The following is a 57,498-nucleotide window of genomic DNA, read 5'->3' as shown; positions in this document are numbered from 1 at the left end:
GCCGTTGCGGAAGATGCTGCGCCCCTGGCCCATCGTCCACAGGTGCCCGCGGGTGGGTTGACTATCGCGACGGGGACGGCGCGGAGAAACGCAAGGTGCTAACGCGCTAGCGAGAAGAGCCGGGTACGGGCTGGCCCCGCTGTCTAACTTCCGCCCCCGTGTTTAGGTTCCGCTGCCGGGGTCGGGGTTGTCGGCCAGCAGGTTGGGGCAGTAGACGCTGGCGGCGGCTTGGGCGAATCTGGCGGCGCTGGCCATGGTAAAGGCGGGATTGAGATCTCGGATGTCTCTGACGATGTCCAGCTGTGACGTCCCTGAGTTGGCCAGGTCGCAGACCTTTTGGCCGGCTTTGATGGCTTTGTCCGGATTCTGATAGCTGATGCCCGCCTTGGTGAGCGCGGCGAGGAAGGCGTCATCGTCCGAGTCGGCGTGCGCCGGTGCGGCCAGGCCGATCAAGACGGCGACGCCGGCGAGAAACGGGAGGGCTTTCATCCGTCGTTATCCTGCTGCGGGCGGACGTCCGATGACGCGCGGGCGGAACCCATAGATCGGTTCAGCGAATTCGTCCTCATGCGCGCCCGGAATGCCTGCCAGCGGCACCCCGGGCATCCCCACCGCGCCGGCCTCTTCCATCACCATCGGAGTGGCGGCGCCAAAGCTGTGATAGGCACCCGCCCCGACCTGAGTGGTCGCCGCGACCGTGCTGACCGACGCCCCGGTACCAGCCCAGGTTGGTGGAACCGATAAGGCGCCCACCAGGCTCGCCTGCCCCACGCTCGCTGTCGCTGCCGCGCCGGGCACGCTCACCGCCGACGCCAACGACGCGCTACTCCCCAGCCCGGCGGCCAGATCCTCCAGCCCATCCGTGCTTGCGCCTACCGCGCTCAGGGAGTTGAGCGCCACCTGCGAATCGACGAATGTCGTCGGGTTCAGAATGCCATTGGTGGTAAAGGCGTTGGACAGGCCACCGACGCTGTTGTTGTTGAGGAAGGCCCCCAGCAGATTGGGGGTTGAGTTGCTGAAACTGTTCAGCAACCCGGAGAGTCCGGTCGTGTCATCACCCGAACCGGGCGTGAATATGCTGTCCCCCGCAGCGGCGGCCGGTGCGGCCTGGGCGTTGTTGACCGCGTCGGCTTGCTGTTCCGTTCCGTCCGTCGTGGTGTCGGATTGCGGTTGGCTGAACGTCATCATTTCGGTTGCCGCGCGCGAAGCGGCGGAGTAGCTGGTCATCGCGGAGGCATCCTGTGCCCACATCTCGCCGTATTGCGCCTCGGTGGTCGCGATCGCCCCGGTGTTCTGACCAATGACGTTGGTCGCCACCAGGTTCGCCAGCAGAGTGCGGTTGGCAGCCACCAGCGGCGGGGGCACCGTCGCGGCGAACGCGGCCTCGTACGCGGCCGCGGCCGCGTTGGCTTGCGCGCCGGCTTGCTCGGCCTGAACCGCGGTGGTGTCCAGCCATTCGATATAGGGCTGGACCGCTGCGGCCATCTTCGACGACGCCGGACCTAGCCAGCCCTCGCTGACCAGCGATTTGATTACCGACTCGTAATTGGTTGCCGTCGAACGTAATTCAGCAGCGATGGCATTCCAGGCCGCTGCGGCGGCCAGCAATGATCCCGAGCCGGCGCCCGCATACATTTTGGCCGAGTTGACTTCCGGCGGTAGTGCCCCGAAATTCAGCATGACATCTCCTCCCGACGTCTCTTAACCGGCGGCCGGTGGACGTGGCATGACGACTGGACGAAACCCGTACCTGGGGATGGCGCGGCGTAGCCTGCGACCGGTGCCGCCCAGCGGACCCGCCACACCGCCGGGCCCGCCGGCTGCCGGCGCCCCGGAGGTCCCGATGTCGCTGAGGCCGGTGACCGGCGTCGCCACTTGCCCTGGGGTGATGTTGGCTGCCGAGGCCCAGGTCTGCGGCACCGACATGGACCCCACCAGATGCGCGTTGCCCACACCTGCCGATGCGCCGCCCAAGCCCGCCGAGGGCACCGTGTTGGATGCCAGGGCGGCCATCCCTCCTCCTTCCGCGTTTGCGGCGAAGTCACCCAGGCCGGACAGCACCGTCGCGCGTGTCCCCATCGCACCTACCGCCGTTCCAATAATGGACTGCGGGTTGAACGGTCCGCCGGCAAGCGAACCGTTGAGGACTGAGTTGGAGAAGAAACTACTCTGCAGGAAATTTCCCAGGGCCGTGTTGTTCGACCCGTCCAGGAAGGCGGTCCAGTAATCCTCCGCCGGCCCCTGGGGCGCGGCAGCAGGATCCGCGTCCAGGGCGGAGACGTCGCTATTCGACAACAACGACCGCGCATTCCCGGCCGCCGTATTGGTGGCCTGGTTGACGGCCTGGTTTTGTTCCTCCACCGCATCGGGGGTGGTGTTCGTCTGCGGCGAGGTGAACGGCGTTATCCGGGCCGCCGAGTTCGACGCGACGGCATAGCCGTTCATCGCCCCGGCATCCTGGGCCCACATTTCGGCGTATTCGGCATCGGTGGCCGCGATCGCCGGAGTGTTCTGCCCAAAAATGTTGGTAGCCACCAGGTTTGCCAGCAGTGTGCGGTTGGCTGCGACGACCGGCGGGGGCACCGTCATCGCGAACGCGGCCTCAAAAGCGGTCGCGGCCGCGTTGGCTTGCATACCGGTCTGCTCCGCTTGGCCGGCCGTGGTGTTCAGCCAAGTCAGATAGGGCGCGGCCGCGGCCAGCATCGACACCGACGACGGGCCATACCAACCTGCGCTGGTCAGCTCCTTGATCACCGACTCGTAATCGGTTGCCGCGGAACGCATTTCGGCAGCCAGTGCGTTCCACGCGGCGGCAGCGGCCAGCAACGGCCCTGATCCGGGGCCCGAATATATTCTCGTCGAATTGACTTCCGGCGGTAACGCCGCAAAATCGAACATGGTTCCCCCTCGGCGCTCAGCAGGCGGCTACGTCGACTGCCTCGGTGACCGCATATGCACCGGCACCGGTCTGGACGTTGATAGAACTCATCGGCGTTCTCCTCAGGAATACGGGTGAGCCGGAGGCGCGACCCTAGCTAGGACAGACACCGATTGCGCAACGTAGGTGGGCGGCTCGGTGCAAGCCGATAGGCAAGAGTGCCGTAGTCGGCTCGAACGAAAAGTCATCGATCGAGAATAGGGATTAATTTCGTTCTCACCTCCTCATCGCCTGGGCACACCGAGATGCCTTTTATTGTGCACGAAGAGGTTGGGGACAACCGGCGAAATCGCCGGATCCGGCACCCCTCTCATCAGAGCTTCGGCACCACACTGCGTATCTGGCTAACAAATAGCCAGAAGCCACTTGGGCTCAACCCTTAAGCCGGGAAGAGCTGTCCTGACCCTGGGCGTCTTTCGACGTTTGGGGTCAGTGGCCTATATCCGTCATGGAAGCCTCACCTAACGAGGTGCTTGCACACGCCATCGTGGCACTCGAAACAGAGTGAGTCAAGCTAGATGCGAGGCGTTCGCAACAATTCATGATGCGGACACGCGGATGCCATTCGGGGGCCCGGGGTCCGTGATAGCTTGCGGCTCGCAAACGATCCTTAGCTCGACTTCTTCTCGGCGACTGCCGCGCTGAGACCCTCGAGCAGATCTTCGCCGCTGAGTTCCCTGAACCGGAGCAGTTGCAGCTCGCTGAATTCGGTGGTGTCGCTGGCCAGAACCGTGTCGAGGTCTTCGTCGTCGAGACGAAAACTCCGGTGGTCGCGGGCCTTCTCCACCACATTTCGCACGAAGCCGGCATTACCGAGCGTATCGATGCCGCGAATCAGATCCCCGTCTTCGGAGTAGGTCTCGTCGAAGTAGAACTTGGTGTAGGACGGCCGTAGGGCCTCGGCTGCCTCGTCGGTGATGACGTCTTCGTTTTCCTGCCCCATCATCCGGGTCAGTGCAACGAGCTCGTCGGGCGCGTAGCTGAAGAACTCGATCACGGTCGAAAAGCGTCGGCGTAAACCCTGATTTACCTCGAGCATCTTGTCCATTGCCTTGGCGTACCCGGCGCCGAAGACCACGAGTTCGTCGCGGTGATTCTCCATGTACAGCAGCAAGGTGTTGATGATCGCATTCCCGTAGGGGTCGCCCTGTTGGTACCCCTTCTCATGCAGGGTGTGCATCTCGTCGAAGAAGACCGCTCCGCCCAACGCCTCCTCGAGCATCTCCTCGGTGTTCTTCTCGGCGTCTGCCATGTACCGGCCCAATAATTTGGTGCGGCTGGTCTCCACCACCACGGGCTTGCGCAGCACCGTCAATCCGCACAGCTGCTTGCTGAAAGCGCGCGCCACCGAGGTCTTTCCGGTCCCGGGTGGACCCAGCAACAACGTGTGGCGCGAGGTCACCGGCACCGGCAGACCCATCTTCGCGCGCGCCAGGTTCACCTTGGTCGTGGACTTGATGAGTTTGATTTCCCGCTTGGCCTTCTCCATGCCGAGCATCGCGTTGAGTTCGGCATCGCCTTCGGCCAAGTACCTGGCAGCCTCCTCGGCGTGCCGGGCGGCTTCGTTCTCCTCGCGGGTCGGTGCGCTGTCCGGATCCCAGGGGTCCGTACGAGCCTCGATGGTTTCCGGGTCGGTCAGCACCAACTGGTAGTTGGCGTTGTCGAGCGCTTCGCGAGCCGGAGCGAACTTGGGATCCCGCGAGTACACCCGGCGGAATACCTCGAGGGCTTCCTCCTCGCGACCGAGGTGCCGCAGGCACATGCCCTGGGTGTACAGGGCGACATTGGCCGCGCCCGGCACCCGATCCGCCTCGATCGCGTCCTGGCTGCGCCGGACCGCCTCCTCGAAGACACCGAGCGACGCCAGCGCCGTGGTTGCCATCGCCGCACCGGCTGCCTTGAGTTCGGGGTTGCGCCAGATCTTGCCCTCGGGGAATTGGGTAAGCACGTCCGGCCATCGCCCGGCGCGGAAGTACAGAATGCCCCGCACGTAGGCGATCAACTCTTCGTCGATGGGCTGGCGCGGTTCGACGCGATCAAGCAGTGTGACGGCTTCCTCGTAGCGCTTCGCCTCGCCGAGCACCGCGGCGTACGCGCACGCGAGCGACTCCGCGCTGAGGACCGCCAGTCGCAGAAACAACCCATCGGAGACGTCGGGATGAAACTGCAATTCCGTGACGCCGAGCCGACGGGTCTCCCAGCCGAAGGTACCGACCGCGGACCAGGCTCCGGCGAGCACTTCAATGCTCTGGTCCCCGGCCAGCAGCCGCGCCAGCCACGCGTCGCACATGGCCGGGTCGAGCGAGGTGGCCGTGGTGAACATCCGCAGCGCCACTTGGGGATTGTGGCTGGGTTGGAGTCCGTTGACGGAGATTCCCGACGCCAACAGGCCGGCAACCATTGCGTTGCGGACGTCCTCCGCTGCTGATTGCGGGCGGCTCATTGACCCGCAAGCAAGCGCTCCGCGCCCTCCCGATCCTGGCCGACCTGGAGCACCAAGTCGTCGTCCTCGAGCAGCTCGCGGGTGGGCACGACCAGCAAAGCGCGGGTCGTCGGGGCAGGCAGGCTAGCGCGTACCGCGGCCAACTGGCGGCCGGTCAGCCGATTGAGTCCTGACGACACTCCTCGGGGCAGCCGGCTGTCGCTGTGATAGCGCACCCAGCCCGACACCTGGGGCCGGCCGTCGTCCGAGGTGAGCTGGATGGTCACCACGGTCGCCTCGGCGTCGGGCAGCCACAACTCCTCCAGCGTCTCGGTGGTGATGTCCGACGGCGTCAGCCAGAAGCTGGTCGCGAACCCGTTGAAGTGCTTGAGGTAGCGCCATCCGGGCCGGCTCCAGGTCGGCTCCAGGTCCGCCAGCACAGCGCTATCGACCTCGGTGATCTCCTCGGAGGTCAGCGGACGGGGTGCACAGCCCGGTGCGTCGAGATCCTGGACCAGCCGCTCGGTCGCCGCGACGAGTGTGGAAGCCAGCGAGTCACGGGCCGCAACCGCGGCGACGTTGGACTGCGGGTTCATCCGTAGCACCAGCCAGGTGCGGCGCACGTACGAGGCGGGCTGCTCACTGACCAGACCCCACTCTTCGGGGCCCAGCTTGTCGAGCTTGGACAGCTCGGCGGCGTTGCCGCCCCGGCGCATTTGCACCGAGACGATGTCGATGCCCTCGAGGTGCACGTCGAACTGGCGTAGGCCGGCCGCGACCGACCGCACCAGAACGCTGGCCGGCGGCGCACTGCGCTGCCGATGATGGTGTGCCGTCGGGTCGTCATTGGCGTCCAGCGCGATCACGGTGACCAGACGGCCGTCGTACTCGCGCACCCCGACCTTGTCGCGTCCGAACCGGCGCTGGTAGTCGAGGGCGGGCGTGCACCCCGCGGCGAGCGTGGTCCCCGGGTCGGCCGACCAATCCCACAGCCATCCGGCCAGACCGGATGTCACCGTGAGGCCGTGATGGGTGACCAGCGAGAGCAGCGTGATGATCACCGAGATGCCGACCCCCACCCACCACGCGATGTGGTAGTTGCCCTGCCACGAGTCTGGGCAATGACTGGCGATCAGCAAGATGCCGACGACGACCAAGAACACCACCGTGACTCGCGCCCACGACAAAGACAACCCAAACCTGCGCTGAGCCTTCATTGCTTTAGCTGCTCCGCCCTTATTGTTGCTGCTTGCGGCGCTTCATCAACGTCGCGATACCAAAAACTGCGCCGCCAATCAGTAGCGCTCCGGTCAACCCCCCGGCTGCCACCCACACCGGCAGCATGTCGCGATGCGGGGGCGCTTTGGGCACGTTCAACGGTATCGACAGTTGCTGTGGAGGCTTGAGCGGGCCGTCGGGAACATCCCACGTCAGTGCCGCCACCGGGTCGACGACCCCGTAGCCGAGCTGGTTGTCGACCCCGCGGGCCGGTGCCCGCGCGGTGCGCTCCAACCGGTTGATCACCTGGTATGCCGATAGTTGCGGATACTTGGCGCGGACGAGTGCCGCCACCCCGGACACAATCGCGGCCGAGAAGCTGGTACCGCTCGGAACAAGCAGCGAGTTGTCCGGCCCGTCAATCGCGTTGATCAAGCCGTCGTCCCGGGGCGAGAGCCCGATGATGTCGCTTCCGGGCGCGGCGATCCCCACCCACGGTCCAGCGACGCTCGACGGACCCTGCCCCTGGCTGCCTTGGGTCTGCAGGTGACCTTCCGAGTCCACCGCGCCGACGGTCAGGACGAAGTCGCTGAACCAGGACGGTGTCACCACGGTGGTGACGGCATTCCAGTCCCGCGGGTCTTTGGGCTTCAACGGGTCGAAGATCGGGTTCTGCTTGCAGTCCCTCTTGCTGGTGTCGCCGGCGGCGGCCACGATGACCGCGTTCCTTTCCACCGCGGCGTAGCGGACTGCCGCCCCAAGCGCGCGCTGGTCGATGATGTTGCGCGCACTCATGCAGGTCACGTCGGAGATGTTGATCACCGAGGCGCCCATGTTGGCGGCGTGCACGATGGCGCGTGCCATCGTTTCGACGCCACTGATCTTTGCCGAGGTCTGCGGGTCCTCGTCGCCGGTATAGGCGTCCTTGAGGCCGAAGGCCCCGCTGGACTGGCGGATCGAGATGATGTCGACATCGGGGGCAATGCCGCTATAGGCGTCCGGCGCCGCAGGCGCGGGCGGTGGCGGCGGTGCGGGTGTCGGCGTCGGCGCCAGCGGGCGCGGATTACCGATGTGGATCGTGTGCCCGCCACCCGAGTAGCTGGGAATGGTCACCGTTCCCTCGCCGTGGTCAGCGGCTCCCGGGTTGGCCGGGCCGGGCGGCGGACCAACAGGGGCCGCCGGTGCGGCCGGCGCCGGTGGGACGGCCGGTGCCGGTGGGGCGGCCGGCGCTGTCGGGGCGCCTGGAGCCGCGGGGTCGCCTGGGGCCTGCTGGGCCGGTGGCGCCGCGGGCGGCTGCGGCATCCACGGTGGCACGTTTTCTTGAGGCGGAGCGGGCACCATCGTCACCGTTTGCGGCAACGGCGACAGCGTCACGGTCTGTGGCGGCGGAGCCTTCGGCGGCGCTTCAGTGGTGGGAATGGTCACCGGCTTACGTGGTCCCGCCGCGGGTGGCGGGACCGCGCCGTTGGCCGGCGCCGCACCGATCATCGACGCCACGATGGTGCCGTGCGCGTCGCAGTCGGACAGCCCGTCGCCACCCATGATGTAGTCCCCACCGGGGATCAGATGCTGAAACCTCGGGTGCGGACTCACCCCGGTGTCGATGACGGCAACCTTGATCCCGGCGCCGCGGCCGAACTGCCATGCCTCCTGCATATTCAGCATGTCCATGTACTTCGGCTGCAGCTTGAAATCGGTACCGGGCAGCACCCCAACCTCGGTGCAGTACGAGTTCTGCTTCATCGGCGCCGGCGGACCCGGCGCACCGTCCGGCGGTACCGCCGCCGGATCGATCGTCGGCGGCGATATCGCGTACGCCGGCGGTAAGCCGGCTAGTGCACCCGACGTAAGCAAGAGTGCGGCGACAGCCGCACGGGACGCGCGATCACGCCACACCTTGCCGTTACCGGTACCGGATTGCTGCATAAACATTCATCAACCACAATGCCAGCGGGAAGATCGGCATCAGGCAGACATATTCAATCCATTCCACAAACTTGCGGAACAGCGGGCTGTAGATGCTGTTCGGGACGACCGCCGCAGACATCAGGCCCGCCGCGGGCAGCAGCACCAGGATCCCCACGCAGACGGACACCGACAGCGGCGATTGCAACTCGAGCGCATACCGCACCACGACCGTCGCAACGATCAACACGGACGTGCCGGCCAGGGTGATCGCCTGCAAGCGATCCACATAGGAGCGACCGCGCAGCATCAGGAAACCAGCGCTGAAGCCGGCCAGCAGGAGCGGCAGCCACCTTTGCCCGGTGTGCGGATCCGCCAGCCCAGCCAGCGAGACCACCATCAGGACGCCGAAACCGACCAGCAGGCCCGACAAGAACGACCGGGCACGCTCGGCTTGCAACAGCACATCGCGCACCGAAGCGGGCCCCTCCAGGACCGGCGGGCCGCCGCCGGTGCGGGTCACGGTGGTGGGCAGGTCGGGTCGGGCCTCGAAGACCCAGCGGCTGGTGGCCGACGGGAAAACGGGCAGCCGGATGCCGGACAGCCGGCGGGACATGGCGGGGGCGCATTGGTATCCGATCACGCTGACCAGCACGATGGTCGTCAGCATGGTCACCGCGCTGGTCATCGCGACCATCCGGGCCAAGGCCGCGATCGTCGTCAAGGAACTGGCGGTGACGATCGCGGTGTACAACGCCAGCCGGCGTCCGGTGAACCGCAGCGCCAGTATCGCGGAAATGGTGAGGACACCGAAGCCCAACACCGCGTGCGGGGATCCGACACCGCCAGGTGGCGCCCCGGCCGCCGCGATCGTCAGCGGTGCGAGGCTGCTCACCAGCATGATGTCGGCGATGCGCCGATCGCTCTGCGATTGAGCGCGCATCAGCAGCATCATCGAAACGCCCAGCACGATCGCAGCAATGACCGCGGCGTAAATGGTGGTCAGCCACGAGTTGTGGTGCCAGCGCCACCAGCCCAGCAACGCCGAGGCGAGAAAGACACCGGAGGCCACCATCGCGGCGCCGACCTGTACGGCAACCACCGGGTCGATCGCGGCGAACCGCTTGCTCAGGTTCTGCGACACCGCGGTGGAAATGTGCTCGATGACCTGCGAGCGCTTTTCGGTGTCGGCGACGAACCGAATCCACAACCGGTCGCCGTCGAGGACGTCTTGCTCCGTCAGCGATTGGGTGGCCCGCAAGGGTGAGCCGTCAACCAGGCACAGCGCCCACTTGCCGCGACCCGTCGCCTCCAGCGGAGTCTCGCCGAGTTCGCGCAAACGACTGTTGACCACTTTCAGCAGCGGGTCGGTCATCACCGAGACGGGGGCGTTGGCGTCCAACAGGACGCCGATCTGGACACCCGCGCCGGCCATGACGCCAACTACGACCGCCCGCGGCTGTGAGATTCCCTCGAGATCAGCCTGTGGCGCATCAGCTACCGCAGTCATCGGGCTGCACCCCCTGTCGTGGTGAATGTGTGGCTCCGGGTCGCCAGTCGCGCGGAGGGCTCTGTCGATCTACTCACCGAGGTGCCGGCAAGTAGTAGTTCGACGTTTTTCAATTCCATTTACCCTGCCTCGCGATTCGTCAATCCGGTGACACTTGCTTTTAAATTTGCTGCTTATTACGAGTGAAGTATGACGCCTCGGTGGCCTGGCCGCACGTTGAGTTCAAAAGCGTTACAAGCCTTAACATTTGATACATCTCGTCACACCCTGCTATGGGTCTTCCACTCGCCGTAGGGCAGCGTGTCCAGCACGGTTTTGACGCCCACTTGCACCAGCTGCGGGGTCGCCGGACAGATGGCCAGCCAGGCCTCCCCCGAACCCGCGGTCCGCGCCTGTTGATAAAGAGCGATACGGCCGCCCGAACCATCCTTTAGCGAAAGCACCGAGGCGCTGGGACCCTTGGCGTCATCGCGGTACTGGCGCGCATACACAGCAACCTCCGCGGCCGGGTCGGAAAGCGCCTGTCCCAGCGCGGCTACGGTGGCGGCGCTGATGCCCATCCGGCGCAAGTCCCCGCCGGAGAACACGTTGAAGCCGGATTCTTGCCACGACTTCGTGGCTTCCAGCATGTCGTCCAGTGGCACGTTGACGGCGTTGATCGCCGCAGGCTCTGCGTGGTGAATCGACTCCAGGCCGTCGAGTACGAGTGCCGCGATCGACGCGCTGTCCGCGACGGCGACGTCGTCGACCGTGATATCGCCGCCCACCCGAACCGCCGATACCCAGTGCTGGCCGCGTCGAGCCAGGACCACTCGGAACTCGTTGTCGGGGATATCGCGAGAACCCGGGGGTTGATTCTCGTCGTCCACGACGCCATAAAGAAGTTTGCCTCGCGACAGCAGCGCGATGACCTCTAGGTCGGGCGCGGCGAGCACCCGCATCCGCGCCGCCACTTCTTCATTGACCTCGTCGCCGACGACAATGCCCTGCTCGCGCATCACCTTCATGCCGGGATGTTCGTTCAGCCAGTCACTGCTGTCGGTAGATACATATGGCCGGCACCGCAGCTCCGGAGCGACGTGTCGAATGTCGAGTAACGCTTGGAGCATCCAGAAGCCGTCAACGTTGACGGTGATATCGGTGCGAGTGCTCTGCTGATCCATCAATACCCCGGGAAGTCGTCGTGCACGGTAACCGCAGGACGCGGCAGCACACCGAACGTATGGTGTGCTGCCGCGCCTGAAGTTTTGGGCGTCAGGCCCAGCTGGACCCGACGGCGCTGTCAGTGCTGGCCATGTTGTTGCCGGCGCTCTGCACCTTCTGCCCGTGCTGGTTGGCCTGCTCGTAGATCACCTGGAAGTTACGACCCAACTGGGTGATGAACTCCTGGCAAGCCACCGAACCGGAACCGCCCCAGAAGTCCCCCGCAGCAAGCACATCGCGGACGATGGCCTGGTGCTCGGCCTCCAGCGAAGCGGCCTGCGCGCGGATGAGGGCGCCGTGGGCGTCAACATCGCCGAACTGGTAGTTAATGCTCATAGCGTTTTTCTCCTAATGTCTGAAGGTTACGCAGCCGTAGCTACTACGGCTAGTGGCTGAGGGCCTGCTGCGAGGCCTGCTCTTGCGTCTCGTAGTTGTTGGCGTCACGGATGAGTCCGTCACGCACGCCGTGGAGCATGTTGACGATGTTGTTGAACGCCTGGTTCATCTGACCCATGGTGTCGTAGGACGTCGCCTGGGCCTGACCACTCCAGCCCGCGCCGGCGATGTTCATCGAGGACGACCACATCTTGCGAGCCTCGTCGGACACCGTCTGGGCGTGCATCTCAAAGCGGCCCGCCATCGCACGCATCGCGTGCGGATCGGTCATGAAACGTGTTGCCATGTTGCCTTATCTCCTTAATCTTCGGTTCTCGAGATTTGTTCTGACGGACGGTGATAGGTCGGGTTAGTTGCAGCGGTGACGCAACTGCCGAACCGTATATCTAAGGATGATCCCCCCTCCCGTTACCAGCACCCACCGGACCGTCTGCTTAGCGAGACGGGTTAGCCCGACCGGTGTGCGGCTGGCTGGGAGCCCACTTCGATGTGGGCGTCCTTAGCTTCAAATGGCCAGACCGGTCAGCCGGCGGCGGCTGCGTTGGCGGCCTCGGTCAAGGCGTAAGAACCGGAGCTGGTCGACAGCGTGTTCACGAACTGCTCGTGAATCGCCGTAGCCTGCGCGCTGACCGCTTGGTACATCTGCGCATGTGCGGCGAACTGCGCCGCGGTAAGCGCCGATACCTCGTCGGCAGCTGCCGGCACCACCCCGGTCGTCGGGGCCGCCGCAGCCGCGTTTTGGGCGCTAAGAGCAGATCCGATACCCTGCAGGGTCCCGGCTGCCGCGGCCAAAGCCTCCGGCTGTGTCGTCACGAACGACATATTTTTCCTCCTCCATAATCCCCAAACTCTCTGATGAGAGTAGATGACGGTGTTCGGTAAAGCCTGTCCCGTAGACCGCCCGTTCGCAATTGTTCACGGAACGGTACGGCGAATTCACTTTTGGTAACGACACAGTAACAGCGTTTGGGCCGGTTTGGGGGCCCTGAGCAGCGAAATCACAGCACTAGCACAATCTGGCCTCCCGGGTTGTCCAAAGCCTGCTGGCAGGCGCGTTGTGGGGGTGGAGGCGGCAGCCGGGGCGATAAAATCTCGTCGTCGATAACCCGCAGCACCGCAAACGGTTTCGCGTGGTCCCCAGGGGCGGCGTGCGGACTCGCTACCACGCGCATCAGCCTGCACACATACGCTCGCATGCGATGCCGTCACGACCGCGGCCCAGCAACTACTCAGCCGGCGAAGGGTGGGCGGGCCATGACGGTGGGTTTGAAGCCGTAGCGGGGACCCGAGGCGCCGAGGCCTTGGGAGCCGCCCATGCCGGCCAGGGGCATACCACCGAGCAGGTTGCCCGAGCCGGCGGCTTCCGGGACGGCACTGATCGCGCTGACCGGGACGGCCGAGGCGTGGCTGAGCGCTGGTGCGGCGCCCGACCACATCGCCGGCACCGACAGCCTGCCGACCGAGCCCGCATTGCCCAGACCCGCTGCCACGGCCGGTGCCGCGCCGCCGCCAAGCATGCCGCCCAGACCCGCCAAGCCCTTGGGTGCCGCGGCCGCCGCACTGGCGGCCGCCCCGCCGAGCTGCCCGGTACTTTTCGCGATCTGCACACCACTGTTACCCATACCAACACTGAAGTAGGGCAGACCCTCGGTGTTATACGCAAAACCCGCAAACGGGCTCAGCCCGTTGACAAACGAGGCAAAACTGGTGGGCAAGGAAGATTGCCCCGTCAACAGGAACCATCCCTCGCTGAGCGGGTCCGTTGTCGAGGTCGCCGCCGCCGCGGGTGTCGCCGCGGCCGCCAGCGTCTTAGGCGTCTGCTGGATCGCATTCGCGGCATTGCCCGCCCCGGTGGCCGACGCCGAGGAGACCGCGGCGTCCTGCTTGGCCCCGGCGTCCTGGGTGGTCACCTCGGGCGCATCCTTGAACGTCGTCACCTTGGTCGCGTTCGAGGACTGAGCCGCGTAGTTGTACATCGTGCTGGCGTCTTGGGCCCAGAACTGCCCGTATTGCGCTTCCAGCTGGGAAATCACCCCGCTGTTTTGACCCAGCACGTTGGTCGCCTTGGCCCGAGCCAACAAGGCCCGGTTCTGCGCGATCAGCGGCGGGGGCACCACCGAGGCGAACGCCGTCTCAAACGCCGCCGCGGCGGAGCTGAGTTGCTGGGCTGCCTGCTCGGCCTGCGCGGCGGTGGTCTTTACCCACTCGACATACGGCGTCAGCGCCTGAGTCGCCGCCGCCGAGGCAGGCCCCAGCCACTCCTCGCTGGACAGCTGAGTGATCACGTTCTCATAGCCCAACGCCGCCGAATTAAGCTCCGCGGCAAGCGAATTCCATGCGGAAGCCGCCGTTGTCAGCGACGTCGAACCCGCACCGGCATACAGGCGCGCGGAGTTCACCTCCGGCGGCAACGCCCCAAAATCAACCAACGACATGCCCTAGCCTCCTTGACACTGGGAGAACTGAATAATGCTGCGATGAACTCGCGGTTAGCTGGCATCCCGAAGACGAGCTCCGGCTACCGAGAGACGGTAATGGGGTTGCACTGACGATCGGCATCGTCGTCGGCAGCAACGAGGAGACGGCGCGGCCTCGTCGGGGGTCGGGGCCACGCCGGACCCGGTCTTCCCAGAGGTATACGCCCGATTCAGGACGGTGCCCGTGACGTGCGCAAACAACCGGAATGTGGACGCTGTTAGCGACGCTGCCGGCGGGTATCGGACCCTGCGCGCTTCGGTGTGGCGAGGCCGCGAGCGGCGGCCCCGCCATAAAATCCTGTCGCGGATAAAACCCGCGCGTTTGCCGTGCTGTCATCCGGCGGATGGGGGTCGGATGAGTACGGATCGTTTGAAGCCGTATTTGTGAGTGAAGCCGGCGGCGCCGCGGCGTCCGGCGCCGGTCATGGGCATGCCCTGCAGGACGCCGTTGTTGGCCGGTCCTGCGCTGGTGGCGTAGTTGACCGTGGTCGCGCGGATGGCCTGTTCCTCGAGCGCCCCGGGCGCAGTGCCCCAGCTCGACGGCACGGACAACCCGCCGACCTTGATCGACGAGGCGAGGTTGGCTGCCGCAAGGCCACCGGGGTGGCCACCGCCCAGCGCAGCCAGGCCGGCGAACTGAGGTGTGGGAAACCAGGCACCCTGGGCACCCGCGGTGCTACCGAGACCGAACGTCATCTGCTGCTGAATCGAGTAGCCGAAGCTGCCCTGCCCCACCCCGAAGTACGGGAAGCCAGTGAGGTTCTTGAGGAGAACGGTATAGACGTTGGGGTTGAGCCCGTTGGGGTTGGCCGGGGTGGGGATGGTGAAGAAGCTCTCCAGGAACTGCTCCCACCACGGCTGATCCGCGGTAGCCGCCGGATCGGCGGCCGCTGCTGCCGTAACTTGCTGCGCCGCTTGGGATACGGTCGCGTTCGCGGCGAGCTGGGTGGTGGCGTTGGCCGCACTCTGCCCGGTGCTCGCCGCCGGCTCGGAGGTCGCCTTGCTGACCGCTAGGGCTTGATCGGCCGCTGCGTCCGGGGTGGTCGTGTCGGGCGGTGACTCGAACGGCGGCAGCTCGGTGGCGGTTGCCGCGGAGGCGGCGTAGCCGTACATCGCGCCAGCGTCTTGCGCCCACATTTCGGCGTACTGGGTTTCGGTAACGGCGATCGCCGGTGTGTTCTGCCCGAAGAAATTGGTGGCAATCAGGTTCATCAGCAACACGCGGTTGGCCGCGATCACCGGTGGAGGCACCGTGAACGTAAACGCGGTCTCGTAGGCGGCGGCCGCAGCCCGGGCCTGGTTGGCGGTCAGCTCGGCCTGGCCGGCCGCGGCGCCGAGCCAAGTCTGGTACGGCGCGACCGCGGCGAGCATCTTCTGCGACGTGGGCCCGATCCACGGCGCACTGGTCAGCTCGGAAAGGACCGAGCTATAGCCACTGGCTGCGGTGGCCAATTCTGCGGCCAGCCCGTCCCAGCCGGCAGCCGCGGCCATGATTGGGCCCGATCCCGGCCCGGTGTACATCAGGCCGGAATTGATCTCTGGCGGTAATGCCCCGAAGTCCATCGTCACGGAGCGTCCGGTTCGAACGGCATGTGTTCCTCGCAAGTGGAATTAGTCGACGACCTTGACCCGAAGTTGCTCGTTGCGAGGCTAGAGCGCCGCGGTCCTCCATCGCGGCCAAGCGTCCGCGCGGGCTGCCCGATGGCCGCACGGTGGGGCCGCCTTTCCGGCGGCAGCGCAAGCGACCGTCAGCGGTCGGCGTTGCTGTGGATTTAGGTCGTCACCTGCGGGAATGCGTGAATGGCGCGGCCCCGCGACAGAGTCGTCACCAACGGTTGGCGCCGTGTCGGCAGGCATGAAAACTGCAGCGCCCGATAAAAATCCGCTCGCATATAAACTCGCTTGACTTGGTTCCGTGGCGTGGTGTGAACGGCCACGAAGCCGACTCGAACGGTGCCGATGCAAGGCTTTGCCCGGGGCGATGGGCGAGGCTCCGCGTATGCCTCGGCGGTTCCGCATCAGGAACCAAAGCGAAATGCACGTATGACGGCCGCGTGGCCGTCATACGTGCATTCGGGTGGGACCGGGGTGGGTTTAGCCGGCGAAGGGTGGGCGGGCCATGACGGTGGGTTTGAAGCCGTAGCGGGGACCCGAGGCGCCGAGGCCTTGGGAGCCGCCCATGCCGGCCAGGGGCATACCACCGAGCAGGTTGCCCGAGCCGGCGGCTTCCGGGACGGCACTGATCGCGCTGACCGGGACGGCCGAGGCGTGGCTGAGCGCTGGTGCGGCGCCCGACCACATCGCCGGCACCGACAGCCTGCCGACCGAGCCCGCATTGCCCAGACCCGCTGCCACGGCCGGTGCGGCGTGCGCGCCGCCGCCGAGCATGCCGCCCAGACCCGCCAAGCCCTTGGGTGCCGCGGCCGCCGCACTGGCGGCCGCCCCGCCGAGCTGCCCGGTACTTTTCGCGATCTGCACACCACTGTTACCCATACCAACACTGAAGTAGGGCAGACCCTCGGTGTTATACGCAAAACCCGCAAACGGGCTCAGCCCGTTGACAAACGAGGCAAAACTGGTGGGCAAGGAAGATTGCCCCGTCAACAGGAACCACATCTCGGTCAAGGGATCGGTCGCCGGGGTGGCCGCTGCCGCCGCTGCGGGTGTCGCCGCGGTCGCCAGCGTCTTGGGCGTCTGCTGGATCGCATTCGCGGCATTGCCCGCCCCGGTGGCCGACGCCGAGGAGACCGCGGCGTCCTGCTTGGCCCCGGCGTCCTGGGTGGTCACCTCGGGCGCATCCTTGAACGTCGTCACCTTGGTCGCGTTCGAGGACTGAGCCGCGTAGTTGTACATCGTGCTGGAGTCCTGCGCCCAGAACTGCCCGTATTGCGCTTCCAGCTGGGAAATCACCCCGCTGTTTTGACCCAGCACGTTGGTCGCCTTGGCCCGAGCCAACAAGGCCCGGTTCTGCGCGATCAGCGGCGGGGGCACCACCGAGGCGAACGCCGTCTCAAACGCCGCGGAGGCGGAGTCGAGCTGTGAAGCCGTGTGTTCGGCCTGCGCGGCGGTGGTCTTCATCCACGTCACGTATGGGGTCAAGGCTTGTGCCGCCTTCGTCGAGGCCGGCCCCAGCCACTCCTCGCTGGACAGCTGAGTGATCACGTTCTCATAGCCCAACGCCGCCGAATTAAGCTCCGCGGCAAGCGAACGCCACGCGGAAGCCGCCGTCGTCAGCGACGTCGAACCCGCACCGGCATACAGGCGCGCGGAGTTCACTTCTGGAGGCAACGTCCCAAAATCAACCATCGTGATCCCCTTAGCCCGCCGCGGCCGCGTTGGCCGCCTCTGTCAGCGCGTATGACCCCGAACTGGTGTTCAAGGTGTTGACGAACTGTTCGTGAATCGCGGTGGCCTGAGCACTGACCGCCTGGTACATCTGGGCGTGTGCGGCGAACTGTGCCGCTGTCAGCGCCGACACCTCGTCGGCAGCGGCCGGCACCACACCCGTCGTCGGGCCTGCGGCCGCAGCATTCTGGGCGCTCAGCGCCGTACCGATACCCTGCAACGTACCCGCCGCCGCCGCCAACGCTTCTGGCTGCGCTGTCACAAACGACATGTGCTTCCCTCCTCATTAACCGTCCGGCACAAACACCGGCGGGCTCTGTTATTGATGACGGTAGTTCGATCGCCGTCGGCCATGCCGCCTCGCTGCGAACTGTTCAGACCCGGACAACCTCTGTTCATCTGGCAGACACTTTTTTCCGAGATTCAAATCGTCATGGCAGCTACCCGGCGGATGGGGGTCGGATGAGTACGGATCGTTTGAAGCCGTATTTGTGAGTGAAGCCGGCGGCGCCGCGGCGTCCGGCGCCGGTCATGGGCATGCCCTGCAGGACGCCGTTGTTGGCCGGTCCTGCGCTGGTGGCGTAGTTGACCGTGGTCGCGCGGATGGCCTGTTCCTCGAGCGCCCCGGGCGCAGTGCCCCAGCTCGACGGCACGGACAACCCGCCGACCTTGATCGACGAGGCGAGGTTGGCTGCCGCAAGGCCACCGGGGTGGCCACCGCCCAGCGCAGCCAGCCCGGCGAACTGAGGTGTGGGAAACCAGGCACCCTGGGCACCCGCGGTGCTACCGAGACCGAACGTCATCTGCTGCTGAATCGAGTAGCCGAAGCTGCCCTGCCCCACCCCGAAGTACGGGAAACCCGAGAGGTTCTTGAAGATAACGGTGAAGAAGTTCGCGTTGAGCCCGTTGGGGTTGGCCGGGGTGGGGATGGTGAAGAAGCTCTCCAGGAACTGCACCCACCACGGCTGATCCGCGGTAGCCGCCGGATCGGCGGCCGCTGCTGCCGTAACTTGCTGCGCCGCTTGGGATACGGTCGCGTTCGCGGCGAGCTGGGTGGTGGCGTTCGCCGCACTCTGCCCAGTGCTCGCCGCCGGCTCGGAGGTCGCCTTACTGACTGCCCGCGCCTGCTCGGCCGTGCCGTCGGGGGTGGTGGTGTTGGGCGGTATGTCGAACGGGGTGACATCCGCGGCGACCGCGGAGGAGGCAGCGTAGCCGTACATCGCGCCGGCGTCTTGCGCCCACATCTCGGCGTACTGGGCTTCGGTAACGGCGATCGCCGGCGTGTTCTGCCCGAAGAAATTGGTGGCAATCAGGTTCATCAGCAACACGCGGTTGGCCGCGATCACCGGTGGAGGCACCGTCATCATGAATGCCGCTTCAAAGGCGGCCGCCGCAGCCCGGGCCTGCGTGGCCGTCAGCTCGGCCTGGCCGGCCGCCGCGCCGAGCCAGCTCACGTACGGTATGACCGCGGCCAGCATCTTCTGCGACGTCGGCCCGATCCACGGGCCGCCGGTCAGCTCCGAAATCACCGAGTCATAGCCACTGGCTGCGGTGGCCAATTCTGCGGCCAGCCCGTCCCAGCCGGCAGCCGCGGCCATCATTGGCCCCGATCCCGGCCCGGCGTACATGCGGCCGGAATTGATTTCGGGCGGTAACGCCCCGAAGTCCAACACCGCGTCCTCCTCAATTGGCCGCGATTGCGTTGGCAATCCCGGCTATCGCGTAAGAACCTTTAGGAACCATTGGTGGCCGTGTCAGCACCTGCTACCCCCGGACTACTGACCCCATGGAAGTGACCCCATGGAAGCCAGTTGCATCCGTGGGTCAGCAAACCCAATGCGCAGGCAATCCGGCAGCGTCCGGTGCACCCGTCCGCCGACCCCGGCATGGCGCTCTACCACCATGTTTCCCGGATATTTGGTCAGGAACGTCACGCCTAATCCCGCCTCGATTACCCCCGCCATCAGCAACCAAGCGACAGCTCACTTGGGCTGAACTGCCGCTCGAGGAAAACATTAATGGCTTATACCCGCGCCGCCGACCGGCGATGCCAACTATTCACACCAGGCCAACCATTGTTCACTCCCGGCCAACCGGCGTTCATTTACGCGGCCCGGCTGTTCACCTTTGGTTCGCTTACCTGTTTCGGCTCGGTCGCCACCAACGCCGTCAGTCCTCGTCGAGAAAAAGGGCCATTTCCGGGCAGGAGGCCACCCCGTCGCGGATCAACTCCACGTCCTCGGGTGACACCTCGTGTTCTTCGAGGATCGAGTAGCCCGACTCGTCAATCGGGAACAGATCTGGGTCGACGGCGTAGCACTGGGCGTGGCCCACGCATCTCGACCTTTCGAGACGAACCCTCACGAGGTCTCCTCCTCCGACGGCTCCGGGAACATGCGAATCGGTCGCTAAAGTCTAGAAGACTGCTCGCAATCAGAGCTCGCCCATCCGGATGGCACCGTCGTCAAAACGCATGGGATATTGGTGTGTCACCAGAAACCGGTGACGACAAAGTTTTTGGGCGCGGCGGTCTGGCTGCGTTGGGGACGCGGAAAACCAAACAGACTGAAAGACAAGCGGAGACACAGCACATGAGCACCCTTGGCGAGTACCAGCCAGGCGAGTTCTACCTGCCGCGGCTCGACTTCTACTCGCTGCCGATGGCGACCGACCGGGCCGGCGGGTGGAAGACATTGCGCGACGCCGGGCCGGTGGTGTTCATGAACGGCTGCTACCACTTGACGCGCCGCGAAGACGTGCTGGCTGCGCTGCGCAATCCCAAGGTCTTCTCCTCTCGATTGGCGCTGCAGCCCCCGGGCTACCTGCCGGTGGTGCCGCTGGCGTTCGATCCGCCGGAGCACACGCGCTATCGCAAGATCCTGCAACCGTATTTCAGCCCGCACGCGCTGAGTAAGTCGCGGCCGGTGCTGGAGCGCCACGCCGCCGAGATGATCGCCGAACTTGCCGACCGCGGTGAGTGCGACGCCGTAGCGGATTTCGCCAATTTGTACCCTTTCCAGGTGTTCGTGGACCTTTATGGGCTGCCGCTCGAAGATCGCGACCGTTTGATCGACTGGAAGAATGCGCTAAACACGGACAAGGCCGCCCTCGACCAGGCCGATCTCGAAAAGGCGCAGGCGCTGTTTGAATATCTCACCGACGCTATCCAACAGCGTCGACGCAACCCCGGCTCTGACATGCTCTCGAAAGTGATGACCGGCGACGGCGACTTTACCGATCTCGAGCTGCTGGGCATGAGTCATCTGTTGATCCTGGCGGGCCTGGACACGGTGACCGCGGCGATCGGGTTCTCGCTATTCGAATTGGCACGCCGGCCCGAATTGCGCGCAAAACTTCGCGGCAATCCCAGAGACACAAGGGTTTTCATCGAGGAGATCGTTCGCCTGGAGCCGTCGGCGCCGGTAGCCCCTCGGGTGACCACGGAGTACGTCGAAGTCGGCGGCATGACACTGCCCCCGGGCTCTCAGGTGCGGCTGTGCATGGCGGCAATCAATCGCGATGGCACCGATTCGGTTTCGACCGACGACATCGTTCTGGACGGAAAAGTGCATCGGCACTGGGGATTTGGTGGCGGCCCACATCGTTGCCTGGGTTCTCATCTGGCGCGCATCGAGCTGACCGTGATCGTCTCGGAATGGCTCAATCAGATCCCCGACTTCGAATTTCCGCCGGACTACACACCCGAAATCACGTTTCCGTCAAAGACATTCGCCCTGAAAGCATTGCCGCTGAGTTGGAACTAACCGCGGTCGACCCGCGCAAGTCCCAACCCAGCAGCTGCTGTTCTACTTCTGCAATTCGGTGGCGGCAACCTGGACGAATACGCCGGTGTCCTCGGCCATCAGCAGGCCTCGACCGCGGGGCAGCGGCCCACCCTTCATCTTGCCGCGGATGAAGCCCTCGTCGGGGTCGGCGTCCATCACCAGCAACGGTGTATTCGCCTGGTGCAGGGACCGCAGGATCGGGTCACTGCCCGCCGAGGACCAACCGCCGAACGTGCGGGTGACCAGGACATGCAGACCGACATCGGCGGCCCGGGTCACCCACGGAGCTATCTGGTGCAGCGGCGAATCGAAGCCCGGTGGCAGCTGCTGGACGTCGTCGACGATCAAGAAGATCTCCGGACCGCTCCACCACGACCGCGACAGCAACTCCTGGGCGGATAGACCGGGCGGAGGCTGGCGAGCGGCCAGAACCGCTGCCAGCTCGCCCACCAGCGCCTGCACGCCGTCGAGGTTGTACGCGAACTTCTCCACGTACTCGGTTCCCAGGACTGTCAGCAGCTGACGGCGGGGGTCGACCAACCAGACCTGCGCCGAGGGCTTCCCCGCCGGCGGTGCCGGTGCGGTGGACGAGCCGGGGACATACAGCCTGCCGATCTCGGACATGATCGTGGCCAGTGTCGTGGTACGCCCACACTCGCGCCGACCCGTCACCATCAGGTGCGCATTCTCGTTGAAGTTGAGATAGACCGGCGCCAAATCCAATTCCGAGATGGCCCAGGTGATTCCGCCCACGCCAACCCCTTGGCGGTGGTCTCGGGCAGCCAGCTCCCGAACCTGCTCCACGCCGAACCGGGCCGGCAGACGGCGCACCGGAGGCGCTTGGCCGCTCGCGAGCCGGCTGACGGCCGCGACAACGCTGTCGGACTCGAAGATCTTGTCGGGGGTGTCGGCCAGCGCGGGCCGGGCCACCAACGTGTGCAGGCCCGCCTGCGGGTCGCTGTCGAGGCGGACATAGTTGACGGCGACCATGCCGCGCCCCGGCTTGACGGGGACGTCCTTGGCGAAGCGGGACCGCACCAGTTTGGCGTCTTCGACCGCCGCCAGGCGCAGCTCGATGCGGGATCCAAACCCACTACGCACCGGTGGCCGCAGCTCCGATTCGCGATCGGCGGTGACCACAACGTGTACCCCGAACGAGGGACCCTGGTTGATGATCTGGTTCACCTGCTCGATCAGGACCTCGTTCTCTTCGGCCAGTGCCCGGTAGTTGTCGATCACCAGGTAGACGTCACCGAAGCCATCGTTGGGCACCGGGCCGGCCTCGCCGCCGAACTTACGGCGCCGGAACACGTCCATCGAGGCGATCCCGTACTCCAGGAAGCTGCGCTTACGCTCCCGCACCAGCGCCAGCAGTTCGGCCACCGTCCGGCGGACACCGTAAGGATCGGTCGGACCGGCCACCTCGCCCACGTGCGGAAGACGCGCGATCGTGGTCAGCGCGGTACCGCTGTAAGCCAGGCAGTAGAACTGGATCTGCTCGGGGGTGTGAGTCAGCGCGGCCGAACAGATCAGTGTCTGCAGCGCCGTCGTCTTGCCCGCACCGCCGGCGCCCAGGATCAGGACGTTGGCCCCGGGGCCGGAAGTGTCGACCGTCCACGGTGGCTGGTCGTGCTTGAACGGCCGGTCGATGATCCCGATCGGGAAAACCAGGTCCCTGGCCGAGCCGTAGTCCTGGTTCCAGGGGCGGCCGAGGAACCGGTTGACCAGCTCGTCGATTGCGACGGGCTGCGTCAGCGGCGGGTGCCACAGGCGGTAAGGCTCGAAGTCGATCCTGCGCAGCTGATTGATGATCTCCGTGCCGACTTTCGGCGTGCGGATACCTTCGTCGTCCTCGCTCTCGGCCTCTTCGGCCTCATGCACCTCGCCGTTGGTGAGAATGGGTGGCGGTTCGATGTCCGGCCCGCCGACGCTGACCTCCAGCGGGGTGAACGAGTTGGTAAACAGCTGCGGGCGAATGTAATCGATGCTGTGCACCAGCACGGGCGCGTCGTCGCCGTCGATGGTGATCCCGCGGGAGTAGTAGTCGCGCCACAGGAACTCGGCCTGGAAACGGACAATGTCCTCAAGGCTTCGACGGAAGTAGCCCAGACCGGCTTGGGCCGGCAGGTTCACGGCGTTGGGTACACCGGCGGCCTGCGCCGCCCCAGCGGTACGCGCTTTCAGCACCAACCGATAACCCATGTTCTCCATGAGCTTTTCGGCGCGGCTCTCGATGGTCTGCGAGGCCATCATCAGGTGGATCCAGTAGGCGCGGCCCTGCCGGCCGATCGAGTCGAGCACGTCGACTGCGGTCGGCATGATGCGGAACCATTCGTAGAACTCGTCGATAACCACCACGAGCATCGGCAGCGGCGGCATGTCCTGGCCGCGAGCGCGCATTCTGGACCGCACCGAGTTGTATTCCTTGGCGTCGTCGACACCGGCGTTGTCGCATACCGCCTTGCGGCGGGCGATTTCGCCCCACAGCGCGTCCAGGAAGCGCTCCATCAGAGCCTGGTCTTCCTCGAGGTCGGTGATGATCCGCGAGACGTGCGGGACCCCGGCGAAAGGCTTAACCGCTGACCCACCCTTGAGGTCGGCCAAGACGAACTGCAACTCCTCCGGCGGGTGTGCTAGCAGCAGTGACTCGATCACGGTGCGCACCAGCGTCGACTTACCGGAACCCGTAGTTCCGGACATAACGCCGTGGGGGCCGTCGCCGCCCTCATCCAGCGACTTCATGTCCAAGAACAGCAGCTCGCCGTTGTCGGAGCGATTGCCGAACGGCACCCGCAGCCGCGAGCGGCCCATCGTGTCGGTGCGGGCACCCCACAGTGCGTCGAAGTCGATGTCGGCTGGATCGTCGACGCCGTAGTAGGACAAGATGTCCCGGGCGCCGATGTGGGCGACCCGCTGGCCGATCTCCTCGTAGGCCTCCGCGAGCCGCCAGTGCGCCAGCTTCTGTGCGAATTCCTCGGCTTCGGCGGCGCTGATCTGGTCGGTCAGAGCGAAGAACCACGGCTTGTCGTCGATCACCATCCAGGTGTCGCGGTCACGCGGCAGAGCCTCGATCACGCCCTTGTCGTCGAACCGCAACGTCCGCTCCGGGACCGAAGTCCACATCGGAGAACCGGTCAGGTCGAAAAACGTCACGCCGTCGACACCCTCGGCGCTGATCACGTACTCCCATTGGGGATCAACAACATCGGCGACGATCACCGTGTGCGGTGTCGGCGTCTGGGCAGAGGAACTGGCGTGCCGAGGCGTGAACGACCCACGACCGGCGAACAATTCGGCTTGCTCGGCGGCGAACTCGCGCACCGAGCTGTAGACCATCCGCGCGTTACCTGCCGCGTCCTGACGCCGGCCATCACCGAAGTGCGGCAGCCACTTGACCCAATCCCATTCGTCCAAATCCGAGGTGACAACCACCATCTGCACGTGGTCGGGGCCGTGCGAGAACGCCAGCTGGCAGACGATCGCTCGCATCAACGCCAGCACCTGCGGGCGTTCGCCGATCAATGCGTACCAGGGCTCCACGAGCAGGGAGACCATCTTGGGCAGGTTGTAGACGACGCTCTGGTAGCGACCGAATTCCTGCAGCGCCTTACCCGTCACGGGCTCCAGCTCGATATCGGTCGGCATGTTCTGGGGCTCACCCCAGGTCACTTCGGGACGCGTCATACCCACCCCGACGCGGACGACACCGAAGTTGAGGTCTTTGCCGTCGGGCTTGCGTTCCCACATCCGTGGCGACCCCACCGCAGCGCTGAGCGTGTCGGGAGCCGGGTGGAACCACCGGTAGTTGGCGTCCATGCTGTCGGCCGACTCGTGAGCGGTCTCGCGCAGCATGTCCAGCATCAGCATGAACTGGGCGCGCATCGAGTCGAGCTTCGGGCGGCTCATCTGCTGCTGCCCACCGAACCGGCCGCCGAACATCATCATCGCGACACCGCCGATCATGAAGATCGGGAAGATCGCGCCGGCGCCGCCGAACACGTGCGAGCCGCTGGCGAAGGTCATGGCGATCATGCCGATCAGCAGGCCGACCACCAGCACGCCGACTACGACCATCCACCAGGGCTTGCCCTCGGGCGGCGGAATGCTCAGCGGTGTCGGCAGAACGATGTTTTCCGGCTTGATGACCGGAGGCTTCTCCGGTGTCGGCCGGGCGAATCCACGCTTCACTTCGGTACCACCAACTCTGCAGGGGACATATCCATCGGAAGGGTGTCGTGCTCCACCAGGGCATCAGCCCGCGACAGCGTCGGGCCCTGTGGAAGGAGCCGGAGCGCGACCCACGGCGCCAGGCTCGGTGTGGTCTGCAAACCCAACGCCTCGCGCACGTCGCGGGTGTCGTCCACGCCGAATCGGGCGCCCGCATCCGTCACCCACCATAGCGATTCGGTGGTCTTGGCACCGGGATCGTTGCCGGTGACGGCCACGAAGTTGGCGAAGTTGGGTCCGAAGTAGACCTGGTCGGCAGTACGGCCGGTGGTGTCCGACTTCACCAGCGACACAACCTTTTTCGTCTCGGACTGGGCGACCGGGATGGTCGGCCCGGACACGACCTGGATGCGGGCTCGGTTCTCGCCGCTGGTCTTCTGCCACCACCAGCAGGTCGCCGGGTTTTCCCGGAGGTCCGTGACGTTGAGCGGGTTGTCCGGGTACGACGACAGATCCAGCTTGTTGACCACCGGCATCTTGGCCAGTGCGGCCGGTTCCACAGTCATCGGCTTGCTGTTGTTCGCGCCGCCCGCGTTCTGCATGATCTGGGCGACCAGCGGCGGAAGCGTCTGCACGCCATCGGGCAAAACCAGCGAATATTGTTGCGGCCCACTGATTTGCGGTGTGACGAGGATCGTCCCGACCGGGCCGGGAGCACCGGGGAAGGTCGCCGGGCTGCCCGCGTTCTGCACCTCTGGCACCGTCAGTTCGGGCCCGACCGGCAACGCGTCGAACAAGGCGCGACTCATCGGCTTCGCCATGTTGATCTGTTCCGGCGTCAACCCGAGCGGCAACAGAACGGAGCGGTTCGCGGCGTCGATCCGCGACCGGCGTCCGTCCCGGATGACCCAGGTGTCCCCGCTGTAGCTCAAGACCACGGCATCCGAGCCGTTCAATAGCCGTCGGCGGTTGTTGAGGTCGGGCGTGCCGTCGATCACCGTCACGGTCACACCCGACGGTGAGCCGACCCCGGTCGAGCCGGCCACCGTGTCGCAGATCAGCCACGACGACGAGGACGGGGCCTTCGCCCCGAAACTTGACGGTGCCCCGGGAATGCCCACCATCGGGCCGCGCGGGATGTTGGCGATTTGGCTGGACCGCACCAGGTGCGGGTTGTCCGGGCGTCCCGTGATCAACCGCGCCGACGCCAGGTTCAGCGCCGGATACAGCTTGTCGCCGACGCGGACGTACAACGCACCCGAGTCGCGGTCGGCGATGATCGGCGAATCCCCGACCTGACCGGCCGGGCTGATGAACGAGTACAGCAGCGCTCCCAGGCAGATCACCATCGCTGCGGAAACCGATGCGACGATGGCCAAGGTCTGGCGTCGGCCCGGCTCGACCTCCATCCGGACCCGCCAGCGGGTCAGCGCCATCGAGGTCCGACGAGCAAGGAACTGATAGCCGGTCACCTGCGTGCGCGTCGATAGCCCGAGGCCATACCCCGAGCCGCGCTGCCCGCGACTCTCTTCCGCCACTAATTCACCATCCGGTTTGTTGGAACGCCTGGACACCGTCCAGCACGCGAATCACATCGATAACCGTAAGCCACACGCCATGACCTCGCCATGTAACGCAATGTGGCGTTCACTTCCAAGCCTCGTCACGTCCATCAGTCCAGCCGGCTTCAGTTGTCAACTGTGGTCCGGCCCAGCGGCAGCGAACACCACAGAGCTGGCAGTTTCCCCATTCCCCGCTGGATCCCCCGGCCGGACGATTCCTCTTTCCAATGGGATCGTAGCGGCGGAGGGCCAACCCGTCCTGTCGAGCATGCGCGGCCGCGGCGACTTTGCTGACCTGCTGAACAATCCGACACGGGCAAACCCGGCGACTGTCGTCGGCCGGTCCGCGTCGTGCCGGGCGGGGTTTGGCAGCAAGATGGGCGGCATGACTGAGCTTGCGCCGTCGTTGGTGGAACTTGCCGGCCGATTCGGGATCGCCACTTGGTACCAGGACTGGACGGGTCACCAGGTGCAGGTACCGGAAAGCACGCTGATTGCGGTGCTCGGCGCGCTCGGCGTGGCGGCCAGTACCGAGCAAGACCGCAACGAGGCACTGAACAGCCAATTACGCACCTACTGGGCGCGTCAATTGCCGGCGACCATTGTCGCGCGCACCGGCGCCCCGACGCGGTTCTGGGTGCACGTCACTCACGGTGATCCCGCCGAAGTCCTGTTGCGGCTCGAGGACGGCACGGTGCACGGCGGCGTGCAACAGGTCGACAACTTCACGCCGCCGTTCAATCTGGACGGGCGCTGGGTCGGCGAGGCCAGTTTTGTCCTGCCCCCCGATCTGCCGCTGGGCTACCACCGTCTGCATTTGCGCTCGCGGGGCATCGAAACCAGTGCGGCACTGATCGTGACGCCCGACTGGCTCGGATTGCCGGAGCAACTCGGCGCGCGCCGGGCGTGGGGCCTGGCCGCCCAGCTCTACAGCGTGCGCTCCGAGCAGTCCTGGGGCATCGGCGACCTCACCGACCTGACCGACCTGGCTGTCTGGTCCGCGTCGCGGCACGGCGCGGACTACCTCCTGGTCAATCCGCTGCACGCGGCCACCCCCACGATTCCGATGGAGCCGTCGCCGTACCTCCCGACCTCGCGGCGCTTCTTCAACCCGCTCTACATTCGCATCGAGTCCATCCCCGAGTTCGCCGACCTGACCAAGCGTGGCCGGCTGCGGCGGCTTCGCGACGATGTCCAGCAGCAAGCGGGCCGGCTCGATGCCATCGACCGCGACACTGCCTGGACGGCCAAGCGGGAGGCGCTCAAGCTGGTTTACCGGGCTCCGCGCTCGGCCGGCCGGGAGCTGGCCTATGCCGCCTTCCGCGAGCGTGAAGGCAGCGCCCTCGACGACTTCGCCGTCTGGTGTGCGCTGGCCGAAAAATACGGCAGCGACTGGCATTGCTGGCCGAGTTTCCTGCAGCATCCCACCGCTATCGAAGTGGCCCGATTCGCCGAGAAGCATCCCGACGCGGTCGACTTCCACCGCTGGCTGCAATGGCAAATTGACGAGCAACTCGCCGCGGCACAGTCGCAGGCGGTACGGGCCGGAATGTCGCTGGGCATCATGCATGACCTGGCGGTCGGGGTGCATCCGAACGGAGCCGACGCCTGGGCCCTGCAGGATGTGCTGGCGCTGGGCGTGACCGCGGGCGCCCCGCCCGACGAGTTCAATCAGCTCGGCCAGGACTGGTCGCAGCCGCCATGGCGCCCGGACCGCCTCGATGAGCACGAGTATCGGCCATTTCGTGCGCTGATCCGGGCGGTGCTGCGGCATGCCGGCGGCGTTCGTATCGACCACATCATCGGGTTGTTCCGGCTGTGGTGGATCCCCGAGGGCGCACCACCCACCGAAGGCACCTACGTGCGCTACGACCACGAAGCGATGATCGGCATCGTCGCGCTGGAAGCGCGCCGGGCCGGTGCGGTGGTGGTCGGCGAGGACCTCGGCACGGTCGAACCCTGGGTCCGCGATTACCTCTTACTACGCGGGCTGTTGGGCACCTCGATTCTGTGGTTCGAACTGGACCGGGACGCAACCGGCGGACCACTGCCCGCCGAGCGCTGGCGCGAGTACTGCCTGTCGTCGGTCACCACCCACGACCTGCCACCGACCGCCGGTTACCTGGCCGGCGACCATGTCCGGTTGCGCGAGTCGCTGGGATTGCTGACCCGGCCGGTTTCCGAAGAGCTCGAGTCCGACCGGGCCGAGCTGGCAGGCTGGATGGCCGAGCTGCGCCGGGTGGGGCTGCTCGGCCCGCACGACGACGACCCCGAACAGATTGTCCTTGCCCTCTATCGCTACCTGGGCCGAACGCCGTCCAGGTTGTTGGGCGTGGCGCTGACCGACGCGGTCGGTGATCGCCGAACCCAGAACCAGCCCGGCACCACCGACGAATATCCCAACTGGCGGGTTCCGCTCACCGGGCCCGACGGCCGGCCGGTGATGCTCGAGGACGTATTCACCAATCGCCGGGCTGCCGCGCTGGCCGAGGCGGTGCGCGCCACGCTAGCTCCCCCGACGATCCAGCCCAGCGGCTGTTAGCTTTCAGGTGCCATGACTCTCTCAGCCGACGACCGAGCCGCGCTCGGCGACCTGGTACACCGATATGCAGCAGGTGTCGATGACCGCCAATTCAATTCTGTAGCAGGACTTTTCACTGTAGAAGCCGAGCTGATTGTGCCCGAGCCGCCGGCCTCGCTGAAGCCGATCCATTCGCATCGCGGTCAGCAGGCCGTCACGGCGGCGGTCGCAGCGGTGACCGCGGTGGCGCGTACCGAGCACGCGATCATCGGTGAGGTGTACGACGAGGGGTCGCTACCGGCCACGGCGCGCGGGCGGATCGCGTGCGTCGCACATCACTGGACTCAGCGCGGCGACGAAGTCCTCGACGCGGTCTGGCATCTGCGCTACGACGACGAGTACGAGGCAACGGCCGCGGGGTGGCGGATCAGTCGGCGAGCGCTGACCGTCAATGCCATGGAAACGCGGCCGGTACGACGATTACTGCCGCCGGATTCGGACTGAGCACACTCACGTCGAGACGCGGGTCACTGCGTCGAAACCGTTTGGCCACGCGGTGTTTCGGGTAGCTAGTGCTGATGAGGCGCAACAACCGCAACCCAGTCGATCATGACCGGACCAGCGCCCGGTCAACCGACCGACCTCCGCAAGACTCGGTGCGCACGCCGGGGCTCATCGTGGTGGGGGCCGCCGTGCTCGCGCTAGTGGTGTGTGTCACCAATTTTGCGCTTGGCGAGGTGAGCGTGGGCGTCACCGCCGCGATCATCGGGCTGATGGCCCTCGGGGCTGGCCTGGACTGGCTTTCCATGGACCGCAGGCGAATCCGGCAGGCCGAACGGGATTGGTTCGTCAGCCATCCGACGCGGTGATCCGCGGTTGCTGCATTGCGGCGAGGTTCTCCACCGACTTGCGCACATCAGACCGCAGCACTCTGGCTACGACCTTGCCGACCGGCCCACTGAGTACGCCACCGTCGAGGTTGGCGGTGAGATCAAATGTCGACCCGGGGTTTGTGTCGGTCACTGCCATTGCCACGGTGATCCGAATTCCACCCCGACCGCGACCCTGCAGCTCAATCGAATTCGGCTCGTCGTAGCGGGTCACGGTCCAGTGGACGACGTTGCGAAATCCCTTCACCTTGATGCATGACGAGATTTTCGTGCCCTGCTCGATTGTCGACGGCAGCTCGCCGCGCCAGCCGCCGAAGATCGTCATCCACTCGTCGAACCGACCCAGATCGGAAGCCAGTTTCCAGGCGGCGTCCGGGCCGAGGTCCGACGACGTCGAAACATCTACTTGTGCCAAGGTCTGTCGCTCCTTTTGCAGGACTGCGTTCGCGGGACATGAATTTGTTGCGTACCCAGGGCCGGCGACCAGATAAACCCCCGGCGATGGCCCGGCCAACGACTGCTTATGGCCAGGCCTCCTTCAACTTCTCGGCGACGTCGATGATTTGCGCGGCTTGTGATTGGGGGGCGTCGATTTCGTCGGCGACGTATTGGGCGATGAATCGGCGGATCTCACTGTCGACGCCGCCCAAGATGCGCACTATTTCGCCGCGGAACGACTTCGACGACACATTGACGGTGATATCGGAGGGCCGCGGTTTCGAGACGTCGACAATCAGCAGCAGTGGCTGGGCGGCACGTGCCGTCGCGCGCAATGCGATGTCGCCGGTGACGGCGAACCGCTGCTTGTCGAGCCGTAAGTCCAGCAGCAGATCGATGGACAGTGGGATGTGAATGATAAAGGTGATGCTGTCGCCCAACCGGCGTGTGACGCGCGGGTCTTGGATCTTGACGTTCGCGCTGACCTTGGCAATCCCGCCAGGCCCCTGGGCAATCGGCTCCATGGCGAACTCGCTGCCCGCGATGTCGGCGAGTGCGGCGGCGACACGCTCGGGGGTCACGGCGTCTTCGAAGAATCTGCGTCCGAACTCTTCGTAGGTGACATAGTCGAGGTTTTGCATAGGCGTATACCGTCTCACGCTACTTGCCGCAAACTTCGCTGATCTGGCCGCGTCGCAGGAATTTCACGCTGGAGACTCCCAGCTGAGCTGCGGCGAGCCGGACTGTGTTATCCGCCCCCGGACCGCGTCGTTGTGAACAACACCACACGACGGCGCCTCGATTCGGTGTGTGGGCCGGTGGCCTGGGAGGCTTGAGGACGGGAGGTATTGGAGTCTGATGGGCGCCCACGAACTGCTTGAGCCGCACTCAGCCGTCTCCCGGGTCGAGGGGATGCTCACCTGGCTTGGCGGCGGATACTGGCGCGAACTGGGTGAGCGTCACGAGCGGGCCACCCACGCCGTTGCGGGCGCGGTCGTGCTGCTGGGAGCCGTGCTCGCTTGGCTTGTCGCGACGTTGGCCGTGAGCGCGTCGACGCGCTTGCCGCTGTCTGTCGTCGTCGCGCTGACGCTTGTCTTCGGTCTGCTGGTCGGGGCGGTGACGCGCGGCATCGCGAGCGGCCCCCACCGCGGCTGGCCCGGCATCGCAGGACGCGCGGCGGTCGCGGTGGCAGTCGGCGTTGTCGTCGGCGAACTCGCCGCGCTCGCTGTGTTTTCCCGCTCGATCGATCACCGTCTCGACGATCGGGCGCTGCGAACCGCTGACTCCGCACCGGCCGTCGTGCAAGCGTCGGCGGCGCTGCACCAGACCCGGAATATGCGCACCGGGCTCGACGACGCCGTCGCGCAAGCCCGTACCGGACAGGACAACGCCTTGATCGTCGCGCGGTGCGAATACCACCCCAGCCCGGCGTGCCCGCAGACCCGTATCACCGGCGATCCCGGCGCCGGGCCCGAAACCCGAACGGCCAACCAGCTTCTCGCCGATGCCCAGCGTGAACTCGACAATGCGTTGGCGGCTCGCGACCGCCGGGCACCCGAATTGGACGCGACAATTTCCCACCAAGAGCAGGCCGTCACCGAGGCACGCCAACGCGTGCTGGCCGATGCCGGCCCCGGCGGCCTCGGCGCACGCTGGATCGCCATGAACGACCTCACCGTTGCCGACTTCGGAGCATTGTTGTTGCGACTGTTGACCATCGCGTTTTTCGTGTTGGTCTACTTGCTGCCGCTCATTCTGCGGATGTGGCGCGGCGAGACCACCCATGACCGCCAGGCGACGGCACGCGCACAGCGCGAGCGCGCCGATCTCGACGCGGACACCGCGATCGCAATCAAGCAGGCCGAAATTCGCCGCGAGGCCGAGATGCTATGGGCTGAACACCAGCTCACCCAGGCCCGGCTGGCCATCGAGGCGCAGACCGAAATCGATCGCGAGCGGCAACGCCGCCGAGTCGCGGAAGCCATCGAGGGCCCGGCGCCCGTGTCGTCGCGGCGAGCCTTCGAACCAGTGGACGAAGACGTGTGCCTGCCGATCGCCGCCGAAGCCGAGGCCGCCAGCCGAGCTATCGCCGAATTGCCCGCTGGCACACCGGACTCCCGCGCCGATACGCCGTCCGCGACGCAGAACGTCCCGGCACAGATCGAGACGGCCGGCGAGCTCGAACCGCCGGATGAGCGAGCCACGCCGTTTATCCCGTCGCTGCCCGACGCGACCAGGGCCGCGGCTCGCTGGATTCGCCCACTGGTGCCGCCATTCGTCGCGCGGGCGATCGACTCCACCACCGCACCGCTGCGGACCGCGCGTCAGGTGTTCGAAGAGGTCGAGGAGATCACGTTCTCGTTCAAGCGCACTCGCAAGGTGACGCTGAATTCCGAGAGTTCTGACCCCGGCGAACAGCCATCGCGGTCATCGGCAACCGCGCCGTCTCGTGCCGCGCGGATCCCGTCATCGCGCGAGCATCAGGAGACTGACGACCGTCCAGCTCGAGAGCTGGGCGGCCGCGAGCGTTCCTCGCTGCGGCTATCCGTCAAAGACGCCGACGGCCTTTCATTGCAGCCGGCGGACAGCCCTCGCACGCGTGAGTTGACCGAGCGCGACGGCCCGCGCGAGCTTCGGCCACCCGACGGCCCGCGCCAACTTCCGCCCGGCAATTAGCCGGTGGTGCGCCGCTATTTCGGCAAGGACGACCGGAACCGAGAAACCGACGCCGCGACCTGCCCGCGGACGGCAGCAGGGTCCTTCGCATGCGGCGCGACGGCAAAGATCGTGGCCAGTCCGTCGGCCGCGCGGTCGGCCAGCGGTTGCCATTTGGCCTGCCAGCCGGCCAGGACATCGCGGTTCTCCGCATTGACCGTGACGCTGTAATTGGCCAACTCGGCGGACCAGGCTTGGCTGCGGAGGGTATCCACGCGAGATTCCTGCAGCAGCGCTGCCGTCAACCCGTCGCCGTGTGCCGCGGCCAACTCGGCCAGTGATTCCTTGAACAGGGCGTCAAGCGTCGGCTTGACGACGAGGTTGAGCGCCGTGAATGCCTCGCCCCAGTCGTAAGCCAGCAGCAGCCGTTCGAGAGTTTCGCGCGCCGGCTGCCAGGCTTCGTCGAGCTCCCAAATACGCCGCGTTGCTTCGGAATTGGCCAGGTGTGCGCCGTGGGCAAGCGACAATGACTTGGCCCGGTAGGCGATCCACTGCAATGCCCGCAACTCGTCGGCGGCCTGAAAGAACGCCGCGTTGGTGATGTAGGCACTGGGCGCGAGCTGTCCGAGGTACAGACCGGTGATCTGCAGGACGTGAAAGGCGAACCGGGCGGGGACATAAATACGATCCAGGACTGCCACCCATTCGGGGTCGAGGTGTTCGTCGTGGTCGAGCGCCTCGTAATGATCCACCAGTCCCTCGGTGTAGATCTCGCGGTCGTGCTGTAACGCGACGTATCGCCGGTAGTTCAACGCCGCCGGGTCACGAAAACCCTCCCAGTCGTCGGCACGCAGCCCAGACCCTTCGCGATGCTCCACATACCAGCGGTTGATCGCGGTGTTGGGATCCAGGTCGAACGGCGCCGGCTTGCGGTTGAAGTGATAGTGGAATCCACCGGTGACGATTTCGTATTCGGTGGGCCTGCGCCGGGTGTCTCCGGCGATGCTCCACGTCTTGAGTCGACGCGGTGCCGCGCTCGTCATCTGCTCAGTCCTTCCGTTCTAGATACCATTGCAGTTCGTCATCGCCGACATAGCGCATCCGCCCGGCAAATCCGGCGATGGCGGGCTCCAATGACGCTAATGGAATTGGTTGGCCGGCAGCTGATTCCAGGCTTCCACGGGTGACCTTGAGGAAGGACGGCGCGTGGATGCGGACGTAGCCGGCGTGGTCTTCGATGACGATCTCGGCTCCGGGGTTGTCGACCTCGATCGCCTCGGTCAGGGCCGCGACGATGTCGGGGTCGAAGCCCCGCACGATCGGGCCGACAAGCTTCGGCTCTTCGACGGACGACGTCATGGTTTGGCTCCGTTCTGAGGTACCGCCACCGCGATGAGGTCACCGTCGCGACGGACTTGGTAGCGCTTTAGTTGACAGTTGTCCGGATTGAGTCCCGCGCCGGTGTCGAGGTCGAATTCCCAGCTGTGCGCGGAGCAGGTCAACACTCCTCCGTCGACGTCACCGTGGGCCAGCGGGAATCCCGCGTGCGGGCAGCTGCCCGCGAATGCCCGTAGCTCACCGCTTCGCAAGTGCACCAAAAGGATTGGCACATCGTCTGCATAGAACTCGCCGACATCGCCCTCCCAGAGATCGTCGATGGTAGCCACGACTTTCCAGTCGGCTGTCCGGCCTAGACTGCCGTCAGGCACCGTAGAAGACCTCGAGATGATCCAGGGGCCGCACCCCCGAGGCGCCAATGATGGCCTCCGGAGCCAGGATCCGTCCGTCATGGCGGACCCGGATGGGGGCGTCTCTTTCGGCCACGCGATGCCCCACCACGTGGTGGGCGACCTGTTGGCCCACCTGCTCGACGGTGTCACCGTCGTCCACCGGGATCAGCAGCTCGAGCACGTCGCCCTCGAAGAGCGCGGTCAAGGGAAGTAGCGACACCCTCTGCCTCCTTAACGTTGCCGTGCCCAGGCATAGTTGTCGGCGTCCTGGCCCTGTTCTTCGGCCGACAGGCCCATGTACTGCAGCACCGTGCCCAGATCGGGCGGGCTGATCTCGCCGGAGAGCACGCGATCGATCAGCGACTGGTGCCCGGCGAACCGCTCGGGCCGTTGCACGAAGATCCACCGGCACGGTTCGGAGCAGAAGAGATACTTGCGCCCGTCGTGGATGTGGGTCAGCGGAGCCGCGTCGGTGTGCGCCCCTCGAGTGACCCCGGCGGAACGCACGACGGGCAATTGGCACAGGTTGCATGTGATCGGCAACGTTTCGGGCAGCGTCGCCGCGATATCCCCCTTGCGGACGTTCTCGGTGATGACGTCCCAGTTCCGCCCGAAATCGCGGTTCCAGCCGGGGTATTTCTCCTCCAGCCAAAGCCGTTCGGCTTCCGAGACGCCGGCGTCGGGGTTCCACCACACCGTCGGGCGGTAGTACCACACACCTAGATGAATGGCGTGGTGATACCAGGTGAGCTCGTTGATGAACTCCTCCCAATACCAGGGGTAGTCCAGGCCGAAATCGCGGAACTGATCGGCGAACTGCTTGACGACCCAGTCTTCAATGAATTCCTTGAACGACATCCGGCGGCTTTCCAGCGGCGTGTAGTAGTCCATCGATAATCCGGTCAGCAGCGCGAAAATCCGCCAGGAGCGCCAGAACATGTGGTCGATCAGGAACTGACCCCACTCTTTTTCGCCGTTCTCGATGAGCACCTTGATCGTGGGCTCACCCTGTTGGGCGTGGCGTGCTTCATCGGTCTGAATCGACGAGATCAGGGCCCCGAACTCCAGGTCACCCACGTCGATCGCGTCGGCGGCCATACCAAGGAATTGCAGGTTGGTGAAGCCGGTTTCCAGGGTGAAGGTCAACTGCAAGGCGATGGAGGCGGCGTCGTTGGCGACGAACATGTCGTCGAACAGGTAACGGACCGCCAGGATGATCCAGTCGTTGGTGTGAAAGGCTTTCAGCGCCCAGTCTCCGCGTGGCTCTTTGTCGAGCAACCCGTAGGGGAAGAACGCCTGAATCTGGCCGTGCCGGACCTCGTCAAGGGTGCCAAACGTGGCGGTATTGCGCCAGGCCGCGGAGCGGCCGAACCGTCCCATTCGGGCCTCGGCGATCGACGCCAGATATTCGGGCATCGTGATGGCGCCGTAGTGGGCGACGATCACCGATTTCCAGCCGGGATCGAGCGAGTCGAACAGCTTGGAACGGCTGACGGTGTTTTTCAGCGAATAGGTGGTGGTGTCCTTGGTGACTTGGTTGTGCACATACTCGCGGTAACTGATCTTGTACGGCTCGTCCCATTTCAGCCAGGCCTCGCCTGCGACCCGGTGGGTTCCCGAGAGGCCTTCGGGAAATACCTCTTCTTCGGCCACATAGCGGAACGTCCAGTTGGTGTCTCGCGCGAGGTCATACCAGTCGCTGCGCAATAGCTTGGGCATCGGCAAGTCCTTGTTTGGTGTGAGCCGGTGCGGCGATGCATCGGGCTGTCGATACCTGGTACAGCGTAGCTAAGATACAAAGGAGTCCTACATATCCGATCATCCTGATTTGTACCGGTGATCATTGACGCGCTGATCGCCACGATGTGCAGTGGAATATTGAGCACCGCACACGAATTCAAGGAGGAGCCCGCCGCATGCGTGATCCGGTGCACCGCATCGATCCCCTCATCAAGACAGCGCCGGCTGGCGCTCTGGCCGGGACCGTCTCCTGAAGCACGACGGGGAACGCCACCCGAGTCTGGATTCCAAGATCATTGCCGCGCTCGACCGCGTCGGTGATTCGCTACATGTGCTGGCGCGGCGGGCGGCCGAGCGGCACGATCTGTCCAGTACGCAGCTCCGAGTACTCGGGTGGCTGCACGTCGGACCTCCGCCCACGCCGCGTAGCACCGCGCTGGCCCGGGAGCTGAACGTCTCGGACCCCACCGTGAGTGACGCCGTCGCCGCTTTGCTGCGCAAGAAATTGGTGGAGCGCCGCCGTGACCCCCGCGATGGTCGCAGTCAGCAGCTGGTGCTCACGCCGGAGGGACGCCGCGCCGCGGCGACGGTGTCTCGGTGGACGGCCCCAGCAGAGGTCGCCGCGTCACGACTCGACCGCGCCGATGCGGAGGTGCTTCTCGACGGCCTGATAAGGCTGCTCGGGGAATTGCACGACGCTGATCTGATCCCGGTCAGCCGGGCCTGCAGCACGTGCGTCCAGCTGGAAATCGTGGACGCACGACATCGCAAATATTGGTGCAGGTTCTATGACACTCCCCTGCCGGTTGACGAGTTGCGCGTCGACTGCGTCGATCACGTTGCCATCCCAAGTCATTAGGGCCGTATCGAATCACCTCAACGGCGTTATCGCCTGTCCGATTCTTTTTCGGCGGCGTCGCAAGCCTCGTGACGGCCACTGGAGCTCGAGCGGGAAGACGTCGTGCTCCAAAGGCTTGCCGTCGATGGGTTCTTGAGATGAGTTGGCACGGCCGTGGTACCCCCCAGGGACCCCGGCCGCGCCAAGTTCTTGATCACTTCTCAACAGCTCAGCGCTGCCGCTCCGGTGAACAGTTGACCCCACTCGTGGCGCGCGGCCGACTGCGCCTCTTGAAAGCTGGATGTCTTCTCCCCCTCGCCTGCGAGGTGCACCAGCGCCCAAGCCATCGCGAATACCGGCACCTTGTGACGCACTGCCGCAGTGTGCAGTTCGTCGAAGGCTGTCTCCGACCGGCATCGGCGAAGTCCGATGATGATTCCCCGCGCGGTGTCGAGAATCCGGCTTGAGTTCGGGCCGCCCGAAGTGTGTGCGGGAACCCAGTTCGCCATGCTACGCATACCTCCTGTAGTGCCTTAACGAAACCCGCTACCCCACATAGCGGACGAGAATCCGCGCGAGAACGCATAACTCGCCATCGCGATTCTCAAAGGCGCACTGTGCCATGATTTGTGGAATGTCGCCGTTATGCCATACCGCGGTGCACATCGATATGTGCTCGTGACCGTGTCGATACCAAATCCGACACCAATCCCCATAACGGAAATCGCATTGCCGCCGATAGACCCACCTAACCGCTAGTCGCAGAACGCTTTTGGCAAGCATGCGTATGCGCCGGTGCTACCTCACAGGATGGTGTTGAGGTCCTTCGCCTTTGCGATCTCGTCCCAGTCCACGCCGAGTTCGAGCAAAATTTCCTCCGTGTGCTGACCGTGTTCTGGAGCGCGCGCAGGAAGCGGCGGAGTTTCGTTGAATTGGACCGGGGCAGCAACGATTCGGTATTTCTCGCCGTAATCGTCAACGTTTGTCACCACGTAGCCGTTGGGTTCGACTTGGGGGTCGTTGAGCGTCTCCCGCGGCGTGGCCAGTGCGCCCCACACTCCTGGTTCTTTTTCGAGCACCTGCTGCCAATGCGCGAGGTCGTGGCTGGCAAACGCATTCGCCACGATCTCGGTCGCCGCGGCCGCGTTCGCGATCAGGTTGCTGGACGGCACGAACCGCTCGTCGGTGGCTAACCCCGAAAGGCCCATCCGCTCGCAGAACCCGACCCAGAATTTGTCGGGTTGCAAGAAGACCAGCTGGATCCACCTGCCGTCCTTGGTTTTGTACCGGTTGACAAGCGGATTGATGGCCAGTCCGGGCGGCGCCCCCGGAATGCCGTCGATGTCGAAGAAATCGGCGGCCGAAATCGACGGCGCGATCGACCACATCGCCTGCGCCAGCAGTGAGGAATCGACAATCGCCGGTTCACCGCTGCGCTCCCGGTGGAACAACGCCGCGCACACGCCGCCGGCCAACGTCGCGCCACCCTGTAGGTCGCCGAAACCGGGGCCCTGTACGGCGGGCGTCTCGGTCCCGAACGGTGTGAGCGTGTAAGCGACGCCGCCCCGCGCCAGGTAGGTGGCGGCATCAAACCCGCCACGGTCGCGATCCGGGCCCCGGACCCCCAGACCGGTGCCGCGCGCAATGATGATCTTCGGGTTGAACGCGCGGATGTCGTCGACGGTCAATCGGGCTCGTTCCAGTGCGCCCGGCAGCCAATTGGTCAGGAACACATCCGCGGTGGCCAGCAGGCGGCCGAACAACTCGCGACCCGTTTCGGATTTGATGTCGATCCCGATGCTGCGCTTACCGCGGTTGCCCAACTCGAGGATGAAGTCGGCGTCCGGCCGGGCCGCCGCGCGGGTGAATCCGCCGACGACCAGAGCTCGCCCCGGGTCACCGAACGTGACGCCCTCCACTTTGATGACGTCGGCGCCCCAGTCCGCCAGGGCGGCACCGGCCGACGGCACGTAGGTCCATGACGCCAATTCCACGACCCGCACCCCTTGCAGGACACCACCGTGCACGCCTGACATCGCCAACCCCCTCGGTCCGGAACTGTCCTTGCTATTTTAGATATTCTAGTTACTCTAATGGATATTGCCCGGCCACAGCCACGCGCAGGTTCTCGTGGAAGAGACGCAATGGAGCCGATCGTTGGTCAGATCCCCGTCCCCGATGCGGTAAACGTGTGGGGCGGCGGCGCTTGCGGCAGCCGCCCGACTGTCCCCAGCGGCGTAGAAACTTGCGCCGGCCGGCGAAACTCCCTTGGTAGCGAGCAGCTTTGGGTCTCGCTAACAGACACGGCGATGGGCACCGGGACGAAGGACGGGCGATGGGCAGGGTAGCGGGCAAGGTCGCCGTCATCAGCGGCGCCGCACGGGGCCAGGGACGGTCACACGCGCGGATGCTGGCCGCGGAAGGGGCCGACATCATTGCGGTAGACCTCTGCGAAGACATCGACACCAACGAGTACCCGTTGGCCAGGCCGCAGGATCTGGACGAGACGGCGCGCCTGGTCGAAAAGGAAGGGCAGCGGGCCTTCACCGTAATCGCCGACGTCCGCGACCGGATGGCCCTGTCCACCGCGATCGACGAGGGTGTCGCCGAACTCGGCCACCTCGACATCGTGGTCGCCAACGCGGGCATCTGCCCGCTCACCGCCGGTCTGCCGCCGAAGGCGTTCGCCGACGCCGTGGATGTGGACCTGGTCGGCGTGCTCAATCTCGTGCACGCGAGCATCAGGCACCTGCGGGCCGGCGCGTCGATCATCGTGATCGGCTCCAACGCCGCATTCATGTCGTCGATGAACACCACCGGCATCGACGGCGGTCCCGGCGGAGCCGGATATGCCTTCGCGAAACTTGCTGCCGCGCACTATGTTAACGACTTCGCCCTGGCGCTGGCCCCGTTTTCCATCCGGATGAACGCGGTACACCCGACGAACGTCAACACCGATATGTTGCACAGCCCACCGATGTATCGGGCGTTCCGGCCGGACTTGAAGGAGCCGACCCGCGAGGACGCCGAACCGATTTTCCCGTTCGTGCAGGCGATGCCGATCCCGTATGTCGAACCGGAGGACATCAGCGAGGCGGTGCTGTTTCTCGCCTCGGATGCCGCACGCTATATCACCGGACAGCAGTTGCGCGTCGACGGCGGCGGCTTCCTGAAGGTCAAGCCATGGTCGGGCGCATGACGGCGGTGGTATCGATCCGGTTGTACGGCAACGGAACTATACGATGACCGACGCCGAATCCCCCGACACGCACAAAGACGCTCAACGGCGTCTGTACGCACTGATGGTGCTGATGAAGTCGGCCGATGACCGGCTCTCCAAGGGCATCGGCACCGGCGAATTCATGTGTGTGTACTGGCCTTCGCGCGGTCAGGAGGCGATCGCCGCCGCGATGGGCGTCGCGCTGCGACCCGACGACCAGTTGGTGACCACCTACCGCGGTTTGCACGATCTCATCGGCAAGGGAGTCCCCCTCGAGGAGATCTACGGCGAGATGATGGGACGCACCGTCGGCGCCAGCCGCGGCAAAGGCGGCACCATGCACATCGCCAAACCCGAGGTGGGCGTGATGCTTTCGACCGGAATCGTCGGCGCCGGACCGCCGGTGGCCGTGGGGCTGGCGATGGCTGCCAAGCGCAAGGGCCTCGATCGCGTCACCGTGGTCAGCTTTGGCGATGGTGCCACCAACACCGGCTCGTTTCACGAGGCGGCCAACATGGCCGCGCTCTGGGACCTGCCCCTCGTGTTCGTCTGCCAGAACAACCTGTACGCCGAGATGACGCCGACCCAGGACACGATGAAGATCGAGCACGTGGCCGACCGGGCCGCCGGATACGGCATGCCGGGCGTTCGCGTCGACGGCAACGACCCGCTGGCAGTGAAAGCCGCGCTGGACGAGGCACTGCAGCGGGCGCGGGACGGCGCCGGGCCCACCTTCATCGAGTGTGTGACATTCCGCTTCCGCGGTCACTATTTCGGCGATCGAATGCCCTACATCCCCAAGGAGCAACTGGAAGCGGCGATGGCTGCCGACCCGGTGCCGCGGTTCCGCCGGCACCTTGTCGACATCGGCAGCCACGACGAGCAGGAGCTCGCGCGGATTGACGACGAGGCGCTGGCCACAGTGGAATCCGCCCTGCAGGCAGTGATCAGCGCCGAGGCCCCCACGATCGACGAACTCGACAAAGACGTGTACGCAACTGCGATCAAGTTCCCGGTATAGACATGGACGAGAAAGAGATGACGATGCGCGAGGCGCTGAGCCTCGCGCTGGATCAGGCGCTGCGGGCCGACGACCGAGTGTTCCTGCTCGGTGAGGACATCGCCGATCCCGGCGCGTCGGGACCGACCGCGGGATTGTCGACGAAATACGGCCACGACAGGGTATTGGACACTCCGATCTCGGAAGCGGCGATCGTCGGTGCGGCGATCGGCGCCGCGATCGACGGTCTGCTGCCGGTGGCCGAGATCATGATCATGGACTTCATCGGCATCGCCGCCGACCAGCTGATCAACAACGCGGCCAAACTTCGGTTCATGACCGCCGGACGAACGACGGCGCCGATCACGATCCGTACCCAGGTGTATGCCGGGCTGGCCACCGGTGCGACGCATTCGCAGAGCCTGGAAGCCTGGTTCATGCACATCCCGGGGATGAAGGTGATCGTGCCGTCCACGCCGCGCGACGGCAAAGGCCTACTGACGGCGGCGATCTTCGACGAAGACCCTTGCCTGTTCATCGAAACCATCCGGCTGCAAAGCAAGAAGGGGCCGGTTCCGCTCGATCCCGGATTCTCAATTCCGCTCGGCCAGGCCGACATCAAGCGGCAGGGCACCGACGTGACACTGATCAGCTACGGACGTAGCGTGCACGACGCGCTCGCGGCGGCTGACACCCTGGCCGACCACGGCGTCAGTGCCGAAGTCGTCGATCTGCGCACCCTGGTGCCGCTGGACGTCGAGACCATCGTCGACTCCGGTCGACGTACCCGCAGAGCCGTCATCGTGCACGACGCAGTCCAATTCGCCGGCCCGGGTGCAGAGATCGCCGCGCTGCTGGGATCCGAGTTGTTCGGCGAGCTCGCCGCACCCGTCGAGCGGGTGGCCGCCCGGTTCGTGCCCAACCCGGCCGCGGCGGCGCTCGAGGCGCAGGTCTATCCGTCGCCGGCACGCGTCGTCGAAGCGGCGCTGCGTACCTTGGGAAGCACCCTTGCGAGGACGAACACGCATGTCTGACTTCGTTATTCGCATCCCCCGGGTATCGGTCGCGGTGTCCGAAGCCGAACTCACCGGCCTGCTGGTCGACGCCGGTGAGCACGTCGAGGCCGGCACGCCGATCTACGTGATCGCCACCGAGAAAGTGGAACAGGAAATCGAAGCCGGAGCGTCGGGCACCGTGCAGTGGACGGGCGAGGTCGGGACCACCTACGACATCGGCACCGAAATCGGCGTCATCACCTCATAACGAAGAAAGGTAAGCCATATGGATCTCAACGAGACCCGCGAGAGAATCATCTTCGAAAAAGAAGGCCCGATCGCCCGCATCACGCTGAACTGGCCCGAGAAGGCCAACGCCCAGGACCAAAAGCTGGCCGAGGAAGTCGATGCCGCGCTGCTGGACGCCGACCGCGACTACGACATCAAGGTGCTGATTCTCAAAGCCAACGGGAAGGGCTTCTGCTCGGGACACGCCATCGGCAATAACGCCGTCGACTATCCGGCGTTCGTGGAGAACGCCATGGTGACAGGTCACCCGTGGAAGGCGCAGTCGGATCTGTTCGTCAAGCCGACCCTGAATCTGTGGGAGTTCTCCAAGCCCACCATCGCGCAGGTGCACGGCTACTGTGTGGGCGGCGGTACGCACATGGGCCTGACCACAGACATCGTCATCGCCTCCGAAGACGCCTACTTCTCCTACCCGCCGCTGCAGGGGTTCGGCATGCCATCCGGTGAATGTTCCATCGAGCCTTGGGTGTTCATGAACTGGCGGCGCGCCGCCTACTACCTGTTCACCGCCGAGGTGATCGACGCCAAGAAGGCGTTGGAGGTCGGCCTGGTCAACGAGGTGGTCAAGCGCGAGGACCTGGACGCCCGCGTGGACGCGGTCGCCCGCCACATCGCCCAGGCACCGTTGACGACGCTGATGCTCACCAAGGCCAACTTGAAGCGGGCGTGGGAACTGATGGGAATGCGGGTGCACTGGCAGAGCTCCAACGACCTCGTCGCGCTCGCCTCGATCAGCAAGGACGTACAACAGTTGATTCAGACCGTGTTCAAGGACAAGGTGTTGCCGTCCGAGCACGCCCGGCGGCAGGCCGCCGCGGCCGCACAGACCGACGGCGCCGCAGCGACGTAGGTCTGCTGGTGAACATCGCCGACCACGCGATCGCGGCCACACAGTCGCCGGCCCTGATTGCCGACGGCGGCGCGATCTCGTTCGGCGAATTGTATGCAAGGAGCCAACGGGTCGCCGCTGCGCTGCACGATGCGGGGCTGCGCCGCGGCGACGGCGTGGCACTGGTGCTGCCGAATCGGCCGGAATTCTTCGAAATCACTTGGGGCTGCCAGCTTTCCGGTCTCTACTACACCGCTGTCAACACCCATTTCACTCCCGACGAGGTTTCCTACGTTATCGGTGACTCCGACGCGAAGGCGGTGTTCGTCGACGGCGAGATGCCCGACATCGCCGCGCACGTCCGCGAGGTGAACACGGCGGTCGACGTCCATATAGCCATCGGGGTCACGATGCCCGGTTGGTGCCGATACGAGGACGCGCTCGCAGCGGCGGGTGATGCGCCGCCGCTGTCGGACGGATCGGAGATGCTTTACTCGTCGGGCACCACCGGACGGCCCAAGGCGGTCCGCCGACCACTGCCGGCCGATGGCAACGGGTCCTGGGCGCAGGCCGTCCTGGAGATGGCGCTGACCCACCGCTACGGCATGAGCCCGGCCAGCGTGTACCTGTCCCCCGCACCGCTGTATCACGCGGCCGGGGTGAACTACGCGATGGCGGTCAACCGCGTCGGGGCCGCGTCGATCATGATGCGCAAGTTCGACGCGGAGACCGTCCTTCGGCTGATCGCCACCCACCGCGTGACACACGCCCAGTTTGTTCCGACGATGTTCGTGCGGATGCTCAAACTGCCCGAGGAGGTGCGGCGCCGATACGACATCTCGAGCCTGCGGTGCGTGATCCACGCGGCCGCCCCCTGCCCGGTGGACGTCAAGCGGGCGATGATGGAGTGGTTCGGGCCGATTATCCACGAATACTACGGCGGCACAGAGGGATTCGCGGGAACGGTGATCGGCCCCGAGGAGTGGCTCGCCCACCCCGGCTCAGTCGGCAAACCGATGGCCCCGGTGCATGTGGTCGGCGACGATGGACAAGAGCTTCCCACCGGCCAGGCTGGAGAGCTTTACTTCGAAGGTGGACCCGATTTCGAGTACTTCAAGGATCCCGCCAAGACTGCCTCGGTATACAACGACCGCGGTTGGCGCTCCCTGGGAGACATGGGGTACGTCGACGAGGACGGGTACATGTACCTGACCGATCGGTCGACGTTCATGATCGTGTCCGGCGGGGTGAACATCTACCCCCAGGAGGCGGAGAACCTCTTGGTCATGCATCCCAAGTTGGTTGATGCCGCGGTCTTCGGCGTTCCCAACGACGAGTTCGGTGAAGAGGTGAAGGCCGTCGTGCAGCCGGTCGCCGGGGTGTCCCCCGGCCCCGACCTCGAGGCCGAGCTCATCGCGTATTGCCGAGCCCACCTGGCCGGCTACAAGTGCCCGCGCACGGTGGAATTCGACCCGGAACTGCCTCGAGATCCGAACGGCAAGCTCTACAAGAGGCGCATTCGCGAACGTTACTGGCAGGGGCGGGCATCACGGATCGTGTGACGCTGACACAAGGGATGGCGAGATGGCTGTAGAGACTGGTTCGAGACGAGCCGCGGACAAGGCAGGGGCGCATTGGTCGGCGTTGCCGGTGCCGTGGGCAGTCCAGGCCGCCGACCGAATTCCCAAGCAGCGCTACTACGACCCAGACTTCTACGCGCTGGAAACCGAGATGTTGTGGCCCCGGGTGTGGCAGATGGCCTGCCGGCTCGAGGAGATACCCAAGCCCGGCGACTACGCCGAGTACGAAATCCTCGACCAGTCGATCATCGTGGTGCGAGTCGACAGCGAAAATGTCCGGGCCTATCACAACGCGTGCCGCCATCGCGGAGTAAAGCTGGTGGAAGGCAATGGAAATCGACGTACCTTCGTATGCCCGTTCCATGGCTGGTGCTGGGGCATCGACGGCCGCAACACGTTCGTCTTGCGGCCCGAGGCCTTCACCGAGGAAAACATGCGCCCGGCTGACCTCGAACTCGTTTCGGTCAGGTGCGAGCTGTGGGGTGGCTGCGCGTGGATCAACCTCGACAACGGTGCGCCGGCGCTGCGGGATTGCATGGAACCGTTCGCGTCGATCTACGACGCCTGGAACGTGGAAACGCTGCGGACCGAGTGGTGGCAGTCCTGTCGACTTCCGGTGAACTGGAAACTGGCGACGGCGGCATTCATGGAGGGCTACCACGTTCCGCAGACGCATCCGCAACTGCTGCCGTCGGCGCAGTCCGGGTCGCCGTCGGCTGCGGTACATCCGGTGGTGCAGAGCAGCCTCTACTTCATGCGCACGCTCGGCGACGGCATGGGAGGCATGACCCACGAGAACGACATCCGTATCGCCGAGGGCCTGCAGACAATTGAACTACCGGTGGACCCGGCCGCGGCGATGGCCGGATGGCGCAGCGCCCTCAACGACGCCGTCGTCAACTGGCATCGTGCCCGCGGCAGCGTCATGCCCGATCTCAACGACCTGGTCCGCCGCGGGATTACCGACGCGATCGGATTCTGCTTCCCCCACCACTTCATTCTGCCGACCTACAGCAGCGCCTCGTCGTACCGGATCCGCCCGCTGGGCCCCGAAGAGACCTTATTCGAGATCTGGTCGCTGACCCGTTTCCCCTGTGACCTTTCCGCGGGCCGGCCCACGCCACCGGAACCCATGGCGCCCGACGACCCGCGTTGGCCACCGATTCCCGCCCAGGATTTCTCCAACTTGCCACGTCAGCAAAAAGGATTGCACTCAAAGGGGTTTGAATACATGCGGCTGTCGGACCAGATCGAAGGACTGATTTCGAACTTCGAACGGGTCATCGACGGGTTCCTCGCGGGCCTGCCCTACGACGCGCTGGTTCCGGCGATTCAGAAGACCAACACCACCATCGACGTGCCGATCGCGGATCTCGGTTTCACCTCGGGGCCACGATGACCATCGCATGGGACCGCTCGGTGGACCTGCTGATCGCGGGCAGCGGCGGTGGCGGCATGGTGGCGGGGTTGGCCGCACTGGACAGCGGGCTCGAGCCCCTGATCGTCGAGAAGCAAGCCCTGATCGGCGGTTCGACCGGGCTGTCCGGCGGTATCGTCTGGCTGCCGAACAACCCGTTGATGCGCGCCGAGGGCATCGCCGACTCGCACGAAGACGGCCTGGCCTATTTGGCCGACGTTGTCGGCGATATCGGTGCGGCTTCCTCGCCGGCCCGTCGCGAGATGTTTCTCACCGCCGGCTACGAGATGATGAATTTCCTGATCCGCAAGGGTGTTCGGCTGATCCGCTGTGCCGGCTGGAGCGACTACTACCCGAATCACAAGGGCGGCAACGAGTCCGGCCGGGCCGTGGAGGGAATCCCCTTCGACGCCGCCGAGCTCGGTAACTGGCATGACAAGGTGCAGCCGCCGCTGGCGAAGAACTACGGGTACGTGGTGCTCACCAACGAGCTGCGTTCGGTTCAGTACTTCAACCGCGCGCCGCGTGCATTCGCGGTGGCGACAAAGGTCTTCCTGCGTACCGCGGCGGCCCGGGCACGCCGGGCCCAGATCCTCACCAACGGATCCTCGCTGATCGCCCAGATGCTCAAGGCGCTGATCGACCTCGGCGGCAATCAGCCGCCACTGTGGACGAATACCGCGATGGTGGACCTGATCGTCGAGGACGGCCGCGTCGTCGGCGCCCGGGTCAATCGGGACGGCGTCGGGTTGAACATCGAGGCACGGCGGGGCGTCCTGCTGGCCGCCGGCGGCTTCGGCCACAACAAGGAGATGCGACGCCGCTACAGCGGCGACCAGCCGAACGAAGCTCAGTGGTCGATTGCCAACGCCGGCGACACCGGCGAAGTGCTCGAGACGGCGATGCGGTTGGGTGCCCAAACCGATCTCCTCGACGAAGCCTGGTGGCTGCCTTCGGTTTTCATCGCCAACGGAGGCGCGATCGCCGCCTCCCTCGGCTCGGGACGGCAGCGCCCCGGCGCGATCTACGTCGACTCGACCGGGCGGCGGTTCTGCAACGAGTCGAACTCCTACGTAGAGGTCGGCAAGGCGATGTACGCCAACAAAGCGGTGCCCTGCTGGATGGTTTTCGACGAAGGATACGTGCGCCGATACGTCACCAGCGCCAATCCACTGAAGCGCGGTCAACACCTGCCCGCCGAGTTGATCGACAACGGTGCGGTCAAACGGGGCACCACGATCGCCGACCTGGCCCGCCGGATCGGTCTGCCCGCCGACGAGCTGTCGCGCACCGTCGAGCGATTCAACCGTTTTTCCGCTAGGGGCCTGGATCCCGACTTCGGGCGCGGCCAGTCGGCCTACAACGACTGCCTGGGCGATCCGGGGTATCGGCCGAACGCCGCGATCGGCCCGCTGGAGCGCGCGCCGTACTACGCGACGAGGGTTCTCCCGGCGGACGTCGGAACGTGCGGGGGCGTGATCACCAACGAGTACGCCCAAGTGCTCGACCAGCAGGACCGGGTGATCGACGGCCTCTACGCGACGGGTAATACCACCGCGACGGTGATGGGACGCAAGTATCCGGGTGCCGGCGCGAGCATCGCCAGCTCGATGGTCTTCGGCTACGTCGCCGCGCGCCATGCCGCCGGGCGCAAAATCGCCGGCCAGCACTAAAGCATTCCGGCCGAGTGTGCGGCCCGCTTCACGTTCAACAGCGAGTGCGCGGCCAGCTTCACACTGGGGCGGCGCCTGGCTTTTCATCGCGGTCGACGAATTCGCGTGGCTTCATCCCCGACTGCATGAGCTCTACGCGGCGCGCCTGGACGTCGGACGCGGCGCCGACCATGTTGGTCAGGATGTGGCTGACCTGAAGGTGTACGCGCATCCCCATCAACTCCCACGCGCGCTTGACGTTGTTCTTCACCGCCATCAGTGTGGTCAACGGGATTTGGGCGATCTTGCGCGCCATTTCCTCGACCGTGTCCTCGAGGTCTTCCCGCGGGACCACCCTGTTCAGCAGCCCCCAGTCGAGGGCTTGTTGGGCGGACAGCGTCGGCGCCAGCAGCAACCAGTCCATGGTGCGATGCCAATTCATCAGCAACCACGGCTCAATCATGGTGTGCCCGCCGGGTTCTCCGAGGCTTTGGGCAAGCGGCATCTGGAAGTACGCGTCGTCGGACGCCACGCAGAAGTCGGTCAACAAGCCGAGATAGATCCCGCCGCCCATGCAATAACCGTGGATCTGCGAGATTGTCGGCTTGGGGAACTCCCACAAGTACAGCGTCGGCCAGAGGAAGAGGTCGGCGGTGCCTTTGTACAGATCCTCGAAGGTATTGCCGAAGTCTGGATAGGGGTTTTCATCCGGCTCCCACCGAGCCACGTGGCCACCGCAGAAACCCTTGCCGTTGGCCTTGAGGATGACGACCTTGATCTCGCTGTCGCGGTCCGCCTCGTGCAGGCAATTGTCGACTTCGGTCACCAGGACCGCGTCCTTGGTGTTGGCCTTTTCGACCCGATTCAAAATGATCCGAGCGATCGGCGGCTCGCGTTCATAGATGATCGCCTCGAGCACGCGCCGCTCCATCATCGGGACCTTACCCTCCCGGATGTTCATTTAGCGGTTGCATGATCTCGACGCGAGGAGTGAGCTGTATTCAGCGCGCGCCGGGCTGCGCCACAGCCGACACCCGGACGAACGAATGGAAGCTCTTATGGCGACTCCGTTGGACCGGGTAACCCATCTCGACCTGGTGGCCAGGCTCAAATCCGCCTACCCGGACCTTCCCGACGCACCCACGCCGGATCTGATCGACCACGAGCGTTTCGCCGCCTACGCCAAGACTCCCCATGACGTCGGAGGCGAGCCGGACGCCCCCATCGCATGGGAGAACAAACAATACGAGATCTGGGAAGAGAACACCTACATCATGTGTGAGGTGCTCGGTTGGCGCGGGATCTGGCTGTCCGAAGAACGACGCCGAATGGGCAATGTCGATCTGGGCCGCGCCATCTATCTGGGTCTGCCCTATTACGTGCGGTGGTTGCTCGCGGTCGTGCGTGTCCTCGTCGAGAAGCACCACATCGGGCTGAGCGAGCTCGCCGAGCGCATGGTTGAGGTGAAGGCTCGGTATGAAGGCGGGCTGCAGGGTAAGCCGTTGGAAGCCAAGCCCCGATTCGAAGGTGACCCCGCCGCGGTCAAGCGCAACGAACACCACATCCACGCCGTCGGTATAGGCGACCCGCAAATTTTCGCCGGGCAGGCCGGCGAACCGAAATTCCGGGTCGGCGACGAAGTCGTGGTGAAGGACCTGCCCATCCTGCTTTACACCCGCACCCAGGAATACGTGCGGGACGCGAAAGGTGAGATCGCCGTCGTCACGTACGAAAGCCCCGCGGCCGAGGACGAGTCCTGGGCCGGCCCCGATCAAAAACCGGAGTGGTTCTACATCGTTCGGTTCAATCTGTCCGAGCTCTGGCACGGCTACACCGGTCCCACCAACGACACGCTGCAAACCGAGATCCCCGAGCGGTGGCTCGAAGCGGCCGAGAGGACCTCAGCATGACCGCTCACGATCACGATCACGATCGCACCGCCGCGCCGATGGTGGATGAGATCACCGACTTCGAAGTCCTCGAGATCGCCCTTCGCGAATTGTGCATCGAGAAGGGGATTTTCACCGCGGAAGAACACCGCCGTATGACCGAATACGCCGAGCAGATCGGGCCGACGCCAGCGGCCCACCTGGTGGCGCGGGCCTGGCTCGACCCAGCATTCAAGGAGCTGGTCGTTTCGGATCCGCTTACCGCCAGTAAGGAAGTCGGGGTCGATTGGCTGCACCCCACGGGTTTTGGCACGCCGAGCGATTTCACCGCCTTTCACGTTCTGGTCGATACGCCGAACCTGCACCACGTCATCGTGTGCACGTTATGCTCCTGCTATCCCCGCCCGATCTTGGGTAATTCCCCGGAGTGGTACCGGACGCCGAACTTCCGTCGCCGCATCGTGCGCTGGCCGCGTCAGGTGCTCGCGGAGTTCGGACTATTCCTGTCGGAAGACGTCGAGATTCGGGTCGAGGATTCCAATCAGAAGCACCGGTTCATGGTGATGCCCGTTCGTCCCGAGGGAACCGATGGCTGGACCGAGGACCAGCTGGCCGACATCATCACCCGCGATTGCCTGATCGGTGTGGCACTGCCGAAGGCCGGCGTGACGACGAATGCGATCACCGAAACCCGACCTGCCATCCATCCGGTCGGCGACTGATTCGGAGGGTGAACAGGTGAGCACTTCCGAAGGCCTGGACTCGGCCCACGTCCCCTCGATTGCGCCGTTGACGAAAATCGTTGAGAGAAAACAGGTCTGGAGCCGTATGGCGGCCAAATACGGGGTCGACAACCCGGTTCCACCGTGGCAGACGAGCCTGGACGGGATGTGCGACGCTCTCGATCAAAGTGCTTGCGGCCCGGAGGTTCTCGGCTTCGCAGACCGGCGCACCGAAGAGGACGCACTGTCGGCGACGGTGTATTCCGACCTGCCCTACCCGGAAAACCGGTTGGTTGCGCTGGCGCATTCGCTCGTCGCGCGTGGTGTCATCGACGAGGCCGAACTCGAAGAGCGCATGGCAGCCGTGCGCGCCAGGCTGGAATCCTGATCAAACTCAGCGACGGACGTCACATGGCGCTTTTTCGTCGTTGTCCACTGGGTACGCTATGCTTGCACCAACGTTGGCCTCACAGCTAGATGTCAACGACGTCGTGGAACGCTTCTTCATCCCACTGGTGATACCCGAAATTCGGGCTAACCCACCATGTTCAGATGATCCGTGCATCCGCACTAGCTTGTCTCGCGGCGATCGATTTTGCCCTCCGGCAATCTCGCCAACTTGTGCTGAGAACCGCGCGCGACAACCGACGGTCCGGCATGACCGATGCCTGAAAGGCACCGAAAAGTGACTACCGACAAAACCTTTGCCGATCTCGGCGTGCGCGGACAAATCGTCAACGCGCTCGCGGGGAGCGGCATCACACATCCATTTCCAATCCAGGTCGCAACCCTGCCCGATACGCTGGCCGGCCGCGACGTCCTCGGCCGCGGGAAGACGGGCAGCGGAAAGACGCTTGCCTTCTCGATTCCTCTGGTCAGCCGACTCTCCGAGGGAAACCGCCGCCGGTCGCGGCCATCGGGTTTGGTGCTCGCACCTACCCGTGAGCTGGCGAGCCAGATCACCGCGACGCTCGAGCCGTTGGCAGCCGCCTGCGGCCTGCGCGTCACCACGATCTTCGGTGGTGTGTCGCAACACCGTCAGGTGGTGGCCCTCAAATCGGGCGTCGACATCGTGGTGGCCTGCCCGGGCCGGCTCGAGGACCTGATGAAACAACGTTTGATCAGTCTCGAGGCGATCGAGATCACGGTCATCGACGAAGCCGATCACATGGCCGATCTCGGCTTTCTGCCCGGCGTCACCCGGATCCTGGCCGCGACGCCGAATGGTGGCCAGCGGCTGCTGTTTTCGGCGACCCTGGACAACGGCGTCGACAAACTCGTCAACCGATTCCTCCGCGACGAGGTGCTGCACTCCGTCGACAGCGTCGACTCGCCGGTGTCCGAGATGACCCACCACGTGTTCCACGTCGCCAATGCGGAGGCCAAGAAGGAAGTTGTGCACCGGCTCGCTTCCGGCACCGGTCGCCGAATTCTGTTCATGCGCACCAAACATCAAGCGCGCAAACTCGCCAAACAGCTCACCGAATCCGGAGTTCCGTCAGTCGACCTGCACGGCAACCTGTCTCAGCCTGCCCGCGAGCGCAACCTGGCGATGTTCGCCTCGGGTGGTGCTCGGGTGCTGGTGGCAACCGATATCGCCGCGCGCGGTGTGCATGTCGACGAGGTCGAACTTGTCGTACACATCGACCCGCCCGCCGAGCACAAGTCCTATCTGCACCGCTCCGGGCGCACGGCACGGGCCGGCAGCGCCGGTGACGTCGTCACCGTCGTCCTGCCCGAGCAGCGACAAGACACCCAGGCATTGATGCGCAAAGCCGGCATCAAGGTTGCTCCTCAGCAGGTCACCGCGACGTCGGAGGCGGTGCAAGCCCTCGTCGGTGAACTCGCGCCCTACCAGACTCCGGCACCGGTCAATGTTCCCTCGCACTCGCCTCGGCAGCATCGACCGAACACCGGCGGGCAACGGCGTCGTCCGAACGGCAGCCGGTCACCCAAGAGCAATCCCGCCCCGACCGAAGCGGCCATCGCGCACCGCAGCAACGCCCCTAAACATCGCAGCGCCACCCCGACGCGGCGAGCTGAGCAGCAGCGTCGTCGCTCGAGCCGCGCGCAAGGGTAGTTTCGCAGGGCTCAAGCCCGCGCCAGCAGCCACGCTTGCCCCTGGCCCTCACCGGCGGCAATGACGTCCAGCTCGGCGAAGGCCACCGCGAGCTCGCCGGGCGCCGCGCGAAACGGACCTGGTTCGGCGCCGACCTCGCTGAGCGCCGCTGTCGCCAGCAGCCCGCCCGGTGTCAAGCGTTCGATGAAGACGCGGTCGAGCCGTCGGTCGCGAAACCTATGGCAGACGATGACGTCGACGGGGGGCCCGTCCGGCAAGCCGTCGTCGAGATCCAGGACGTCAAAACGGCAGCGGTCGGCGACGCCGCTGTGCCGCGCCAGCTCCCGGGCTTGGCCGACGGCCACTGCGGAGACGTCCAATCCCACGGCCTCCAACCCTCGCTGCGCCAGCCAGACGGTCACGAATCCCTGGCCACACGCGATATCGAGAGCCCTCCCCGTAGTCGGGAAAGCGTCCGCATAGTCGGCGAAGACGCCGGGGAGTCCGACCGCATCCGCGGCGACCGGTTTCTTACTCGTGTACCGCTCGTCCCAACGGCGCTGGTCCTCCCTGGTCACAGCCGTCACCTTACGACTCACCCAAGCCACGAATGGCCGCAAATTCTGGACAACTGTCTGTATTTAGTGCAGGCAGCCCGTCCTCGGCCAGCCGAGTGAGATGGCGTTGGCGCTTCACCGTCCCGTTTAGCGGCGATGGGGCGGTGTTGTTGGCCGCACGCATCCAGTTTCCTACACTGGACGGGTGTCTAGAGAAGTGGCTTCTCACGCCGTGGACGGCGCCGGAGGCGCGCGCCGCTCGGATCGCCGGCCAGGCCAAACGATCCGCAAGGTCCTCGAGGCCGGGCTGGAAGAGCTGCGCGAAACGTCCTACGCCAACCTGACGATGCGTGCCGTGGCCGCCCGCGCCGGCGTGTCGCCGGCCAGCGCCTACACGTACTTTCCCTCGAAGAGCGCCTTGGTCGCCGCTGTCTATCTGCGTTTTCTGCGTGCACTGCCGCTGCACACGGACGTCAACGAGACCACCAAGACCCGGGTGAGCGCGACGCTGCGGGACATGGCGGTGGCCGTGGCCGACGAGCCCGAATTGAGCGCAGCTTGCGGCGCGGCGTTGATGGCCGACGATCCGGCGGTTCAGCCGTTGCGTGAACAGATCGGCGACGAAGTGTCCAAGCGGATCGCAGCCGCGCTGGGCCCGGGCTGGCCGCGCGCCGTGAAATCCACCCTGCAGATGACGTTCGCCGGCGCCCTGATGACGGCGCGATTCGTCACCTACGACGAGATCGCCGGGCAACTCGAAGAAGCGGTCAACCTCATCTTGGGCGCCTCGGGGGCCTGATTAGCCGACCGCACAAGTGAATTGGATCATTCAACCCCACCGGCGAAGACCGGAGAACTTTCAAGGAGAGTCATGGGTGATAGCGGATTCAACCTGTCGAGGGTGTTTTCGACGCTGGCACAGGCACTTCCGAAGCAACGGGTGTTGTTGTGGCGGGGCCGGGAATGGACCTACGCCGACACGGACGCACGCGTAGACGGCGTCGCCCACTACCTGACCTCGCTGGGACTGGGATGTCACACCGAACGGGATCAACTGCAGGGCCACGAATCCGGCCAGGATCACATCGGGTTGTACCTGCGCAACGGCAACCAGTATCTGGAGGCGATGATCGGGGCCTATCGGTCGCGAATCGCACCATTCAACGTCAACTATCGCTACGTCGATGCCGAGCTCGTCTATTTGCTCACCAACGCGCGAGCCCGCGCCCTGGTGTACAGCGCCGAGTTCGCACCTCGAGTCGCGTCAATTCGTGATCAACTCCCCCAACTGGAATTCCTGATCCAGGTGGCAGACGATTCCGGCCAGCCGCTGCTACCCGGTGCGGTGGATTACGAATCGATCGTCGAGACACCGCCCCCGCCCGCCGGAATGCCCGCTCCCAGTGGGGACGACCTGTACATGCTCTACACCGGCGGCACCACGGGGATGCCGAAGGGCGTCCTGTGGCGTCAGAACGACATCTTCGTCTCGTCAATGGGCGGAAGGCCTTTCGGGGCCGAGGAGGCGTTGGCCTCCTACGACGAGCTCGCCGAGCGTGCCGCGAATGCGGGCGGCTTCGCCTCCGTGCTCCTCATCCCGCCGCTCATGCACGGAGCGGCCCAGTGGGCGACGTTTCAGATCATGACCATGGGCGGCTGGGTGGCGATCCCGGACGATGTCGAGAGCATCCGGGCCAACCAGATCCTGGCGTTGGCGGAACGCGAGCGGGTCATGAGCATCCCGGTGGTCGGCGACGCGATCGCACGACCGCTCGTCGACGAGATCGAGCGCGGCAGCTACGACCTGTCCGGGTTGTTCTCGATCACCAACGGCGGTGCGCCCCTGACCCCGAACCTGCGAAATCGGATCACCGCCGCGCTGCCGCACCTGGTGGTCATCGACGCCGTGGGGGCCTCGGAGTCGGGTATGCAGATGAATACGATGTCGACCGAAACGAGCCCGGGCACGATGGCCACGTTCAATCCAGGCTCCGAGACAGCAGTGGTAGCCGATGATTTCAGTCGCGTCCTGGCACCCGGAGACGGTGAAGGGTGGTTGGCACGCCGTGCCCTGATCCCGCTCGGGTATTTGGCCGACGCTGAGAAGACCGCACGCACCTTCCCGACGATCGACGGGGTGCGCTGGTCGGTGCCGGGCGACCGGGCCCGCTTTCTCACCGATGGCAGGATCGAGCTGCTGGGACGCGATTCCGTCACGATCAACTCCGGCGGCGAGAAGATCTTCGCCGAAGAGGTGGAAGCCGCAATGGCCGAGCACCCCGATATCTATGACGTGGTGGTCACCGGTCGACCCTCGGAACGCTGGGGCAATGAGGTGGTCGCGATCGTTCAACTCGTCGAGGGCAGGGACCCCTCCGACGAGGAGCTGCTCAAGACATGCCAGCAACACATCGCTCGATACAAGCTGCCGAAGGCCATCGTCCGCACGGCCAAGGTCCAGCGCTCGCCGGCCGGCAAGGCCGACTACCGCTGGGCCAAGCAGGTCGCTGCCGAAAGCCAGCCCACCGCAACGGGATCGGGTTAGACCGCCGATGTGAGCGTTCGGTCGGGGTGCTCGCCGGCACGTAGCACCCCCAGATCAGCGACCTGCAGCAGCGACGATCGTCTCGCCTGCGACGATATGATCTAGCGGTGATGACGACCGACTGCACGTTTGCCGCCCGCTAGCTATGCGTAGCCACGGTTGGGCAGGGAACACGCCCTCGTCCGATGAGGAGGCGATCGAGCGGATCCTCGACGCCGCCGACAAGATCATTGACGAGCGAGGATCGGCCCTGCGGATCGCCGACGTCGCCCGCGCCCTCGGCGTGACCCGACAAACCGTATACCGGTATTTTCCCGGAACTGAGGCGTTGCTGGTGGCGAGCGCGATGCGGTCGGCCGATGGCTTCCTTGATCATCTGGCGGCTCACCTCAAAGGCATCACCGACCCGGTCGCGGCGGTGACGGAAAGTTTCGCGTTCGCCGTTGAACAGCTGGGCGCCGACAACCAGCTCGAATTGGTGCTCAATCGCCGCCACCGTGGCGGTCAAACGATCTCCATCGTGTCTGATACCGCGCTGGCCTTCGGGCGATCGATGCTGCACCGCTTCGATATCGATTGGGAGCAGCACGGTTTCGATGAGGCAGGCCTGGACGAGTTGAACGAATTCACCCTTCGGCTGCTGCACTCTTTCCTGGCAGATCCGGGCCGGCCCGCGCGCAGCGGCGCGGATCTTCGGCGCTACCTGATCCGTTGGATCGGACCGGCGATTGCCTACCCGCAAATGGCGCGGTCGATGGACCCGCTGCGGGCCGCCGAGCCACGAGTCGGGGGGCGGTCCTCGGCGGCGTCCTGATCGAGTGCCGGCGGCCGAAAAAGGAGTAAGCATGCTCGGACCGGTGGCCGCCTACGCGTTCCGCCGTGTGCTGCATGCCGCCAGTGCGTTGCTGCACCGACAGCGCCCCGGCGGACAGGATGCGCTAAAGTAGTTGCGCCACAACACTATCGCGATCAGTCGCCGCCTAA

Annotated in this window: 51 protein-coding genes and 1 riboswitch; of the genes, 21 read left to right on the top strand and 30 right to left on the bottom strand. The window is 65.3% G+C overall.

Annotated elements, in window-relative coordinates; genetic code table 11:
* Positions 1-162 precede the first annotated feature (162 nt).
* The 17 genes from OK015_RS15210 to OK015_RS15130 all read right to left on the bottom strand — a co-directional run bounded on the left by OK015_RS15210 (position 163) and on the right by OK015_RS15130 (position 19,778).
* Complete coding sequence (locus OK015_RS15210; protein WP_268124034.1) at positions 163-489, bottom strand: DUF732 domain-containing protein; 327 nt, start codon at positions 487-489, stop codon at positions 163-165.
* 6 nt (positions 490-495) lie between these two features.
* Positions 496-1,680, bottom strand: a complete 1,185-nt coding sequence (locus tag OK015_RS15205) for a PPE family protein (RefSeq protein ID WP_326498484.1) — start codon at positions 1,678-1,680, stop codon at positions 496-498.
* A gap of 21 nt (positions 1,681-1,701) precedes the next feature.
* Positions 1,702-2,898, bottom strand: coding sequence for a PPE family protein (locus OK015_RS15200; protein ID WP_268124032.1), 1,197 nt, complete (start codon positions 2,896-2,898; stop codon positions 1,702-1,704).
* 338 nt (positions 2,899-3,236) lie between these two features.
* A riboswitch (M-box (ykoK) riboswitch) is annotated at positions 3,237-3,414 on the bottom strand.
* Positions 3,415-3,548: 134 nt separating this feature from the next.
* Entirely contained in the window at positions 3,549-5,381 is a 1,833-nt protein-coding gene (gene eccA, locus OK015_RS15195; protein WP_268124030.1) for a type VII secretion AAA-ATPase EccA, read from the bottom strand.
* Positions 5,378-6,577 (bottom strand): type VII secretion protein EccE, encoded by a 1,200-nt coding sequence (gene eccE, locus OK015_RS15190; protein ID WP_268124028.1) that lies wholly within the window; start codon positions 6,575-6,577, stop codon positions 5,378-5,380. The genes eccA and eccE overlap by 4 nt, the downstream gene beginning before the upstream one ends.
* A 19-nt stretch (positions 6,578-6,596) precedes the next feature.
* On the bottom strand, positions 6,597-8,504 hold the full coding sequence (locus tag OK015_RS15185; RefSeq protein ID WP_268124026.1) for a S8 family serine peptidase: 1,908 nt from the start codon (positions 8,502-8,504) through the stop codon (positions 6,597-6,599).
* Positions 8,482-9,993: a type VII secretion integral membrane protein EccD gene (eccD, locus tag OK015_RS15180; protein ID WP_268124024.1), complete on the bottom strand. Its 1,512-nt coding sequence runs from the start codon at positions 9,991-9,993 to the stop codon at positions 8,482-8,484. The genes OK015_RS15185 and eccD overlap by 23 nt, the downstream gene beginning before the upstream one ends.
* A gap of 260 nt (positions 9,994-10,253) precedes the next feature.
* Positions 10,254-11,156 carry an ESX secretion-associated protein EspG gene (locus OK015_RS15175; protein ID WP_268124022.1) on the bottom strand — a complete coding sequence of 301 codons (903 nt, stop codon included), beginning with the start codon at positions 11,154-11,156 and terminating at the stop codon, positions 10,254-10,256.
* 91 nt (positions 11,157-11,247) lie between these two features.
* On the bottom strand, positions 11,248-11,532 hold the full coding sequence (locus tag OK015_RS15170) for a WXG100 family type VII secretion target (protein WP_268124020.1): 285 nt from the start codon (positions 11,530-11,532) through the stop codon (positions 11,248-11,250).
* A gap of 49 nt (positions 11,533-11,581) precedes the next feature.
* On the bottom strand, positions 11,582-11,878 hold the full coding sequence (locus OK015_RS15165) for a WXG100 family type VII secretion target (RefSeq protein ID WP_268124018.1): 297 nt from the start codon (positions 11,876-11,878) through the stop codon (positions 11,582-11,584).
* 236 nt (positions 11,879-12,114) lie between these two features.
* Positions 12,115-12,414 carry a PE family protein gene (locus OK015_RS15160; RefSeq protein WP_268124016.1) on the bottom strand — a complete coding sequence of 100 codons (300 nt, stop codon included), beginning with the start codon at positions 12,412-12,414 and terminating at the stop codon, positions 12,115-12,117.
* Positions 12,415-12,821: 407 nt separating this feature from the next.
* Complete coding sequence (locus OK015_RS15155) at positions 12,822-14,027, bottom strand: PPE family protein (RefSeq protein ID WP_268124014.1); 1,206 nt, start codon at positions 14,025-14,027, stop codon at positions 12,822-12,824.
* A 375-nt stretch (positions 14,028-14,402) separates the two neighbouring features.
* Entirely contained in the window at positions 14,403-15,632 is a 1,230-nt protein-coding gene (locus tag OK015_RS15150) for a PPE family protein (protein WP_268124012.1), read from the bottom strand.
* A 531-nt stretch (positions 15,633-16,163) separates the two neighbouring features.
* Positions 16,164-17,375, bottom strand: a complete 1,212-nt coding sequence (locus OK015_RS15145; RefSeq protein ID WP_268124010.1) for a PPE family protein — start codon at positions 17,373-17,375, stop codon at positions 16,164-16,166.
* Between the two features lie 10 nt (positions 17,376-17,385).
* Positions 17,386-17,685 (bottom strand): PE family protein, encoded by a 300-nt coding sequence (locus OK015_RS15140; protein WP_268124008.1) that lies wholly within the window; start codon positions 17,683-17,685, stop codon positions 17,386-17,388.
* A 169-nt stretch (positions 17,686-17,854) separates the two neighbouring features.
* On the bottom strand, positions 17,855-19,087 hold the full coding sequence (locus tag OK015_RS15135) for a PPE family protein (protein ID WP_326498483.1): 1,233 nt from the start codon (positions 19,085-19,087) through the stop codon (positions 17,855-17,857).
* 496 nt (positions 19,088-19,583) lie between these two features.
* Entirely contained in the window at positions 19,584-19,778 is a 195-nt protein-coding gene (locus OK015_RS15130) for a ferredoxin (RefSeq protein WP_268124006.1), read from the bottom strand.
* A 227-nt stretch (positions 19,779-20,005) separates the two neighbouring features.
* On the opposite strand from OK015_RS15130, the gene OK015_RS15125 reads away from it, so the two are divergent.
* Positions 20,006-21,178 (top strand): cytochrome P450, encoded by a 1,173-nt coding sequence (locus tag OK015_RS15125; RefSeq protein ID WP_268124004.1) that lies wholly within the window; start codon positions 20,006-20,008, stop codon positions 21,176-21,178.
* 42 nt (positions 21,179-21,220) lie between these two features.
* Here OK015_RS15125 and eccCa read toward each other — a convergent pair whose 3' ends face one another.
* Positions 21,221-25,387, bottom strand: coding sequence for a type VII secretion protein EccCa (eccCa, locus tag OK015_RS15120; protein ID WP_268124002.1), 4,167 nt, complete (start codon positions 25,385-25,387; stop codon positions 21,221-21,223).
* On the bottom strand, positions 25,384-26,904 hold the full coding sequence (gene eccB, locus OK015_RS15115) for a type VII secretion protein EccB (RefSeq protein ID WP_268124000.1): 1,521 nt from the start codon (positions 26,902-26,904) through the stop codon (positions 25,384-25,386). The genes eccCa and eccB overlap by 4 nt, the downstream gene beginning before the upstream one ends.
* A gap of 409 nt (positions 26,905-27,313) precedes the next feature.
* On the opposite strand from eccB, the gene malQ reads away from it, so the two are divergent.
* From malQ to OK015_RS15100, 3 genes are all read left to right on the top strand, one after another.
* The gene (gene malQ / locus OK015_RS15110; RefSeq protein WP_268123998.1) at positions 27,314-29,470 is read left to right on the top strand and encodes a 4-alpha-glucanotransferase; all 2,157 of its coding nucleotides are present in this window, start codon (positions 27,314-27,316) and stop codon (positions 29,468-29,470) included.
* Positions 29,471-29,482: 12 nt separating this feature from the next.
* A complete protein-coding gene (locus OK015_RS15105) occupies positions 29,483-29,953 on the top strand; it encodes a nuclear transport factor 2 family protein (protein ID WP_268123996.1) in 471 nt (156 codons plus the stop codon).
* Between the two features lie 74 nt (positions 29,954-30,027).
* Positions 30,028-30,318 (top strand): LapA family protein, encoded by a 291-nt coding sequence (locus tag OK015_RS15100; RefSeq protein ID WP_268123994.1) that lies wholly within the window; start codon positions 30,028-30,030, stop codon positions 30,316-30,318.
* Here OK015_RS15100 and OK015_RS15095 read toward each other — a convergent pair.
* Together OK015_RS15095 and OK015_RS15090 are read right to left on the bottom strand one after the other, a co-directional pair.
* Positions 30,299-30,754, bottom strand: a complete 456-nt coding sequence (locus OK015_RS15095; protein ID WP_268123992.1) for a type II toxin-antitoxin system Rv0910 family toxin — start codon at positions 30,752-30,754, stop codon at positions 30,299-30,301. The genes OK015_RS15100 and OK015_RS15095 overlap by 20 nt on opposite strands.
* Positions 30,755-30,860: 106 nt before the next feature.
* Positions 30,861-31,418 (bottom strand): hypothetical protein, encoded by a 558-nt coding sequence (locus OK015_RS15090; RefSeq protein WP_268123990.1) that lies wholly within the window; start codon positions 31,416-31,418, stop codon positions 30,861-30,863.
* 217 nt (positions 31,419-31,635) lie between these two features.
* Between OK015_RS15090 and OK015_RS15085 the strand changes: the two genes are divergently transcribed.
* Entirely contained in the window at positions 31,636-33,453 is a 1,818-nt protein-coding gene (locus OK015_RS15085; protein ID WP_268123988.1) for a DUF4407 domain-containing protein, read from the top strand.
* Between the two features lie 14 nt (positions 33,454-33,467).
* Here OK015_RS15085 and OK015_RS15080 read toward each other — a convergent pair whose 3' ends face one another.
* The 5 genes from OK015_RS15080 to OK015_RS15060 are packed head-to-tail and all read right to left on the bottom strand — an operon-like array spanning position 33,468 to position 36,881.
* On the bottom strand, positions 33,468-34,475 hold the full coding sequence (locus tag OK015_RS15080) for an aromatic/alkene monooxygenase hydroxylase subunit beta (RefSeq protein ID WP_268123986.1): 1,008 nt from the start codon (positions 34,473-34,475) through the stop codon (positions 33,468-33,470).
* A 4-nt stretch (positions 34,476-34,479) separates the two neighbouring features.
* Entirely contained in the window at positions 34,480-34,791 is a 312-nt protein-coding gene (locus OK015_RS15075) for an MmoB/DmpM family protein (RefSeq protein ID WP_268123984.1), read from the bottom strand.
* Complete coding sequence (locus tag OK015_RS15070) at positions 34,788-35,141, bottom strand: Rieske 2Fe-2S domain-containing protein (RefSeq protein WP_268123982.1); 354 nt, start codon at positions 35,139-35,141, stop codon at positions 34,788-34,790. The genes OK015_RS15075 and OK015_RS15070 overlap by 4 nt, the downstream gene beginning before the upstream one ends.
* The gene (locus OK015_RS15065) at positions 35,134-35,382 is read right to left on the bottom strand and encodes a toluene-4-monooxygenase system B family protein (RefSeq protein ID WP_268123980.1); all 249 of its coding nucleotides are present in this window, start codon (positions 35,380-35,382) and stop codon (positions 35,134-35,136) included. Before OK015_RS15065 ends, OK015_RS15070 begins: the two co-directional genes overlap by 8 nt.
* An 11-nt stretch (positions 35,383-35,393) precedes the next feature.
* Positions 35,394-36,881: a YHS domain-containing protein gene (locus OK015_RS15060; RefSeq protein ID WP_268123978.1), complete on the bottom strand. Its 1,488-nt coding sequence runs from the start codon at positions 36,879-36,881 to the stop codon at positions 35,394-35,396.
* A 352-nt stretch (positions 36,882-37,233) separates the two neighbouring features.
* Here OK015_RS15060 and OK015_RS15055 point away from each other — a divergent pair, with 352 nt between their 5' ends.
* Positions 37,234-37,761 (top strand): MarR family winged helix-turn-helix transcriptional regulator, encoded by a 528-nt coding sequence (locus tag OK015_RS15055; protein WP_268123976.1) that lies wholly within the window; start codon positions 37,234-37,236, stop codon positions 37,759-37,761.
* Positions 37,762-37,961: 200 nt separating this feature from the next.
* On the opposite strand, the gene OK015_RS15050 is transcribed toward OK015_RS15055, so the two are convergent.
* Together OK015_RS15050 and OK015_RS15045 are read right to left on the bottom strand one after the other, a co-directional pair.
* Complete coding sequence (locus tag OK015_RS15050) at positions 37,962-38,249, bottom strand: ANTAR domain-containing protein (RefSeq protein WP_268123974.1); 288 nt, start codon at positions 38,247-38,249, stop codon at positions 37,962-37,964.
* A gap of 294 nt (positions 38,250-38,543) precedes the next feature.
* Positions 38,544-39,776, bottom strand: a complete 1,233-nt coding sequence (locus OK015_RS15045) for a CaiB/BaiF CoA transferase family protein (RefSeq protein ID WP_268123972.1) — start codon at positions 39,774-39,776, stop codon at positions 38,544-38,546.
* A gap of 299 nt (positions 39,777-40,075) precedes the next feature.
* Here OK015_RS15045 and OK015_RS15040 point away from each other — a divergent pair, with 299 nt between their 5' ends.
* Genes OK015_RS15040 through OK015_RS15005 form a run of 8 tightly spaced genes read left to right on the top strand, consistent with a single transcriptional unit; the run spans position 40,076 to position 48,763 of the window.
* Positions 40,076-40,939, top strand: coding sequence for a mycofactocin-coupled SDR family oxidoreductase (locus OK015_RS15040; protein ID WP_268123970.1), 864 nt, complete (start codon positions 40,076-40,078; stop codon positions 40,937-40,939).
* A gap of 43 nt (positions 40,940-40,982) precedes the next feature.
* Complete coding sequence (locus OK015_RS15035; RefSeq protein WP_268123968.1) at positions 40,983-41,981, top strand: thiamine pyrophosphate-dependent dehydrogenase E1 component subunit alpha; 999 nt, start codon at positions 40,983-40,985, stop codon at positions 41,979-41,981.
* A 2-nt stretch (positions 41,982-41,983) separates the two neighbouring features.
* Entirely contained in the window at positions 41,984-42,994 is a 1,011-nt protein-coding gene (locus OK015_RS15030) for an alpha-ketoacid dehydrogenase subunit beta (RefSeq protein ID WP_268123966.1), read from the top strand.
* Complete coding sequence (locus OK015_RS15025) at positions 42,987-43,223, top strand: biotin/lipoyl-containing protein (RefSeq protein ID WP_268123964.1); 237 nt, start codon at positions 42,987-42,989, stop codon at positions 43,221-43,223. The genes OK015_RS15030 and OK015_RS15025 overlap by 8 nt, the downstream gene beginning before the upstream one ends.
* 18 nt (positions 43,224-43,241) lie before the next feature.
* A complete protein-coding gene (locus OK015_RS15020) occupies positions 43,242-44,114 on the top strand; it encodes an enoyl-CoA hydratase-related protein (protein WP_268123962.1) in 873 nt (290 codons plus the stop codon).
* A gap of 8 nt (positions 44,115-44,122) precedes the next feature.
* Positions 44,123-45,655, top strand: coding sequence for an acyl-CoA synthetase (locus OK015_RS15015; protein ID WP_268123960.1), 1,533 nt, complete (start codon positions 44,123-44,125; stop codon positions 45,653-45,655).
* A 22-nt stretch (positions 45,656-45,677) separates the two neighbouring features.
* Positions 45,678-47,072, top strand: a complete 1,395-nt coding sequence (locus tag OK015_RS15010) for an aromatic ring-hydroxylating oxygenase subunit alpha (RefSeq protein ID WP_268123958.1) — start codon at positions 45,678-45,680, stop codon at positions 47,070-47,072.
* Positions 47,069-48,763: an FAD-binding protein gene (locus tag OK015_RS15005; protein WP_268123956.1), complete on the top strand. Its 1,695-nt coding sequence runs from the start codon at positions 47,069-47,071 to the stop codon at positions 48,761-48,763. Before OK015_RS15010 ends, OK015_RS15005 begins: the two co-directional genes overlap by 4 nt.
* A gap of 58 nt (positions 48,764-48,821) precedes the next feature.
* On the opposite strand, the gene OK015_RS15000 is transcribed toward OK015_RS15005, so the two are convergent.
* Positions 48,822-49,673, bottom strand: coding sequence for an enoyl-CoA hydratase-related protein (locus tag OK015_RS15000; RefSeq protein ID WP_268132760.1), 852 nt, complete (start codon positions 49,671-49,673; stop codon positions 48,822-48,824).
* Between the two features lie 127 nt (positions 49,674-49,800).
* On the opposite strand from OK015_RS15000, the gene OK015_RS14995 reads away from it, so the two are divergent.
* From OK015_RS14995 to OK015_RS14980, 4 genes are all read left to right on the top strand, one after another.
* Complete coding sequence (locus OK015_RS14995) at positions 49,801-50,652, top strand: SH3-like domain-containing protein (RefSeq protein WP_268123954.1); 852 nt, start codon at positions 49,801-49,803, stop codon at positions 50,650-50,652.
* Positions 50,649-51,353, top strand: coding sequence for a thiocyanate hydrolase subunit gamma (scnC, locus tag OK015_RS14990; protein WP_268123952.1), 705 nt, complete (start codon positions 50,649-50,651; stop codon positions 51,351-51,353). The genes OK015_RS14995 and scnC overlap by 4 nt, the downstream gene beginning before the upstream one ends.
* 106 nt (positions 51,354-51,459) lie before the next feature.
* Entirely contained in the window at positions 51,460-51,741 is a 282-nt protein-coding gene (locus OK015_RS14985) for an SH3-like domain-containing protein (RefSeq protein ID WP_268132758.1), read from the top strand.
* A 297-nt stretch (positions 51,742-52,038) separates the two neighbouring features.
* Positions 52,039-53,433 carry a DEAD/DEAH box helicase gene (locus tag OK015_RS14980; RefSeq protein WP_268123950.1) on the top strand — a complete coding sequence of 465 codons (1,395 nt, stop codon included), beginning with the start codon at positions 52,039-52,041 and terminating at the stop codon, positions 53,431-53,433.
* A gap of 11 nt (positions 53,434-53,444) precedes the next feature.
* Here the strand turns inward: OK015_RS14980 and OK015_RS14975 are convergent, their stop codons facing one another.
* Positions 53,445-53,990, bottom strand: coding sequence for a class I SAM-dependent methyltransferase (locus OK015_RS14975; RefSeq protein WP_268123948.1), 546 nt, complete (start codon positions 53,988-53,990; stop codon positions 53,445-53,447).
* A gap of 184 nt (positions 53,991-54,174) precedes the next feature.
* Between OK015_RS14975 and OK015_RS14970 the strand changes: the two genes are divergently transcribed.
* From OK015_RS14970 to OK015_RS14960, 3 genes are all read left to right on the top strand, one after another.
* Positions 54,175-54,768 (top strand): TetR/AcrR family transcriptional regulator, encoded by a 594-nt coding sequence (locus tag OK015_RS14970; protein WP_268123946.1) that lies wholly within the window; start codon positions 54,175-54,177, stop codon positions 54,766-54,768.
* A gap of 72 nt (positions 54,769-54,840) precedes the next feature.
* Positions 54,841-56,514 (top strand): acyl-CoA synthetase, encoded by a 1,674-nt coding sequence (locus tag OK015_RS14965; RefSeq protein WP_268123944.1) that lies wholly within the window; start codon positions 54,841-54,843, stop codon positions 56,512-56,514.
* Between the two features lie 145 nt (positions 56,515-56,659).
* Positions 56,660-57,328 (top strand): TetR/AcrR family transcriptional regulator, encoded by a 669-nt coding sequence (locus OK015_RS14960; protein ID WP_268123942.1) that lies wholly within the window; start codon positions 56,660-56,662, stop codon positions 57,326-57,328.
* The last annotated feature ends 170 nt before the right edge of the window (positions 57,329-57,498 follow it).

The organism is Mycobacterium sp. Aquia_216, from assembly GCF_026723865.1.
Taxonomy (GTDB): domain Bacteria; phylum Actinomycetota; class Actinomycetes; order Mycobacteriales; family Mycobacteriaceae; genus Mycobacterium.
This window is presented reverse-complemented; position numbering and strand designations above follow the sequence as displayed.

Excerpts from the sequence above, each read along its gene's own strand:
- OK015_RS15210 (WP_268124034.1), bottom strand. The coding sequence starts at position 489 with ATGAAAGCCCTCCCGTTTCTCGCCGGCGTCGCCGTCTTGATCGGCCTG.
- OK015_RS15205 (WP_326498484.1), bottom strand. The coding sequence starts at position 1,680 with ATGCTGAATTTCGGGGCACTACCGCCGGAAGTCAACTCGGCCAAAATG.
- OK015_RS15200 (WP_268124032.1), bottom strand. The coding sequence starts at position 2,898 with ATGTTCGATTTTGCGGCGTTACCGCCGGAAGTCAATTCGACGAGAATA.
- eccA (WP_268124030.1), bottom strand. The coding sequence starts at position 5,381 with ATGAGCCGCCCGCAATCAGCAGCGGAGGACGTCCGCAACGCAATGGTT.
- eccE (WP_268124028.1), bottom strand. The coding sequence starts at position 6,577 with ATGAAGGCTCAGCGCAGGTTTGGGTTGTCTTTGTCGTGGGCGCGAGTC.
- OK015_RS15185 (WP_268124026.1), bottom strand. The coding sequence starts at position 8,504 with ATGCAGCAATCCGGTACCGGTAACGGCAAGGTGTGGCGTGATCGCGCG.
- eccD (WP_268124024.1), bottom strand. The coding sequence starts at position 9,993 with ATGACTGCGGTAGCTGATGCGCCACAGGCTGATCTCGAGGGAATCTCA.
- OK015_RS15175 (WP_268124022.1), bottom strand. The coding sequence starts at position 11,156 with ATGGATCAGCAGAGCACTCGCACCGATATCACCGTCAACGTTGACGGC.
- OK015_RS15170 (WP_268124020.1), bottom strand. The coding sequence starts at position 11,532 with ATGAGCATTAACTACCAGTTCGGCGATGTTGACGCCCACGGCGCCCTC.
- OK015_RS15165 (WP_268124018.1), bottom strand. The coding sequence starts at position 11,878 with ATGGCAACACGTTTCATGACCGATCCGCACGCGATGCGTGCGATGGCG.
- OK015_RS15160 (WP_268124016.1), bottom strand. The coding sequence starts at position 12,414 with ATGTCGTTCGTGACGACACAGCCGGAGGCTTTGGCCGCGGCAGCCGGG.
- OK015_RS15155 (WP_268124014.1), bottom strand. The coding sequence starts at position 14,027 with ATGTCGTTGGTTGATTTTGGGGCGTTGCCGCCGGAGGTGAACTCCGCG.
- OK015_RS15150 (WP_268124012.1), bottom strand. The coding sequence starts at position 15,632 with ATGGACTTCGGGGCATTACCGCCAGAGATCAATTCCGGCCTGATGTAC.
- OK015_RS15145 (WP_268124010.1), bottom strand. The coding sequence starts at position 17,375 with ATGGTTGATTTTGGGACGTTGCCTCCAGAAGTGAACTCCGCGCGCCTG.
- OK015_RS15140 (WP_268124008.1), bottom strand. The coding sequence starts at position 17,685 with ATGTCGTTTGTGACAGCGCAGCCAGAAGCGTTGGCGGCGGCGGCGGGT.
- OK015_RS15125 (WP_268124004.1), top strand. The coding sequence starts at position 20,006 with ATGAGCACCCTTGGCGAGTACCAGCCAGGCGAGTTCTACCTGCCGCGG.
- malQ (WP_268123998.1), top strand. The coding sequence starts at position 27,314 with ATGACTGAGCTTGCGCCGTCGTTGGTGGAACTTGCCGGCCGATTCGGG.
- OK015_RS15105 (WP_268123996.1), top strand. The coding sequence starts at position 29,483 with ATGACTCTCTCAGCCGACGACCGAGCCGCGCTCGGCGACCTGGTACAC.
- OK015_RS15100 (WP_268123994.1), top strand. The coding sequence starts at position 30,028 with ATGAGGCGCAACAACCGCAACCCAGTCGATCATGACCGGACCAGCGCC.
- OK015_RS15090 (WP_268123990.1), bottom strand. The coding sequence starts at position 31,418 with ATGCAAAACCTCGACTATGTCACCTACGAAGAGTTCGGACGCAGATTC.
- OK015_RS15085 (WP_268123988.1), top strand. The coding sequence starts at position 31,636 with ATGGGCGCCCACGAACTGCTTGAGCCGCACTCAGCCGTCTCCCGGGTC.
- OK015_RS15080 (WP_268123986.1), bottom strand. The coding sequence starts at position 34,475 with ATGACGAGCGCGGCACCGCGTCGACTCAAGACGTGGAGCATCGCCGGA.
- OK015_RS15075 (WP_268123984.1), bottom strand. The coding sequence starts at position 34,791 with ATGACGTCGTCCGTCGAAGAGCCGAAGCTTGTCGGCCCGATCGTGCGG.
- OK015_RS15060 (WP_268123978.1), bottom strand. The coding sequence starts at position 36,881 with ATGCCCAAGCTATTGCGCAGCGACTGGTATGACCTCGCGCGAGACACC.
- OK015_RS15050 (WP_268123974.1), bottom strand. The coding sequence starts at position 38,249 with ATGGCGAACTGGGTTCCCGCACACACTTCGGGCGGCCCGAACTCAAGC.
- OK015_RS15045 (WP_268123972.1), bottom strand. The coding sequence starts at position 39,776 with ATGTCAGGCGTGCACGGTGGTGTCCTGCAAGGGGTGCGGGTCGTGGAA.
- OK015_RS15040 (WP_268123970.1), top strand. The coding sequence starts at position 40,076 with ATGGGCAGGGTAGCGGGCAAGGTCGCCGTCATCAGCGGCGCCGCACGG.
- OK015_RS15035 (WP_268123968.1), top strand. The coding sequence starts at position 40,983 with ATGACCGACGCCGAATCCCCCGACACGCACAAAGACGCTCAACGGCGT.
- OK015_RS15030 (WP_268123966.1), top strand. The coding sequence starts at position 41,984 with ATGGACGAGAAAGAGATGACGATGCGCGAGGCGCTGAGCCTCGCGCTG.
- OK015_RS15025 (WP_268123964.1), top strand. The coding sequence starts at position 42,987 with ATGTCTGACTTCGTTATTCGCATCCCCCGGGTATCGGTCGCGGTGTCC.
- OK015_RS15020 (WP_268123962.1), top strand. The coding sequence starts at position 43,242 with ATGGATCTCAACGAGACCCGCGAGAGAATCATCTTCGAAAAAGAAGGC.
- OK015_RS15010 (WP_268123958.1), top strand. The coding sequence starts at position 45,678 with ATGGCTGTAGAGACTGGTTCGAGACGAGCCGCGGACAAGGCAGGGGCG.
- OK015_RS15005 (WP_268123956.1), top strand. The coding sequence starts at position 47,069 with ATGACCATCGCATGGGACCGCTCGGTGGACCTGCTGATCGCGGGCAGC.
- OK015_RS15000 (WP_268132760.1), bottom strand. The coding sequence starts at position 49,673 with ATGGAGCGGCGCGTGCTCGAGGCGATCATCTATGAACGCGAGCCGCCG.
- OK015_RS14995 (WP_268123954.1), top strand. The coding sequence starts at position 49,801 with ATGGCGACTCCGTTGGACCGGGTAACCCATCTCGACCTGGTGGCCAGG.
- scnC (WP_268123952.1), top strand. The coding sequence starts at position 50,649 with ATGACCGCTCACGATCACGATCACGATCGCACCGCCGCGCCGATGGTG.
- OK015_RS14985 (WP_268132758.1), top strand. The coding sequence starts at position 51,460 with ATGGCGGCCAAATACGGGGTCGACAACCCGGTTCCACCGTGGCAGACG.
- OK015_RS14965 (WP_268123944.1), top strand. The coding sequence starts at position 54,841 with ATGGGTGATAGCGGATTCAACCTGTCGAGGGTGTTTTCGACGCTGGCA.
- OK015_RS14960 (WP_268123942.1), top strand. The coding sequence starts at position 56,660 with ATGCGTAGCCACGGTTGGGCAGGGAACACGCCCTCGTCCGATGAGGAG.